Genomic DNA, 56,108 nt, shown 5'->3' with positions numbered 1-56,108 from the left:
CACCAAGCGGCTGTACATGCTGGCCGTGCTGCTGTTCACGCTCGGCTCCGCGCTCTGCGCCACCGCCGACTCGATCGGCGAGCTCATCGTGTACCGGGTGCTGCAGGGCCTGGGCGGCGGCATGCTCATGCCGCTCGGCATGACCATCATGACCCGCGCGGCCGGCCCCGACCGGATCGGTCGGCTGATGGCCGTCCTCGGCATCCCGATGCTGCTGGGTCCGATCGGCGGCCCGATCCTCGGCGGCTGGCTGATCGACACGGCGAGCTGGCACTGGATCTTCCTGATCAACGTGCCGGTCGGCGCGGTCGCCCTGGTGTACGCCTACTTCGCGCTGCCGAAGGACGCCGCCGAGCCGTCCGAGTCGTTCGACTTCATCGGCATGCTGATGCTGTCGCCGGGTCTGGCCCTGTTCCTGTACGGCGTGTCGACCCTGCCGGAGACCGGCACGATCACCGCCACGAAGGTGTGGGCGCCCATGCTGGCCGGCGGCCTGCTGGTGATCGGGTTCGTCATGTACTCGTTCAAGCCCCGGCACCCGCTGCTCGACCTGCGGCTGTTCCGCAACCGCAACCTGACGATCGCGTCGCTCTCGCTGTTCGTGTTCATCATCGCGTTCATGGGCGCCGGCCTGCTGTTCCCCAGCTACTTCCTGCAGGTGCGCGGCGAGTCGACGCTCAACGCCGGCCTGTTGATGGCGCCGCAGGGCATCGGCGCGATGCTGACCATGCCGATCGCCGGCATGATGGCCGACAAGATCCCGGTCGGCCGCACCGTGCCGTTCGCGATGGGGCTGATCGCCGTCGGGTTCTTCGGCTTCACCCAGGTCGACACCGACACCTCGTACCTGCTGCTGTGCGGCTCGCTGTTCGTGATGGGCCTCGGTATGGGCGGCACGATGATGCCGATCATGACGTCGGCGCTGCGCACGCTCGCGAGCCACGACGTGGCGCGCGGTTCGACGCTGGTCAACATCCTCCAGCAGATCGGCGGCTCCGTCGGTGCCGCGATCATGTCGGTGATCCTCACCAGCCAGCTGAACGGCTCGGCCCCGATCCCGGGCCTCAACGACCCGAACACCGGGGAGCCGGTCACGGAGGCGGGTGCGGCCATCGCCAACCAGCACGGCGCGCAGATTCCGCTGCCTCCGGAGATCCTCCAGCGCGGCCTCGCATTCGTGGCCGACTCGTTCGCCACGACGTTCTGGGTCGGCTTCGCGCTGGTACTGGCGACGTTCATCCCGATCGCGTTCCTGCCCCGCAAGCGCGAGGTCTCGCACCTGCTGGACGACGCGAGCCCCGACGGCGCCGTCGCGGCGCCGACGCTGATCCACTAATGGCCCGGCGGCCGGTACCCGTCAGATGTTGCGACGGTACCGGCCGCCGACCTTTAAGGACGCCCCGCTCGGCGGCGGCTAACCGCGGCTAGCCGGCGGCCGCGGTCCGTGTCGTCAGATCCTCGTCCGTAACGGGTCGCAGTACCCGGCAGGGCGTACCGACGGCGACCACCATCGCAGGGACGTCGCGGCTGACGACGCTGCCCGCGCCGATGACGGATCCGTACCCGATTCGGACGCCTGGCAGGACGACGGCGTTGCTGCCGATCCAGACCTTGTCTTCGATCACGATCGGTTCCGAGAACCGCGCGTAGTCGACCCGACGCGCGGGATGCACCGGGTGCCCCGTCGTCGTGAGTGTCACGCTGGGCGCGATCATGACGCCAGCACCGATGCGTATGTCGACGTCGTCGACGAACGTGATGTTGACGTTTCCGAAGAAGTCGTCACCAATGTGGACATTGCTCCCGAACCCGGCGTGGAAGGGTGGGAGCAGCACGGTGCGCTCGCCGACCGACCCGAGGATCGCGACGAGCAACGACCTGCGCCGCTCAGTGTCGCCGGGTGGCGTGTGGTTGTACTCGAAGATGAGATCGGTACGTCGCTGAGAAGCCTGGAACGATGCCTCCGACTCGGTGTAGATGAGGCCCTTACGGATCCGGTCCACGACCGCTTGCTCGTCACTCTGCAGCACGTTTCCGCAGCGTACAGAGGTTGCGCGGCGGCCGACAAACCGTTGAAGAAATTAACCCTGGCCACGCAGGCCTTTGCAAAGTAGTTTCATGCTGTGGTTTCACGTCGTGCGGTGTTGTCGACCGTTCCCGCGGCCGCGTTGCTGGCGGTGGCCGGCGCGCGGCCAGCACGTGCCGCTGTCAGCGCGGATTTCGCCACGCTGATGGGCAACATGGTGGCGATGTTCGCCGGCACGGCGGAGTCCAACGTCCACCCCGACGTCGTGGCGAAGCTGGCGGCCATCGACTCGACGGCCCGCGCCTGGCTGACCGCCATGGACCAGGCCGGTCCGGGCGAGCTGTTCCGGGGATGGCCGCTGGGCACGAGCGACACCAACCTCAAACGGACGTCGCTGGGCCTGTACGAGATCGGGCTGGCCACGCGGGTGCCGGGCTCGGCGTTGCACGGCGATGTGGCGGTTCAGCGGCGCGTCATCGACGGCCTGGCCTGGATGCACGAGAACTACTACGGCGACCAGTCGAAGGGCTACTACGGCAACTGGCACAACTGGGAGATCGGCATCTCGACCGACGTCAGCCGGACGCTGGTGCTGCTGGCCGCGGAGCTCGCCGCGTACCGGCCCGACCTCGCGGCGACCTACGTCGCCTCGATGGACGCCTACCTGCGCAACGGCCGCGACGGAGACGTCGACCTGAACTCGCGCTTCCACACCGGCGCCAACCTCGCTGACATCACCGCCAACCGGATCCTGCAGGGCGCCGCCCTCGGCGACGGTGCCCGGGTCGGCAAGGCGGTCGCCGACCAGCTGACCGTGTTCGCCACCATCGACCCGTACGACCTGCGGCACGGTGTCACCGACGGGTACTACGCGGACGGTTCCTTCATCCAACACTCGTCCGTGGCGTACACCGGGTCCTACGGGAAGGCGCTGCTGACCCGGGTGGTGCAGACCGTCAAGATTCTCGACGGGACGAGCTTTGCCCAGGGCGGCGAGCTCGTCGGGGTGGTGCAGGGCTGGGTGGCCAACGGCTTCGCGCCACTCGTCTTCGAGGGTTACCTGATGGAGGTCGTCAAGGGCCGCGCGGTATCGCGGACCAACACGGGATACGCCGACGTGGCGCAGGTCGTCGAGGCCGTCGTGGACCTGTCCGGGTACGCCCGCGGCGCCGACGCCGCGGCACTGCGCGGATACGTCAAGTACCTGCGGCAGTCTTCCCGGTCCGCGCTGAACCCCACGACGTTCGTCTCGCCGGTCAGCATCGTCCGGTACGCCGACATCCTCGCCGACACCTCGACCCCGGCGACGGACCTGAGCGCCGCCGAGCGCAGCGTCGCGTTCAACGCCATGGACAGGCACGTCCACCGGCGCCCGGGCTACGCCTTCGCGCTTGCCCGCAGCTCCAGCCGGATCAGCAAGTACGAGTACATGAACGGCGAGAACCTGATGCCGTGGTTCCAGGGCGACGGCGCGTACTACCTGTACCTGTCCGGGCAGGACCAGGCGCAGGCGTTCGGGGTCGACCACTACACGACGGTCTCGCCCTACCGGCTGGCCGGCGTGACCGCTCCCGTGGAGAACCGGAGCACCATCCCGCAGCTCTATGGCGGCGCGTGGTACGAAAACCCGGCACTCGGGTTCACCTCGTCGTCCGAGTCGCAGAACAGGTACGTCTACTTCCCGCGCGGCACCAACGCGTTCTCCGGCGGCGCAGTGCTCGGCGCCTACGGCGTGGCGGGTCTGGTGCAGTCCGACGACTTCGCCTACGCGGCCAAGCAGGCCGGCGACCTTCCGGGCGACTTCGTGGCCTATCGCAACGCCGAGGCCACCAAGTCGTGGTTCATGTTCGACGACGAGATCGTGGCGCTCGCCGCGGGCGTGGGCGACACCGCGGGCCGGGCGGTGACGACGACCATCGACAGCCGGATCGCCGCGGTCTCCGACGACGTCGTGCTGAGCGGTGCGCGGCGGGACGGCTCGGCCTGGTCCGGTCCGGGTACCGCGCGGCTGGCGTGGCTGCGCTACGCGAACGCGACATCGGGCACGTCGGTCGGGTACGTGTTCCTCGACCACCAGCGGGCGACGGTCACCCTCGAAGCGGTGACAGCCAACCAGCGCGTGGTTCGACTGTCCAATCCAGACGTTCAGGTCTCGAAGCGCGTGTTCTCGGTCGGTTACGAGCAGCCAGCCGGGGCGGCGCCGATGGCCATGGCGTACGCCATCGTCCCCAACGCCTCCCGGCAGCGGTTGAGGTCCTACGTCGGTGGGCAGGTGACCGTACTGGTCAACACCGCCAGCGTGCAGGCGGTCAAGCACGGCGGACTGCGCCTGGTGGGAGCCAACGTCTTCGCCGCCGGCATCCACCACGCCGGACATCTCGCCATCGAAGGCCCTGCCTCGGCGATCGTGCGGACCACCGCCAACGGTGTCACGACGCTCGCCGTGTCGGACCCGACCATGCTGCGCGACACCGTCGCCCTGACCGTCCGCGGCCGGAGGATGCGAGTCGTGTCGGCCGACCCGGCGGTTCGCGTCCAGCCGTGCGCCGGCGGCACCCGGATCGAGGTCACGACGCGGCACGCCTACGGGCGCAGCTTCGCGGCGACACTGCGTTTCTCGTCGTAACGGCCGGCCGGGACGCGCGAGTTGAGAACCCGGCCGGTCCGCCGATCACGACTGCCGCACGATCACCATGGCGTTCTGCCAGCCCTGGCCGGGGTACGAACAGTTCGACAGGCCGATCCCGGTGAGCTGGACCCTCCAGCCGGGTGGCACCCAGGAACTGGAGCAGACCGCGATCGACCCACCGATCGGCGTGCCGCTGACGTCGGTCTTGCCGGTGTAGAGCCGGTTCCCGCCGCAGTACCCGGGCACGAAGCCGATCAGCACCCAGGTGCCTGGCGGGTAGTCGCCGCAGGTCCAGATGGTCTCGCCGGGCGCGGCCGAGGCCCGGGACGGCACCGCGACCGCGGCCAGCCCGATGACCATCGCGGCCAGGACGGACAGGATTCTGCGCATCTAGCTCTCCTCACGTCGGGGCGGGTAGCCCGACGCTAGGGCTGGGCGCTCGAGGCAGGATCGAATCGTGTTAGGCGACCGCTCAGGATTCGAAGATCAAGTAGTGCGCGCCGCCTCATCGACCAGCCTTCGACTCCACTGCGCCATGCCAGGGGCTTGGGACGTCGCTAGGGGCCGGCGGGTAGGGTCGGCGGCCGTGGCAGTTCGAATCGACATCGAGGCCTTCGTCGAGGCCATCCAGCCCGCGACGCGTGAAGCGGCGACCGCCCTGTGGCGGGCGGGCGCCGTCACCGCGCTGGAGGAGGCCGACGGAGGGGCGCAGGCGGTAGTCCGCGACGGCTCCAGCATCCTGCAGCCCTGGGTGGGCATCGTGGACGGGGCGTTCACCGGCGAGTGTGAGTGCCCCGGCGACGACGACCTGTGCGTCCACGCGGTCGCGGTGGCGCTGGCCGCGTTCGATGAAGACGTGCGGTGGTCCGGGGCCGCCGTCCTGCCCAGCCTCGCCGAGGTGCCGACCGAGCGGATCCGGTACGCGACCGCGGTCGAGCGTCTCGCCCCGCGGCAGCTGGCCGCGCTCGTGGTGGACCAGGCGGCCGACGACCGGCTGTTCGCGACGATGCTGCTACGTGCCGCCGGGATGCTCGACGCGGCCGACCACGACGACGCCCACCGCCGGTTCCGCCTGCTCGTGGAGGAGGCGGCGGCCGTCACCAGCGGGTCGCGTTGGCAGATCCACGAGTTGGAAGCCGCGGGACGGCGGCTCGCGGCGGAGGCCGCGGTGCTGGCCGAGCTGCCCGCCACGGCCGACGCGCTGGTCCTGGTCGAGCAGGCCATCCTCGTCTGGGACGAGCTGGCCGGATATCTGATCGACGCGCACGAGGTCAGCGGCATCGACCCCGACGAGGTGGGCACGCCGTTGACGGAGGCGTACGCCGACCTGTTCGAGCAGCTCAACGCCGACCCCGCGGAGCTGGCGCGGCGGCTGCGCCAGCTGGCGGACAAGTGCGACAACGGCACGGTGGACCTGGACGTGCTGTGAGACCAGCCCAGACGCTACGATCTTGAGCGCGGCGTGGCCGTCAACCGCAAACACGGCCACGCCGCTTCATCACGCAGAATGTCCACATGGGCCTTGATCTTTACGTCGGACCGCTGACCCGCTACCACCTGGGTAACTGGCAGACCATCATGCAGCAGATCGGCGCGCAGAACGGGTACGACGTGCGCATCGTCCGGGCGAACGAGGATGAGGAAGCCGAGACCGACCCGGCCGTGGTGCACAACGCCGTGCGGGAATGGCAGCACTGGCTCGGCGAGGCGCTCGGCAGCCCCGCCGCCTGGCTGGAGAGCCCGTCCCAGCCGTACTGGACCGACAAGCCCGACTGGGACGGTTTCGGCGCCGTCATCCTGCTCGCCGCCTACGACGAGCGCCCGGACCTGCGTCCGGCCGCCGGGGCCAGGCAGGACAGCCCGCGCGAGTTCGGCGACGCTCCCGCGTACCAGGCGGCCTCCGAACAGCCGCAGCGCTACGTGACCCTGCTGGCCGGAGTGGAGTGGTGGCTGCCGCTGACCGAGGATCCCGTGGTGATCGAGGCCCCCCGGCCGACCGGTCAGCCGACCCGGATGGCCTCGATCGACCGTCTGGCCGCCGAGCTGCGCCTGCTGAACGAGCGCGCCAACGTCTTGGCCGGGCACGACCCGGCGGAGCTCCGCGGCGCCGCGCCCGGTGCGGGCGCCTCGCTGGAGGAGACCGCGCGCTTCGGCCTCGCCGTGATGCTCGACCTCGTCGAGACCGCGATAGAGCACCGGCAGCCGCTCCTCATGGACTACTGAGGACGCGAGTTCCGGCGACGCCGCGTCGCACTCGGCTGGCTGGGCGCCCTCCTCGCGGATCTGGGCGCCCAGCACGGGGTCAGCGGAGTCAGACCGTGACGGCCTCGACGCGGAGCACGTCCTTCAGGTCGTACAGACCAGCCTTCTCCGGCGGCACGACCTCACCAAGTCGCAGCGTGCTGTCGTCGGCCCAGCCCATCACTCCCAGACCGCCGAACTGCACGATCCCCCCGAGGTCGCGCCCAACCACCTCGCGGCCGGTGGTCAGATCCGTGACGACCAGCCGGGTCCCGGCCTGCCCCGTCGGGTAGGCGTAGGCGATGCGGCGCCCGTCGGGCGACAGCCGCGTCAGGCTGATGCGGTGGCAGGTGGCGCTGCACGCGCGCACCTCCGCTGAGTCGCCACCGCTTCCGTCGAGGTTGACCACCTTCACGTAGGTGCCGTCGTCCTTGCCCTTTTCGAGGATGGCGCGACCGCCGCCGACCGCCTTCAGCTCCCAGCCCTGGCCAAGGTAGCCGCGGATGCGGGAGGCGGCGGGCACGTCCTGCTCGGCGCCCGTCGCGAGCTCGTGCCGCACGAGCCGGTCGCCGCGCAGGATGTACGCCGCGTCGCTGGTGACGCCGGCCATCCGCATGGTGCCGTTGGAAGCGCCCAGGTCACGCTTGGCCTGGGTCGTGCCTTCCTTGTCCACCACGACGAGCGTGTTGCGCATGTCCATGACGGCCGTGCCGTCCGGTCTGGTGGCACCCCCCGACCGGTCCCACGCGCCGAAGGCCACCAGCCTGCCGTCTGGCAGGCCGACCACATTGTCCAGCATCATGTTCAGGTCGGGATTGTTGTGGACGACAGGCTCAGAATCGGTGATCTCCACGACCCCACCCGGAATGCGGACCGCGGCCGATTCCCCGCCGCGCTCCGGGGGCTTGCCGATGCCCATGGCGAGGCCGTCGCCCGGGCCGGTCACGAACATCCGCTGTGCGGGGACGCCCGCCGGCGTCGCCGCCCGATCCGGCTCGGGCGCGGGCCGCAGCACGAGCGGCACCGTCACGGCCGCCGCCAGCGCCGTGACACCGGCCAATGCCATCGACAGCGTCATGGTCCGGCGCCGCTGTGCCTGCCGCCGAGGCGCCACCTGCCTCAGCTGGTGACCGCCCGGTGGCAGCGCCGCCGCCGCGTCACGAACGATGGCGCACAGGTCGTCGGGGAGGGTCTCTTCCCGTACGGTTGTCATGATCTTTCCTCCGTCACGATGCCCCGAAGTGTGGCAAGGCCACGGGCGAGTCGGCTCTTTACGGTGCCCTCGGCGACGCCGAGGGCGGTCGCGGTCTCGACGGTCGACAGGTCCAGCAGGACCCGGCACACCACCACGGCCCGCTGTGCGCGTGGCAGTCGTCCCAACACCTCGAGGGCGAACTGGCCCTCCGGATCGTCGGCGTACGCCACACCCGTCGGCTGGTCGGGCATCGGCCGTTCCCGGCGCAGCTTCTGCCACCACGAGGTGGCCCAGTTCGACCCGACGCGAAACACCCAACCACCGGGATTGTCGTAGGTGGCCAGCCGGTCCCACCGGGCATAGGCCCGCGCCATGGCCTCGTCCGTGGCTTCGCGGGCCAGCTCCACATTGCCCAGGGTCAGCGCCAGCGCGCGGTACACGCGGTCGACGTGGCTTCGGTAGAAGGCCTCGAAGGATCGGTCATCGGCTGAGCCCGCCTCGTCGGCGGGCCCGGCTCGCTCGCGGGTCGATTGGAGGGTCATGCGTAGTACACCGTTGAACCCCCTGATCGGTTCCCGACCTCAAGAGTGCCTTGTCGGCCCTCGTGTGAGCGAGGGCTGAACGGCGCCGCGCCGACCAAGGGCGACGTGACGCTGACCCAGGAACTGGCGTTGTATGTCGTCAGTCCAGACAGAACTCGTTGCCCTCGGGATCGGTCATCACGATGTGGCCGAAACCCATCGGGGGCGCGGGCTCGTGGCGGCGTACCCGCGTCGCCCCCAGTGCGACCAGCCGGTCGCACTCGGCTTCCAGCGCCGCCATCCGTTCCTCGCCCTGGAGGCCGGGCGCCGCGCGGACGTCGAGGTGGAGGCGGTTCTTGGCGGTCTTGCCCTCCGGCACCTTCTGGAAGAACAGCCGTGGCCCGTGCCCGTCCGGGTCTTCGAGAGCCGACCTGGTGTTGCGCTCCTCCTCCGGCACGCCGATCCGTGTGAGGAACTCGTCCCACGCGGCGAGCGGGTCGGCGCCCGGGGGCAGGTCGACACCGGGCGGCCCGGGATGGGCGTAGCCCAGCGCGTCGCGCCAGAAGGAGGACAGCGCCTGCGGGTCGTGGGCGTCAAAGGTGACCTGGATGTGACGGCTCATGGGGCATCCTTACACGCTGGACTGACAGAACCGGTCAGCTATCGCGGTTTGGAATACTTCAAAAGTATCGACACGGCCCAATGTTTTTGGGTTCTTTTTTGGTCCCGCCTTCATGACAATCGCGTCGACGGATGTCATGATGTTGGAGTGGATGAGAGTTCAACCGACGACGCGCGGCGACTTCTCCTTGTGGAGGACGACGGTGAGCTCGCTGAAATGTTGGTTGACCTGTTCGCCGCCGAGGGCTATCCCACCGATCACGCATCCGACGGTCAGCGCGCACTCCACTTCGGACTGACCCGGCCGTACCGGCTGATCGTCGTGGATCGAGGGCTGCCGGGAATGGATGGCCTGGACGTCGTCGCACGGCTGCGTCAGCGGGCCGTCAGTGCTCGCATACTGATGCTGACCGCGCTCAGCGGCACCGCCAACCTGGTCGACGGGCTCGATGCCGGTGCCGACGACTACCTCGCCAAGCCCTTCGAGGTAGCGGAGTTGCTGGCCCGGGCGAGAGCGTTGAGCCGGCGGTCGGTCGACGACGCGGAAGTGATTCCGTTGGGTGCGGCCCGGCTCGACGTGACGCTTCGCGGAGCCCATTTACCCAATGGTGAATTCGTCAGTCTGTCCGGTCGCGAGTTCGCGCTGATCCGTTCGCTCGCGACGCGTCCCCGGGCGGTGCACAGCCGTGCCCAGTTGCGCGGCCGGGTATTCCACAGAGCCGACTCCGAATCCATAGTGGATACCTACGTGCACTATCTGCGGCGCAAACTGGGGCCTGGCATTGTGCGCACCGTACATGGGTTGGGTTACCAGATCGGCGCCCTGTGATCGGAGCGACCCAGGACCGGGAAAGGCGTCTCCTGCGCCAGGCCCGACTGGTGATAACGGCGAGTCTCGCCTCCGCGATCAGTGGAGTGGCCCTACTGGTGGGTGGTGTGGCCTGTCTCCTGGCGGGACTGGTCGTGGCGGTGACTGTCGGCGGCCTGGTGGCTCGACGGGTGCTGGATCCGATCGCGGAGTTGCTGGACCGGCGGTCGCGGTTCGTCGCGGACGCGAGCCACGAGCTGCGGGCACCGCTCACCCGCCTGCACGTTCGAAGTCAGCTTCTGCTGCGCCGCGCCGACGAGCTGCCCGAACCCCTCGCGACCGAGCTGCGCCGGATGGTGGCCGGCACCCGCGAACTCGGCGAGGTGCTCGATGACGTGCTGCGCGGCGCGCGGCTGCGGTCGGACACCCCGGGGAACGAGCGGGTCGACCTGGCCGGGGTCGCCGCTGACCTGCTCGCTGCGGAGGCGGGGCGCCTGGGCGAGCGAGGATTGGTGGCGGTCCTGAGAGTGGGAGCCGAGCCACTCGTGGTGCTGGGGGCCAGATCCGCCCTGCGGCGGATGGTCTCGGCCCTGGTCGACAACGCCATCGGGCACACCCCACCCGAGGGGCGGATCACGGTCTCCGTCTCGGCCGTCGACCACGGCCGAGACGTGGAACTGGTCGTCGCGGACACCGGTGCCGGCTTCGACCCGGCGCAGCACCGCACGATGTTCGGCCGGTTCGCCCGGGGCGCCGCTGGCGAGGGGGAGCGGTTCGGTATCGGGCTCGCCCTGACCCGGGAGGTGGTCGAGAGCCACGGTGGCACGATCGCCGCCTTCGGCCAGCCCGGCCGTGGCGCGCGATTCACCGTGCGGCTGCCCGCGGCGCCCACTCGGAGACGTTCTAAGAACGTTCTGAGATCTGTCCACAAGCATCGATGTGCATGTGCGGCGGGTGCCGCACACGCGTCGATCGGAGGGACATGCCGCGATGTATCAGCAGTTGATCGAGCGGACCTCGACAGCGTGGTCCACACCCCTGCTGGACCACCTCTCTGACCACGACCGCCGCAGATTCCAGCTCTTCGGACAGGGTCCGGTCGCGCCCGTGCCGGACACCCACATCCACCACCCGTTCGAGCGGCACGCGGCCATCCGCCCGGACGTCATCGCCGCCGAACACGACGGCGAGACGATCACGTACGGCGAACTGGACCGCCAGGCGAACCGGCTCGCCGCACGGCTCGCCGGTCACGGCGTCCGCCCCGGCGACAACGTCGCGGTGTTCGTCCGGCGCGGCATCCCCATGCTGGTCGGGATAATCGGCGTGCTGAAGGCCGGTGCCGCCTATGTGCCGCAAGACGCGGGCCTCGCCCCGGCCGCTCACCTCCGCCACGTCATCGACGCTGCGGCGACCCGGGTCATCCTGACCACCTCCAGTGCCGCCGACCGGGTGCCGGTGCCGGCCGGCCACGCCCTCATCGCCATCGACACCCTGATGGCCTCGGGCGAGAGGTTCGGCCCGCACCGACCGACCGGCGCGGGCGAGAACTGCTACGTGCTGTTCACCTCTGGCACCACCGGACGCGCCAACGGGGTCGCCGTCACCCACCGCAACGTATGCAACATCCTGCTCACCGCGCCCGGAGACCTCGGCATCCGCCCGGGATGGCGGGTGGGACACCTGCTCAACGTGGCGTTCGACATGGCGGCGTGGGAGATCCTCGGCTGCCTCAGCCACGGCGGCACCCTCGTCATCCGGGGTCAGGACGTCGCCGAGACCGCCCAGCGCGTGGACGTGATCATCGCGACTCCGACCATGCTGAGCGCTATCGACCCCGACCGGTGCGGGCCGGTGAAGGTGGTGGCGGTGGCCGGCGAGCCCTGCCCACGGCCGCTGGCGGACCGGTGGGCCCGGCGGTGCGCCTTCTACAACGGGTGCGGCCCAACCGAAACCACCATCGTGAACACGATGCACCGCCACGCCCCGACCGCCGCCCGGCTCACCATCGGGCGTCCCACTCCCAACAACACCGTGTACGTGCTCGACCCGACCGGGCGTCCCTGCCCCATCGGCGCCATCGGCGAGATGTGGGCCGGCGGCGACTGCGTCTCCGCCGGCTACCTCGACAACGCGGCACTGAACGCGGAGCGCTACGTCCCGGACCCGTTCCTGGGCGGCGATCGGCTGATGTTCCGCACCCGGGACCTGGGCCGGTGGACCCCGTACGGCCAACTGGAGCACCTCGGCCGTACGGACGACCAGGTCAAGATCCGCGGTTTCCGCGTCGAACTGGACGCGGTCTCGGCCATCCTCGAATCCGTACCCGGCTGCCGGCGGGCGGTCACCCTCAAGCTCGACGACCGCAGCCTCGTCTCCTTCGTCGCACCCGGCCACGTCGACCCGGAGACGGCCAGGCAGGCCGTCGCGTCCGCGCTGCCCTACTACTGCGTCCCCGCGGCCGTCTACCCGCTGCCCGTCCTACCCGAGACCAGTCGCGGAAAGATCGACAAAGCGGCGCTGCGGCACATTCTGGAGTTGGTGGCATGAGCGTGCTCAGCCCCGCCGCTCCCGCCGTCGAGCAGCTCACCCTGCCGCCGCCGACCTCGGGACTCCGGCGGATCCTCAAGCATCCGCGGCTGATGCACCACAACCGGCTCGTCGCCCTCGTCGGTATCGCGAACCTCGCACTGCTCGGCCACGCCCTCACCGCTGGCAACTGGTGGTCCGGCGATCACATCGACCTCGCGGCCATCTCCGCCGCCGTCCTGGCCAACTTCGCACTCGCCATCCTCATCCGCCAGCAGTACGTCATCAACCTGCTGTTCTGGCTCGCCACCCGGGCGCCCACCCGCTGGCCACTGCGCATCCGCTGGACCCTGGCGAAGGTGTACCACTTCGGCGGACTGCACGTCGGCGGAGCCCTCGCCGGAACGCTGTGGTTCCTCGTCCTCGCCGCGTCGCTCACCGTCGCCGCGCTGCGAGGTGCCCCGGCCGTCTCCGCGGGTCTGCTCGCGGTCTCGTACGCACTGCTGGCGTTGCTGGCCGCCATCGTGGTGATGGCGCGACCCGGCTACCGGGCCAGACGGCACGACGGGTTCGAGCGGATGCACCGGTTCGGCGGCTGGACCGCGCTGGTCCTGTTCTGGACCCAGACCGTGCTGTTCGTCCGGACGGAACCCGGGAGCCTGCTGGCCGCGCCGCAGATCTGGGTGCTCTGCCTGGTCACCGCCAGCGTCGCGCTGCCCTGGCTGCGCCTGCGCAAGGTGCCCGTGGAGGTCACCCGGCCCTCCAACCACGTGGCGCTGGTCCGCTTCAACCATGGTGTGACCCCGTTCGCCGGATCCTCCACCGCGATCAGCCGCCGCCCGCTCTGGGAATGGCACTCCTTCGCCAACGTGCCCGCTCCTGGCGAGGCCGGCTTCCGGCTTACGATTTCCCGTGCCGGCGACTGGACCGGGTCGTTCGTCGACGACCTGCCAACCCATGTCTGGGTCAAGGGCATCACCACCGCGGGGGTCGCGAACATCGAGACCCTGTTCACCAAGGTGGTCTACGTCGCCACCGGTAGTGGCATCGGCCCGGTGCTGCCGCACCTGCTGGCCCGGAAGGTGCCGTCCCGGCTGGTCTGGGCGACCCGCAGCCCACGGGCCACCTATGGCGACGCGCTCGTTGACGAGATTCTGGCCGACCAGCCCGACGCGACCGTCTGGGACACCGCCGAGCACGGCAAGCCCGACATGGTCCGGCTGGCCTACGCCGCGTACGTGGCGTTCGGCGCCGAGGCCGTCATCTGTATCTCGAACAAGAAGCTGACCTGGCAGGTCGTCCACGGCCTGGAACGCCGGGGCATCCCGGCGTACGGCGCCATCTGGGACTCCTGAGTGAAGGGGGAGAACGGCATGAACAACATCAAGATCGAACAGCGTGGCCGGGTCGTCACCGTGCGCCTGCACCGGCCGGAGGTGCTGAACGCGCTCAACACCGAACTGATGACCGAACTGGTCGACGGGCTCCGGCCACTCGACCGGGACCCCGAGGTGGGCTGTTTCGTCATCACCGGTTCCGAACGGGCCTTCGCCGCCGGTGCGGACATCCGGGAGATGGCGCCGAAGTCCTCCGTCGAGATGTTCGTCGAGGACTTCTTCGCCGGGTGGGACGGCTTCGCCGCGCTGCGGACCCCGAAGATCGCAGCCGTGGCCGGCTACGCCCTCGGCGGAGGCTGCGAGCTAGCCATGATGTGCGACCTCATCTTCGCCGCGGACACCGCCCGGTTCGGGCAACCGGAGATCACGCTCGGCGTCATCCCGGGCATCGGCGGCACCCAGCGCCTGACCAGGCTGGTCGGCAAGGCCAAGGCGATGGACATGATCCTCACCGGCCGGTTGATGGACGCCGCCGAGGCGGAGCGGGCCGGCCTTGTCGCTCGGGTCTTCCCCGCCGACCGGCTGCTTCCGGAGACGCTGGCCGTGGCCGAGACGATCGCCGCGTACGGCAAGCTGGCCGCGATGACGGCCCGCGAGGCGGTGGACCGGGCCGAGGAGGTCGGCCTGCGGGAGGGCCTGCTGTTCGAGCGGCGCGTGTTTCACGCGCTGTTCGCCACCGAGGACCAGACCGAGGGGATGAGGGCCTTCCTGGAGAAGCGGCCGGCCGGGTTCACCGGCCGCTGACCGAAACGACCGGAGACCGCCAGGCCGCGCCGCTGTGCGCGGATACGCAGCGCCTCGGCGGCCGGGACCACGGTGTCGTCGGGGAAGACACGTCCGGCCAGGTCCCAGAGGCGGTCCCGGCTGGCCTGCCGCCCCACCACGGCCACCTCACCGCGCGCCTCGAGGTTAGGCCCACCCCAAAGCCCGTGATCAGGGCATCCTTGATCACGGGCTTCAGGAACGGGGTCAGCGGAAGAACGTGCACTGGAAGATCATGTCGTCGATCCGCACGGGACCGCTGCCGCCGGCCAGGGAGACCCGGAAGAACACCTGCGTCGGACCGTCCTGGTAGGTGGCGACGTTGTGCAGCCGCCAGGCCGTGTCGGTGACGCGGACGGTGCGCAGCGCGAGGTACGTCCAACTGCTGGGGTCGATCACCTCGACGTTGAGCACCGCTGGCCCGTTCAATGCCCGGATGTGGAAGCCTCCACCGCACGTGGTGGAGTGCCCGGCGGTCCGCGGCCGGACGGTCAGCAGCTTGCCCACACCGGACCAGCCGCCGGCCGAGGTCGTGAGGTGTGCGTTGTTGAGGCCGGTGCGTGCCGTGCCCGCGCTCAGCTCGAACGAGCCGCTGCCGGCGCCGGCGCGATGGAACTCCCACACCGACGCCGGGCTGCTCTCGAACCCGTCGGTGTGCTGCCAGAGGTCGGCGTGCGCGGGGCTCGCGGCAACGCCCAGTGTCACCACAGTCGTCGCGACGGCCGCGACGGCGAAGCGGAAGAACCTGGTGAATCTCATGCCTGACTCCTTCGCTCGATCACGGCCGTCACGGCGCGCCGTAGATCACTACCTGGTACGCGGTGATCGCCTCACCGACCGGCTGGTGCCAGGTCTTGGGGCTGGAGTTGCACTTGCTGCCGATCCGGTTGGCGTGCGAGTTCAGCCCGAACCCGATGTGGTTGGCGAACAGCGGACCGCCGCTGTCGCCGCCGAGAGTGCAGATGTTGGTCTCGACCATCTGGCGCACGGTGCCGCCCGCACCGTTGACCGTCACGTTGGTCCGAAGGACCGTGCCGCACCTGAATCCCGTCGTCCTGCCGGAGTTGCAGACCGACAGCCCGCGCACGGCGGTCGCCCAGCCGTGGATCCCTTGGCTGGTGCCGTTCCACAGGTTGAAGACGCCGGTCGGCCAGACCGACGGACCGTTCATCCAGATCAGGCCGTAGTCGTCGCCCGGGTAGTTGCTTTCCAGCGTCGGGCCGACGTCGGAACCGTCGGGCAGCGTCCAATGTGGAAAGCCTTGGGTACAGTGGCCGGCCGTGATGATGTAGTTGAAGGTTCCGTCCGTGGCGGTGAAGCCGACAGAGCAACCACCCAGGGGGTCCCCGCTGGAGACGCCGACGTTCGGCTGTACCGTGCCGCTTTCGGTCTCGAACCGGACCGCGGTGCCGAAGCGACGCGCGGCCAGGCGCTGCGCGGCGTTCTTCGCCCCCGATTGCGGCAGGCCCACCACCACCTGGTTCGTCTCCGGGTCCACGCCCCAGGTCGTGTTCGGCTCGCTCGGCGCGGCCTCCAGCGCCCGCTGGATCCCCTGCAGCTGCTGGTCGCTGCGCGCGACGACGCGCGCCTTGGCGCCGGCGGCGGTCACCTTCGCGGCGGACGCCGCGTCGGTGACGGTGACGACGAGTTCCCCTCCGGACAGGTACGCCCCGCCGGTCTTGGTGCCCAGCTCGGTCGTCAGCCGGCCGGCGAGGTCCACTTTGGCGTTCTCGGCGCGGAGAAGCCTCTCGGCCGCGTCGCGGCTGATGCCCCGCTGCTCGGCGATCGCGCCGGCCATGTCCGCCGCGCCGCCGGCCCGGTCGGTTATGACGGCTCCGCCCCGAGCCGGAGCCGGCTGGTCGGCCGGTTCGGCCGCCGCGGCGGCCGGGACGAAAGCGACAGGTGCCAAGACGGCGATCGCGGCGGCGAGCACGATCCGCCGGCTGGGTTTTCTGGTACGCGGATGGCTTGCGGGTTCTGACATTCCGTTCCCTTCAGGAGGGGACTGGTCTGCTGGATCAAGCCAGTCTCGCGATCGGGTCGGAACGGTGAGGCGGATACTGGACGCGACCGGACACGACCGGACACGGCGGCGGGATGGTGCGATACTCGAGGGGTGATCGGCGGTGCCTGACTGGGAACCGTGGCGTGTCGAAGCCGACGACGAGTGGCTGCTCAGCCATTCGGCAGACTCGTTCGCCCGCATCCGTCGCGTCTTCCATCCCTTCGCCGGCGCCGGCGACGCGGTGTCACACTCGGTGCTCGGCGGCATCCTCGGCAGCACGCCACGAAACCCGGACCTGAAGGTCAAGGGCGTCCAGGCGGAGCAGATCCGGTACGCCGAGCAGCACTACGCCTACACGGCCACCCAGGTCGAGGTCCACGTGTGCCGGCGCTGCGACCACCGGCTGCAAGAGCGTCACCATCTGCTGCTCGTGGCCTCCGGCGGCCAGCGCGCCGAGGTCGGCCGGGCTCGTGCCTGCCGAGCGTGCGACGCCGGTTCGTGGATGTTCGTCTCGCACATGCCGCGGGCGAGGCGGCGCAGGGCCGAGCTCGCCAAGATCGTGCTCTGACGCGGCGGGCTCGTCGATCCCCGAGGAACAGGTCGCGGTGCTCCGCTGTGTCCAGACAGGCCAGCACGTTTGGGGCGTGGACGGGCTAGAACTCGTGGTACATGACGTGTAGGCCGACGCGGCCCAGGGTTGGATGGGCGAAGGCGCGGGGCACCGTTCCCACGACCGTGAAGCCGTTCCGCTCGTAGAGGTTGACCGCCGCGTGGTTCGATTCGACGACGGCGTTGAACTGCATCGCCGCGTATCCGGCGTCCTTCGCCCAGTCCAGCGCGTACCGGCACAGCCCGCTGCCGACCCCGCGGCCCCGTGCGTCAGCGGCCACCATGAAACTCGCGGTGGACACGTGCGACCCGGGCCCGGAACGGTTCGCACCCATCTTCGCCGTGCCGAGAACCCTGCCGTCCTCGACGGCGACGACGGTCAGCCCGGGAGCGGTCTCGATCCAGGTCTGGCGGGCTTCGGTCTCGGTCATGGCGGGGTCGTACGGGAACGTCTCCTGCTCCCGCACGACCCCGCGCACGATGGCCCACACGGCGGCCCAGTCAGCCTCGGCGAACGGTCGGATCTGCACCGGAGCACGATACCCGCGCGTGCCTCGTCACGACGATCGCCGATACCGCCGTCGTCCGCCACGGATGGCGCACGCCGCCGAGCGTGCCGTAGTCGCGCAGCGCGAGCGGCCCGGGGAAGTCGGAGTCAGGCCGGGCCGGCGAACAGGTCCGGCTGCTCGTCTGCCCTGAGGGTGGCGGCCGTGTGTGCCGGCGCCGGCCGTTCGCGCGCCGGCTGCCGGGTGTACCGCTGGTCCTTCTCCGCGGGCCCGCGGCGCGCGGTCACCTCCAGGGTGACCATCGCGACCGGTGGCGGGGGAGCGGCGAACCTGCCGGTGCCCCACCGCACCCAGATGGCGACCCGGCCCGCCTCGGCTTCGGCCAGGAGCTTGTCGACGGTGCGCTGGCGGCCGGTGCGGTCGATCTCGATGGCGATCGGCGCACCGGCCGGCCGGGCGCACCCGACGTCTATCCACGAGTGACGGTGCGAGTAGGGCGGCGGCAACGGCATCACGCTGGGTGCCCTGCGGTAGGCCCGCCAGCCCTGGTCGACCGCCCATTCCACGATCGAGTCCACGAGCAGCGCGGTCACCTCGTCGGCGCTGAGGTCGACGAAGGTCACCGCGGCGAGCCGGTCCGCGAGCGAGGCGGCCACCTGCTCCTCATCCACCGCGCGGTCCATGACCGCAGGTTACCGCCTGTCAGGAGGCGGTCGCTGCCGCCGCGGCCCTTCCAGCCTGGCGGCCGGAGAACAGGCAACCGCCGAGGAACGTCCCTTCCAGGGACCGGTACCCGTGCACACCGCCGCCGCCGAAGCCGGCGACCTCGCCGGCCGCGTAGAGGCCGGGGACGGGCCGGCCGGCCGCGTCGAGGACGCGGCCCCGCAGGTCGGTCTGGAGGCCGCCGAGGCTCTTGCGGGTGAGGATGTTGAGGCGTACCGCGACCAGCGGCCCGGCGTCCGGATCCAGGATGCGGTGGATCGAGGCGGTGCGGCTGAGCGAGTCGCCGGGGTACGCGAGCGCGTTGCGGATGCCCATCACCTGGGCATCCTTGCTGTAGGCGTTGCCGATCTCCCGGTCGCGTGCCTCGATCTGCCGCCGGAGGTGAGCCAGGTCGATGAGGTTGGTACCGGTCAGCCGGTTCATGCCGGTGACCAGCTCCGGCAGGGTCGAGGCGACGACGAAGTCCGCGCCCTTGTCCAGGAAGTTCTGGATCGGCTGCGGGGTCTGCCAGATCCGCGACAGCAGCTGCCAGATGTTCTTGTTGGTGAGGTCGGGGTTCTGCTCCGAGCCGGAGAGCGCGAACTCCTTGGCGACGATCTTCTTGGTGGTGACGAACCAGGAGTAGTCGTAGCCGGAGGCGGTGATCGACTTGAGGGTGTTCAGCGTGTCGTACCCGGGGTAGTCGGGGGCGCCGAAGCGCTTGCCCTTGGCGTCGAACCACATCGACGACGGGCCCGGCAGGATCCGGATGCCGTGGCCGGGCCAGATCGGGTCGAAGTTGCGCAGCCCTTCGGTGTAGTGCCACATCCGGTCGGAGTTGACGATCCGTCCGCCGGCCCGCTGGGTGATCGCCAGCATCCGGCCGTCGACGTGGGCTGGCACGCCGGTGATCATGTGCCCGGGTGCCGGGCCGAGCCGCGCCGGCCAGTTCTGCCGGACCAGGTCCTGGTTGCCGCCGATGCCGCCGGAGGTGACGATCACGACCGGCGCGCGGAGCTGGAAGTCGCCGACCACGGTGCGCGAGCTGGGCTTGCCACGCGGGGCGTCGCTGGGCTCCAGCACCGCTCCGCGTACGCCGCTGACGGCACCGCCGGTGCGGACGATCTCGTCGACGCGGTGCCGGAACCTGAGGACGACCTTCCCATTGGCCGCAGCGGCCCGCACCTGCTTCTCGAACGGTTCGACCACCGCCGGCCCGGTGCCCCACGTGACGTGGAAGCGGGGTACCGAGTTGCCGTGCCCGTCCGCCAGGCCGCCGCCGCGCTCGGCCCAGCCGACCATCGGGAACCAGCGCACGCCCAGCCCGTACAGCCAGGGACGCTTCTCGGTGGCCGCGAAGTTGACGTACGCCTCGGCCCACTTGTGCGCCCAGTAGTCCTGCCCGGCGGGATCGTCGACGCCGCGGTCGAAGCCCGCGGTGCCGAGCCAGTCCTGCCAGGCCAGGTCGTGCGAGTCCTTGACGCCCATGAGGCGCTGCTCGTCCGAGTCGACGAGGAACAGCCCGCCGAAGGACCAGAACGCCTGCCCGCCCAGGTTCGACTCCGGCTCCTGGTCCAGCAGGATCACCGTACGCCCGGCGGCGGCCAGCTCGGCGGTCGCGACGAGCCCGGCCAGCCCGCCGCCGACGACGATGGCGTCCGCGTCCTGCGCGGCCGCGGCACCGAAGGCCGGCGTGGCCGCCGCCTGCGCCACCGCCGCCCCGGCAAGCACCCCACCGGCCAGGCCCAGAGCGTGGCGACGACTGACCGCGCCGGTGTGTTCGGGCGTGTCCATCCGCGACCTCCAGTTCACAAACATGAAGATTATTTCTACTAGCGGGTAACTGTGACGGACGCGCCGCCGCCGCGCAAGAGACGGCCGTAGATAGGTGGACGCCAACCTCAAGATCGCCCACGTCGAAGCTCGGCCGAAAATCGTCGGATGTCGCGTTCAGCGCGCTCGGATCGCTGGCGCGCCCGTCGAAAGTCCCAGATCTTGATCGACGGAAGAGGGCTTGTCCACGAGCCGGTTTACGGGTCGATGAGGGCGCGCAGGAGTGGGGTGCGCCAGGCGTCGCGCTCCGGATCGTAGACGCCGAAGTCCGTGGCGAAGTCCCAGTGGGCCCAGCTCATCGCGCGGCGTTCGGCCTGCGTACGGACGAACTCGACCCAGCGCAGACGCGACGGCGGGTCCGCTTTGGAGTACGCGCCGAACTCGCCGACAAACAGCGGCCGGTCATGGGCGGCGGCCCACCGCGCGGCGGCGTCGAGGTCGCTGACGACGGCGGCGCGGTCGGCTCCGGTACCCCAGGACGTGCCCAGCCACCGCTCGGTGTCGGGCAACCACGTCGCGCCCTGGTGGGTGAATTCGAACGGCGCGTAGTAGTGGACGGTCACGATGAGCCGGTCGTCGTCGGGTAGGCGCAGGTCGGGCAGCGCGTCGATATCGTTGGCGCGCGCGGTGCCGACGATGACGGCCCGGCCGGGGTTGGCGTCACGGACGATCGCGAGGGCATCGGCGAGCAGGGCATTCCAGCGCCGCGGCACCAGGGCGCCGTGCGGCTCGTTGAGCAGCTCAAGGTAGAGCCGGTCAGGGCGAGCCGCGTACCGGGCCGCGATCTGCTCCCACAGGCCGAGGAACCTCGCCGCGTGGCCGTCCGGATCGGCTTGCAGCTCGTCGTAGTGGTGCACGTTCAGCACCACGTTGAGGCCGCGGGCCATGGCGCCGTCGACCGCCCAGTCGACACGGTCGAGGAAACCACCGTCGATTGTGTACGGTGCCCGCTCGGCCGCGTGGCCGGACCAGCGGACCGGCAGGCGTACGGTGTCGAACCCGGCCGCCCGCACCGCGTCGAAGTACGCCTCGGTGAGGCGCAACGCGCCCGCGGCAGCGTCCAGGGCGTTGCCGAAGTTGATTCCCTTGCCCAACCGCTGGTTGAGCTGGTGTGCGGTCAGGTCACGCATGGGCGTGCACCCTTCGTGGCCGCAGCGCCGCGGCGGTCAACGTGACGAAGAAGGCGAGGATCGCCGGTATGGTCAGTGCCCACGGCAGGCCGACGGCTTCCGCCGCCGCGCCGATGAGCAGGGGACCGGTCAGGAACCCGAGATAGCCGACGCTGGCTACGCGGGCGATCGCCTGGCCGGCGCGGGCCGGGTCCCGGTCGCCGGCGTGCGAGAAGATCTGCGGCGCGATGCACGACAATCCCGCGCCGAGGCAGCCGAAGCCGATGACACCGGCGACGGGGTGTCCGATGAGGAGCGCGATACCCAGCCCCGCGGCGGCGAGCGCGCCGCAGCCGCGTACCAGATTCACCGGGCCCAGGCGTGCGGCCAGGCGGTCACCGACCAGCCGTCCCGCGACCATCATGATGGAGAAGGCGGCGTACGCCGCCGCGGCGACGCCGGCGGCGCTGCCCAGGCTTTCGCGCAGGTAGACGCTGCTCCAGTCGGCTGCCGCGCCTTCACCGACCATGCAGCAGAAGACGAGGATGCCGAGGAACACCACGCCGGGCGCGGTGGTCCCGTTCCAACCTGGATTCGTCGTGGGTCTGGGGGCTTCGAGGCGAAGCGTCCAGCGGGCCGCCCACAGCGCCAGCGCCGCCACGCCGGCGCCGACCGCCGCGAAGGTGACGCCCGGGCCGAGGTTGGAGTGGGCGAACAGGCCACCGATCGCGGCGCCGAGGAAGCCACCGACGCTGTAGACGGCGTGGAACGAGGACATGATGGGCTTTCCCCACGCCCGCTGCACCTCGACCGCGTGCGCGTTCATGGCGATGTTGAGACTGCCGTGCACCGCGCCGAAGGCAAAGAGCGCGGCGGCGAGACTGACCACATCGACGGCGAGGGCGGGAAAGGTCAGGCACACCCCTTCGACGATGGCCGCTGGGACCATGACGGCCGTGCTGCGGTGCCGGTCGACGAGGCGCCCCACCACCTGCATGCCGGTGATCGCCCCGGCGGCGAAGGCGAGCAGCCCGATGCTCAGCTGGCCGTCGCCCAGCCCAAGGTCGTGCTTGATGGCGGGGATCCGGGCCGTCCACGCCCCCAACGCGGTGCCGAAGGCCAAGAAGACCAGGCACGTGGCCACCCGTCCACGAACGAGAGAACCGGCCATCAGGCCACGTGAACGCTGACGCCCGCGGCGGTCAGCGCCTCACGCTGCTCCGGCGGGATCCCGTCGTCGGTGACCACGACGTCGATCCGCTCCAGCGGGCACACCGCACCGAACGCCACTCGCGTGAACTTGCCCGATTCGCACACCACGACGACACGGCGAGCCGATGCGATCGCGGCCTGCTTGACGGCGACCTCCGGCAGGTCCTGCGCGGTCAGGCCGTGCTCGGCCGACAGTCCACAACAGCCGATGACCGCGGTGTCGAACCGCAGCGCCCTGATTGATGACTCGGTCAGCGGGCCCTTGAAGTTCAGCTCGCCCGGCCGCACCTCGCCGCCGGGCAGCACCAACCGCACGCGCGGTGCGGTGCTCAACTCGACGGCGGACTGCATCGCCAGCGGCAGCACGGTCAAGCGGCGATCACGCAACGCCCGCGCGACCTCCAGCGCCGTCGTGCCCCCGTCCAGTAGGGCCGCCTCGCCGTCGGCGAGCAGCGCGGCCGCCGCGATCCCGATGCGTCGCTTGGCGTCCACCGCCTCGCGCTCCCGGGCCGCGAACGGCGGCTCCTCGCCGCGTAACAGCAGGCTCAACGCGCCGCCGCGCACGCGCCGCACGACCCCCTGCTGCGCCAGCTCGTCCAGGTCGCGGCGGATGGTCATCTCGGAGACGCCGTACTGGGTGGCCAACTCGGCGACGGCGACGCTGTCCCGGACCCGCAGAGACCCCATGATCCCCGCAAGGCGCTCCACACTCTCCACATGTTCATACGAACACAGCAGATGTGCGGAGCGCAAGCGGTGAGCTACAGCTGGGCCTGGCGGCGCAGGCCGAAGGCGCCGACGGTCAGCAGGGTGACCGCGCCGATGACGAGCGCCCCGAACGACACGACGGTGAGCGTCTCGGGCTGCTCCAATCCACCCCGGGCGTAGACCGTCACCAGGGCGAGGATCAACGGCAGGATCAGTACGCCAGCGGCCATGGTGGCCCGGGCGTCGACGGCCATCCACACCAGGAAACCGACCATTGCCACGAAGGTCGCCCACGGCTGCCAGCCGAGCGTCACTTCGTAGTCGGTGGGCAGCAGAATCGCCGCGACCGGGACGCCGAGCAGCCACGGCAGCGGCCGCCGAGTGCCGGTGGCCGGCCACCCGATCAACGGCGCGATCAGCAGCAGGGCGAGCGGTAGGGGCAGGAGGGTCGGATCGCTGAGCGCCGAATCCGCGACCATCTCGATTGGCGGGTAGTAGACCTCGCCGGTGACATTGTCCCGGTGAATCCAGGCGACGTGCGACACGGCTAGGGCCGAGGTGAGCCCGCCGAGCGTCGCCAGTACACGATGAGCAGCTGCCCGTCGGCACCGTTGACCGTGAACGTCTCGTAGCCCAGCGTCAGCTCGCCCACCATCGGATGGTGGAAGCGCTTGGTGCCCGCCGTCTTGGCCCGCACGTCGTGGCGCGCCGCCCACGGCCCAGGGCTGACCACTCACTCAGGCAACACCGGCGCGGTCGGGCTCGACGGCGGGCATCAGGCGCGTCGAGTCCGGCTCGGCGGCCGGTGCCCGCTCGACCAGCCGTCGGGTCAGCTCTGCCTGCTCGCGCTGCAGGGAGATGAGCCGGGCCAGCCACGAGCTGAAGAAGATGAGCGCGCCGCTGATGGTCAGCCCGAGCCCGAAGAGCCCGCCGGAGACCAGGTACGGGATCTGCTCGAACACGTACCCGGTGTGCGCGGTGCCGTACCAGCCGATGCCGATCACCGCGAGCCCGAGCGGCATGAGGAACCCGCCGACGAGCGTGAGAATCTGCTGGAGCCTCTGCTCGGATCGCATGTCACCGCTCCCTCAGGTTGGGCACGCCGTTCGGCACCCCCAGGTCGCAACCGCCACCGCCGAACATGAGGGCGACGTACCGGCGCAGCCCGTAGGAGACGGCGGCCGCGACGGCGAGGCCCAGGACGAATGCGTACCAGGGCACGCCGGGGAAGACCGGCCATTCGTTGCTGGCGACCGGTGTGGTGGCGTCGCCTGGCGCGGCCTCGGGCGGCGCCTCACCGCCCGTGCCGCCGACACCGGAGCCGCCGCCCGTGTCGCCGCCACCCGCCTGGCTTCCGCCGCCGGCCGGTCCGGCGGCGGGCGGCGGCGCCTCGGCGGCGACCGCGGGCGACGCCGTCGCCTGGCTGATCGCGGTGCCCAGCACGAAGACGAACCGCGGCGAGAGGTTGAGCCACGGGACGAGCTGGGTGCGCAGGTCGGCCGGCAGCAGCGCGAGGATCGGGTCGAGCAGCGCCGTCAGGCTGAGCCGCTTCAGCAGCGCGCCGGTGTCCAAGGTGACGGTGAGGCCGCGCCCGGTCACGTTGGCCGCCCCACCGTCCACTTTCCTCTGTACGGCCGGCGCGTCGACCGTCAGGCCCAGGTCCTTCAGGCGGGTGGTGAGCTCGGCCGGCAGCTTCGGCACCTTCGTCACGCCGGTGGGCGCCGCGACACCGTCCTGGTTGAGTGCTACGGTCTGGCCGGCCAGGGTCAATGACTTCCACACCACGGTGCCGGTGGCCGTGCCGCGGGCACCGTCGCTGGCCGCCTCGGTGTCCGCCCGCAGGCCGTGCACCTTCACCAGCCCGCCCAGCAGGGATATGGAGCCCGCGGTGGCGTAGGAGACGGCGGTCGCCTTGTCGCCGGTCACCGTCGTCCTGCTCCGCGAGGAGAAACCCTCCATCGCGATCAGGACCGGCGAGATGGGCAGGCCGGGCAGGGGGAGCGCGGGGCTGGAGTGCTTCGCCCCGTGGGCGGCCGCCTCCACCGAGCCGCCGTCCGCGTGAGAGGTCATCGCCGCGCCCGGCGCGACCTCCTGCTTGGCGTCCTCGGGCCCGGACGGGTGCGCCGCGTCGACCTTCACCGGGTACACGGCGTCGGGGTTCTGCAGCAGCTGCGGCAGGCCGTACCCGACCGCGTCTCCGGGCCACATCAGGCTGGACACCGCGCGCCCGGTCGGTCCGCTGGACAGGTTGGCCCTGGCGTACGAGAGGTTCAGCTCCAGTTGTGGCTCGGCCGGCACCGGGATGGTCGGCTCGAAGATCTGGACGGCGACCGGTGTCGCCTCGGCGGTGAGGGTGAAGCCGGCGAGGTCCGCGGCGTTGGCCGGCGCCGGCACGGCGAGCAGGGCGCTGCCCACGAATACGGTCATCAGTGCGCGCGGTGTCTTCATGTGACGCTTCCCAGGTAGAGAGTGGCCAGTTCGTCGGCGATCTCGTCGGGGCCGCCGGTGGCGACGACCCGACCGTGTACCAGTACGGCGGCGCGGCCGGCGACCGCGAGGGCGGCGTCGGCGAACTGCTCGACCACGAGCACGCTCACCCCGTCGGCGGCGAGCCCGGCGACGACCTCGTAGAGCTCCCGCACGACCAGCGGGGCGAGGCCCATCGACAGCTCGTCGACCAGCAGCACCGCCGGGTTGGTCGCGAGCGCGCGGGCCATCGCGAGCATCTGCTGCTCGCCACCGGACAGCGAGCCGGCGAGCTGGTGGGCGCGCTCGGCGAGCCGGGGAAACCGGTCGAACGCCGTCCCGTACACGTCGGCGGCGCGCGCCCCGGCGTACGTGGCGAGGCGTAGGTTGTCGCGCACGGTGAGGTTGGGGAAGACCGAGCGGCCCTCCGGGATCGTGCACAGCCCCGCGCGGGCCAGTGCGTCGGGGGAGGCGCCGTTGACGTGCGCCCCACCCAGGTGTACATGGCCGGCGGTGGCCCGGATCTGTCCACTCGCGACCTTCAGGAGCGTGGTCTTGCCCGCGCCGTTCGGGCCGAGCAGTGCCATCACCGCGCCGCGGGGGAGCGTCAGGTCGACGCCGTGCAGCACCTCGATCCGGCCATACCCGGCCGTCACGCCCACGAGCTCCAGGATCGGCTTCACTCTGCCGTCCCTAGGTACGCATGCCGCACGTCGGCGTCGGCGCGGACCTCCGTCGGTGTGCCGGAGGCGATGACCGTGCCGAAGTTGAGCACGTTGACGCGGTCGCAGACCCGCATGATGAGCTCCATGTCGTGCTCGACGATGAGCACCGCCCGCCCCTCGCCGGCCAGCTCGCGCAGCAACTCGCCGAACGACTCGGTCTCCGCCGTGCTCAGCCCGGACGACGGCTCGTCCAGCAGGAGCAGCTGGGGATCGAGGGCGAGCGCCCGGGCCAGCTCCAGTAGCCGCGCGATGCCGGTGGGCACGGTGTCCGCGGGCCGGTCGGCGTAGCGGTCCAGGCCGACCCTCTCAATGAGACGGTCGGCCACCAGCGCCGGCGTCTGGTGATGGCGCGAGCGGCGCAGCGCGTGCCGGCGGTGGATCTCCGCCGCCACGAGCACGTTCTCCCGCACCGACAGCGACCCGAACGCCTCCAGCCGCTGGAACGTGCGGGCGATGCCCCGTCTGGCCCGTTCGTGGGTGGCCCGCCGGGTGATGTCCTCATTGGAGAACCGGACCGTCCCCCGGGTGGGGCGTTGCAGCCCGGTGATCACGTTGAACAGCGTCGTCTTGCCCGCGCCGTTGGGGCCGATCAGCCCCGTCACGTGGCCGGCGGCGGCGTCCAGGCTCGCGCCGCGTACCGCCGTCACACCGCCGAACCGCACCGTCACGTCGACCGCTTCCAACAGTGTCATGACCGCACCGCCGCTCGTGGAGGATCCAGCGCGGGCCGGAATCCGGCCGATCGCCAGCGGCCGAGCTTGAACAGGTGGCTAACCACGCCGTTCGGGTCGCGCCCGAGCCCGACGGAGGCCACGCCGACGCACAGGTAGACCAGCCCGCCCAGGGCCGGGAACTCGCTGGCCAGCACCGGCAGCAGCATCAGCGCCATCCCGCCCAGTGCCGCGCCGGAGACGGAGGTGACGCCGGCGACCACGGCGAGCAGCAGCAGCGGCAGGCTGCCCATGAGCTGGAAGTCGGTCGCCGCGACGGTCTGGCGCAGGCCGCCGAGGAGCCCGCCGGCGAACCCGGCGATGCCCGCGGAGAGCGCGAAGAGCCGCACCCGGGTCCACCGCATGTTCAGGCCGAGCGTGGCGCAGCCGGCGGGGCTGTCGCGCATGGCGAGCAGGATCCGGCCGTACCGGCTGCGCCGCAACGCGAGGACGCCCAGCCCGACCGCGACGAACGCGGCCGCCGAGACCACCAGGTAGGCGCGCTCGCCGCCCAGGTCGAGGCCGGGCAGCGCCAGGCGGGGCACGGAGAGGCTGCCGTTGAAGCCGAAGGCGAGGCTGGACTGGAAGACGAGCTTGTCCATCAGCAGCCCGAAGGCCAATGTGGACAGCGCGAGGTATAGCCCGCGCAGCCGCAGCGCGGGGAGCGCGACGAGAGCACCGACGAGCGCGGCCACGGCGGCGGCGGCCAGCAGACCGAGCGGCGACGCGGTGCCCAGCCGCGCCACGGTGACCGCCCCGATGCCGACGAACGTCAGCTGGGTGAGGGAGACGAAGCCGCCGTATCCGGTCAGCGGCACGAGCGACAGCATGACGATGCCGTAGACGAATCCGAGCGCCAGCTGGTCGTTCTGGGCGGTGGAAAGGGCGAGCGAGGCTGCCGCGGCCGCACCCACGACCACCGCGCCGACGATGAGGGCGCGGCGGGCGGTCGGCACGGGTACACCGGCGATGCCTTTGATCTGGCCGACGCGCAGGGTGGCCTGCGGCGACAGCAGCAGCGCGGCGAACAGGAACAGGGCGGGGATGGCGGCGCGCAGGCCGCTCAGGACCTCGGTGGGCGGCAGGTAGCCGACCGCGTACGACTGGGCGAGGCCGAGCAGCAGCGCGCCGACGAACGTCCACGGCAGGCTGCGCAGCCTGCCCACCACCGCGGCGGCGTAGGCGCTGATCACCAGCAGGGTGAGGTCGAAGTAGCTGAGGCCCACGACGGGCGTCAGCAGGATGCCGGCGAGCGCGGCGAGGGCCGCGCCGATCGCCCAGCTGAGCGCGGACACGATCGACGTGCGGGCGCCGTACAGCCGCAGCAGGTCGCGGTTGTCGACGGATGCCCGCATCGCCGCGCCGATCCGGGCGCGGGTGAGCAGGGCGTACAGGCCGCCGGCGACGATGATCGCGGCCGCGACCATCACGAGGTCGTGGAAGGTCACGAACGCGGTGCCGACCCGGAACCCGCGCTGGCCGAAGAACGGCTCGACCGGCCGCGCCGTCGCCGGCCAGACCGCCTGCGCCGCGCCGATCAGCATGATCAGCAGACCGACGGTGACGACCAGCGTGGTGCCCTCGGGTGCGCCGGCCAGGTGCCGCATCATGACCCGCTCGGCGAGCGCGCCGAGCAGCGGCGCCGCCACGCCCACCACCAGTAGTACGGCCAGCCAGGCCGGCAGTCCACGCTGGACGGTCAGCTCCCAGCACAGGAACGCCATCACCATGCCGATCGCGCCGTGCGCGACGTTGAAGATCCGCGAGGTGCTGTACGTCAGCACCAGGCCGCTGGCGGCGACGGCGTACCCGGCCCCGGTGACGAGCCCGAGCACCGTGAACGCGAGAAAGCCGGTCATGCGAGGTGCCTCATGCGCCGACGCCAGTGTTGACGAGCTGGCCGCAGCGGAATCCGGAGCCGGGAGCCTCGCGGACCCACCGGCCGCCCTTGAGCCGGATGAACGCCCAGCACTTCGCGGTCCGTTTGCCGCCGACGTCCTGCGGCGAGAAGAGCCCGTTGGCGGTGTACGCGTGCACGCCCTTGACCGCGTCGAGCAGGGCCTTGCGGGTCAGGTTGGGGCCGACCTTCGCGGCCAGCTCGACGAAGAGCTTGGCGGCGCCCCACGCGAAGAAGCCGAAGTAGTCCGGTGCCGCGCCGGGCGCGACCCGGGCCAGCCAGGACCGGTAGAGCTTCATCTCGGCGTTGCCGCCGCCCTCTTCGAGCAGTGCGGTGTTGGTGAATACCGCCATGCCCTCGGCCGCGTCTCCCGCTTGCTTGACGAAGTTCGCGTCGTACGCCACCGGGTCCATGACGAACACGTCGGGCTTGAAGCCCTGCTGCTTCATGGCCTGTAGCAGGCGCGCCGCGTGCTGGTACGAGCCCAGCCACTGCACGTACCGCACGCCGCGGTCCTTCATCTGCACCACGTACGGCGCGTAGTTGAAGTCGGCCACGTCGATCGCCTGCTCGTAGACGAAGGTGAACCCGCGTCCGGTGAACGCCTTGACGAAGCTCGCCTCGTTCTGCTTGGTGACCTCGGAGTTGAGGTACAGGAACGCGGCCTTCGACGCCGCGGCCGGGAACTTGCTCTTGAAGTGGTCGGCGACCGCCGTCGACTGAAAGTTGACCTTGTTGGAGTTGACGCCGTAGGTAACCGCCACCTTCTGGCGCTGGGCGGTCGTGGTTACGGCCCGCAGGTCGGGGATGCCGCAGCCGCTGGCCGTCGCGGCGCCGCCCTGGTCGTACGCGGACATCGAACCGACCAGCGCGAACGCCTGGGAACACGCTCGCGCGGTGGCCTCCTGGTCGCCGCGGGAGTCTGTGCGCGAGTCCAGCGCCATCAGCTCGAGCGTGCGCCCGCACACGCCTCCGGTGCTGTTCACGTAGCCGACGTACGCCTTGACCGCCTGCTGCGCCGACTCGAACAGGCCCTGCACGGGCCCACTCACGTCGGAGACGTTGGCGATCTTTATCTTGTTGGCGGTGACGCCCGGCGCGGTCGCGCCTCCGGTGCCCTGGCACTTCACCGGCCCGGTGCCGCCGCCCCGCGCACCACCTGGTCCAGCGCCCGGCCCGCTGCCGCCGGCCGCCGGCCCGTCGGCGGTGCCGGACCCGGCCGTGGTCCCGCCGCCGCTGTCACCACCCGTCGCGGCCCCGTCGCCGCCGCCTCCAGGTGCGCCAAGCACGTCGGCGCGCTGCTCCGGGGTCAGGGCGGACCCACAGGCCGGCAGCGCGAGACACACAGCAATCGCCATGAACACGCTCATTCCCGGTCGCACCGGGCTAGTAGAACAGGTTCTACGAAACTGAACAAGCCCTGAAGCGCCATCTATATGTAAATCCAGGAACATGTTCTACGCATGGTCGGCGGTGAGGTGCACGGCCGTCATCTATGTATCGCGGGCGCGCGCCGGAACGTTACAGACGATTTTTGGGCGGGTGTCGATTTGGCGCCGGGCCGGTCGACGTACGGGTATGACTGACTACATGACCGAGCCGATCTCGACGCGCAACCTCGACCAGTACGGATCCGCGGAGCTGCCGTGGAGCCGCCCGCGTGACCTGCTCGCCAGCGACACGCCCGGGTCCGACCTGACGTTCTTCGTGGCCACCGTGCGGCCCGACGGCCGGCCGCACTCGGCGGGTGTCGGAGCGTTGTGGGTGGACGATGCCCTGTACTTCGTGGGCGGGCCCGGCACCCGCAGGTCGCGCAACCTCGCCGCGAACCCGGCGTGCAGCGTCTCGGTGCGCCTGCCCGGCATCGACCTGGTGCTGGAGGGCGATGCGCACAGGGTCACCGATTCGTCCACCCTGGAGCGGGTCGCGGCCGTCTACCGCGGTGGTGGCTGGCCGGCGGCGGTGGAGGGTGACGCGCTCACGGCCCCGTTCACCGCGCCCAGTGCCGGCCCGCCGCCGTGGCACCTGTTCCGCCTGACCCTGCACACCGCCTTCGGCGTGGCCGCTGCCGAGCCCCACGGCGCCACCCGCTGGGACTTCGCGCACCAACGGGCCGTCCCGCATCCATCAACTGGTTGATGCGGGAATCCACCGGCCCCGGCTCCGGGCGGGTGTTCCCCGGCCGGCCGGCCGCCGAGATCCTCGATGTATGGCGATCATCGCGGTGGAGAACCTGCACAAGCGGTACGGCGACAAGGTGGCGGTGGACGACGTGTCGTTCGCCGTCGAAGAGGGTGAGATATTCGGCATCCTCGGCCCGAACGGCGCCGGCAAGACGACCACGGTCGAGTCGGTGACGGGGCTGCGCCGGCCCGACCGGGGGAGCATCACCGTGCTCGGCCTCGACCCGCGGCGCGACCGTGCCGAGCTGCGCCAGCGGGTCGGTGTGCAACTTCAGCAGAGCCGGCTGCAAGACAAGATCACGGTCGCCGAGGCGCTCTCGCTGTACAGCTCGTACTACCGGCGCCCGGCGGACTGGCGGGAGTTGCTGGACGGGCTGGGCCTCGCCGACCAGCGGAACACCCGGTACGGCAGGCTCTCGGGCGGGCAGCAGCAGCGACTGTCCATCGCGCTCGCGCTCGTCGGCAGCCCCACGGTCGCGGTGCTGGACGAGCTGACCACCGGCCTGGATCCGCAGGCGCGGCGCGACACCTGGGACCTGATCGAGCAGGTCCGCGTGTCCGGCGTCACCATCGTGCTGGTCACCCACTTCATGGACGAGGCCGAGCGGCTCTGCGATCGGCTCGCCCTGATCGACTCGGGCCGGGTCGTCGCGCTGGACACGCCCGCGGGCCTGATTGCCCGCGTCGGCCGCGAGCAACGGGTCCGGTTCACCCCATCGGCGCCGCTGGACGACCAGCTGTTGACCGCCCTGGACGAGGTGACGAGCGTGCGGCGAAGCGGCGGCCAGGTGATCGTCACCGGCACCGGAGACCTGCTCCACGCGCTCACCTCTGTGCTGGCCCGTAACCGCATCGTCGCGCACGACCTGCGTATCGAACAGACCAGCCTCGACGACGCCTTCGTGGCGCTGACCGGACGGAGCTACCACTGATGTCTACGCTGCTCCGGACCACGGTCGTCGAGGCCCGGCTGTTTCTGCGGGAGCCGACTGCGGCGATCCTGGGCGTGCTGTCCCCGACCCTCATCCTGCTCGTCCTGGGTGCCGTGCCCGCGCTGCGCGAGCCCTCGAAGGAGTACGACGGGGCCCGGTTCGTCGAGCTCTGGGCACCGTCGGCGCTGGTGCTGGGAATCGGCGTCGTCGCGCTGCAACACGTCACGGGCGTGCTGGCCACCTACCGCGAGAACGGGGTGCTGCGCCGGCTGTCCACCACCCCTGTGCACCCGGGCAAACTCCTGCTCGCCCAGCTTATCGTGGCGTTGGTCGCCTGCCTCGTGGCGGGTGCGCTGCTGGTCGGCGCGGCTTGGCTGGTGCTCGACGTCCCGCTGCCGCGGCACCCGTTGACGTTCGTGGCCGCCTTCGCCGTCGGTTTCGGGGCGGTGCTGGCCATCGGCGCGCTGATCGCGGCGGTCGCGCCGAGCAGCCGGGTCGCCGGTGGCCTGGCAACCCTCGTGTACATGGTGGTGATGTTCGCCGGTGGCGTGTTCCTGCCCCGGTTCCTGATGCCGGACGCGCTCGTGCGGATGGGCGACTACACCCCGCCCGGCGTCCAGGCCCTGCTGACCGCGTGGTCAGGCAACCCCGCGGTGCTGGCGACGGTCGATGCCGGGACCGGAGGCACGCGGATCGTCCAACTGGCGATAATGGCGCTCGTGGCCGTGGCCGCGGGATTGGCCGCGGCCAAGCTGTTCCGCTGGGAGTGAGGGCGGGTGGCACCAACCGACTGGGACCGGCGGTACGCGCAGGTGCTGGTGGTCGTACCGTGGCTTCTCCTCATCTCCTCGGTTGCGATCAGCCAGGCCACGCCCGGCCAGACCGGCGGCGAACGGACCGGCACGCTCGCGCTGGCGATCCTCGCCGCCGCGTGGGTGTACGGCTGGCACACCCGCGTGCGGCGGGGACGCTGGGAACGGTCGTGGCCGGCGGTGGTGTACTTTTCGGGCCTGCTGGCGCTGTGCGCCGCCCTGATGGCCCGCGACCTGATCTACGTCCTGTTCACCATCACCGCGTTCTTCCACGCGTACCAGCTCAGGCCGTGGCCGTTGGGGGTGGCCGGGGTGCTGGCCACGTCGGTGGTGTTGAACACGATGACGATGGGCGTGCCGCGGGCCACCGCCGCGTCGCTCGGCGGCTACCTCGGGGTGATCATCGTGCAGACCGGCGCCATCGGGGCCGGGATCGTGTTCGGCGAGAAGGCGAGCGAGCAGCAGCGGCGCCGCGACGAGATGCTGGCCCGCCTGGAGGCGGCCCTGGAGGAGAACGCCGGGCTGCACGCCCAGTTGCTGACCCAGGCCCGGGAGGCCGGCGTACTGGACGAGCGTCAGCGGATGGCCCGCGAGATCCACGACACGCTGGCACAGGGGCTCGCCGGCATCATCACCCAGGTCCAGGCGGCGCAGCGGGTCTGGTCCGAGCCGGCGCGGGCCCGGCCGCACGTCGACCGGACGCTGGCGCTGGCCAGGGAGAGCCTCGCCGAGGCCCGGCGCTCCGTGCAGGCGCTCCAGCCACGCGAACTGGAGGAGGCGCGGCTGCCCGACGCCGTAGCCGATCTCGCCCGGCGGTGGGCGAACGAGACGGGGGTGGAACCGACCGTGGAGATCACCGGGGAGCCGGCGGCCTTGAGCCCGGCGATCGAGGTCGCGCTGTTTCGGGTGGCCCAGGAGGCGCTGACCAACGTGGCCAAGCACGCCCGCGCCGGGCGGGTCGGGCTGACGCTGTCGTACCTTGGCGACGTCGTGCTGCTGGACGTACGCGACGACGGCGTCGGGATGCGGGACGCGGACGGCAGCGGCTTCGGGCTCAACAGCATGCGCCAGCGCATCCGCGGCATCGGCGGTGCCGTGACGGTGGAGAGCGCACCCGGTGAGGGCACCGCCATCAGCGTCAGCGTACCGATGATTTCCGTGGGGGCGCCGTGATCCGGGTACTGATCGCCGACGACCACCCGATCGTCCGCAATGGACTGCGCGGCGCCTTCGCCGACGAGCCGGACATCGACGTCGCCGGAGAGGCCGCCGATGGCAGGCAGGCGGTCGAACTGGCCGTCCGGCTGGGTGTCGACGTGGTGCTGATGGACCTGCGGATGCCGGTCATGAGCGGCGTCCAGGCGATCGCCGCCTTGCGCGAACGTGCCCCCGCTATCCGGGTGCTGGTGGTGACCACCTTCGACAGTGAGGCCGACGTGCTGCCCGCGATCGAGGCGGGTGCGACCGGCTACCTGCTCAAGGACGCCACGCCTGGAGACCTGCTGCGCGCCGTGCGCGCGGCGCATCGGGGGGAGTCGGTACTGGCGCCGTCGGTGGCGGGCCAGCTGATGGGCCACGTGCGCCGTCCGGGTGGTCCGGGGCTGAGCAAGCGGGAGCTCGAGGTGCTGCGGCACGTGGCCGAGGGCGCGTCCAACCGGGAGGTCGCCCGCCGCCTGTTCATCAGCGAGGCCAGCATCAAGACGCACCTGCTGCACATCTACGACAAGCTTGGGGTGCGCGACCGTGCCGCGGCCGTCGGCGAGGCCTACCGCCGCGGCCTGCTGTCATGATCCGCCGCGGGTTGCGGGATCGCGCAAAAGCCGCTGATGATCTTGCTGAACGCAGACAGCGGTGGCGCCCCGTGGTCTCATCCCTGAGTGCTGACCGACGGGGGTGCGAGATGAAGTGGCTGGCTCGGGCCGCGACGGTACTGACCACCCTGGCGGCGATGGTGTTCACCGCCAGTCCGGTCACGGCCGGAGACGACGAGTGGACGCGGATGCGGTGCCTCTCCGGCGGCATCGACGTGGTTTCGGTGACCGAGGCCGAGTTCCTCGTGCTGAAGGGCCACCTCGACTGCGCCGACCGCGGGTCCGGGAACGCCACCTTCGCCTACGCACGCTATGGGGACAGCGGTCCGGGCTCGGTGTTCTGGTTCCACCTCCAGCCGTACGCGCCGATCGCCCCCACCGAGGCCTCGGTGGAGAACATGATCTCCCCGGAGTCCAACCGGTTCGCGGTCTGCCTCGTCACCGACTACCGCGTGCGTATCGGGTGCGTCATGCTGACCAGGAACCCGGGGAAGCAGGGGGAGCAGGCGTTCACCAAGACGCCGCTGCGCCCGAACTCCCCATACGTCAGCCGGAGCGTCGACGTCACCGAATACCTGGTCGAGGGCACTCCGGCCTGCGGCCACTGTTGGTAACCGGCAGGCCCGGTCACCAACGGGGGTGACCGGGCCGGCGAGCCTTCAGCAGGTCAGGTCGGTCGAGGGCAGTACGCCGTCACGCAGGTAGCCGATCACCGTGTCGTCGACGCACACGTTGCCGTAGTTGCCGAACACGGAGTGGATCCGGGCGCCGTCCAGTGTGACCATCCGGGACCCGGTGAGTGCCCGATGCATCGCCAGCGCTCCACGGTAGACGGTCCTGGGGTCGCCGGTGGCCTGCACGATCAGCGCCGGGCGGCCGTGCGGGCGGCGGCCGGCGCCGACCGGCGACGGGCGGACCGGCTGCTCGGCGTCGCGTCGCGCCCGGCGATCGAGCCGGATCCGCCGCTGCGCCGGGAAGCCGGCTGGCTGGCTGTCCACGCCGTGACCGGGATACCCGTGGCGATCGCCGTGTTGGTCGCGTGCGTGCTGGTGGTGGGCGCCCCGGTCGCGACGCTGGCCTGGTGGGCGCTGCCGGCGGGCGAGTCCTTCGCGTACTTTGTGCCGATCACGACCTGGAGCCGGGCGTTGACCCTCCCGCCGGTGTTCGGCGCCGTCGCCGCCGGCACGCTGTGGTGGGTCGCCCCGGTGCTCGCTCGCTGGCACGCGAGGGCGTGCCGCGCGGTGCTGGCACCCAGCGCAGCGGCCGTGCTCACCGCGCGCGTCGAGCGCCTGGCCGCCACCCGCGCGGACGCGCTGGACGCGCACGCGGCGGAGCTGCGGCGGATCGAGCGGGACCTGCACGACGGCACCCAGGCAAGGCTGGTGACCATCGCCATCCAGCTCGGTGTCGCCCAGCGCCAGCGGACCATCGCCCCGCACCTCGCCGACCAGCTCGTCGAACGGGCGCGCGCCGGCGTGGAGGACGCGCTGGCCGAGCTGCGTGGCGTCGCGCGCAGCGTCTACCCGCCCATCCTGGCCGACCGCGGGCTGGTGGGCGCCGTGCACGCCTTGGTTGCCGACTGTCCGGCACAGCTGCGGCTGCGGGCCGGACCGCTGGGCCGGCTGCCGGCGGCGGTGGAAGGCGCGGCCTACTTCGTCGTTGCGGAGGCGCTGACCAACATCGCCAAACACAGCCAGGCGGCGGGCGGCGTGGTCGAGCTCGGCCTGGCCAGTGACCGACTGGTGCTCGTGGTGTCCGACGACGGCACGGGCGGCGCCGACGAGAGCCGCGGCACCGGGCTGGCCGGCATCCGCCGGCGGGTCGCCGCGCTGGACGGCGAGGCGACGATCGCCAGCCCGCGCGGCGGGCCGACCACGATACGGGTGGAGCTGCCGTGCGCGTCGTGATCGCCGAAGACAACGTGCTGTTGCTGGAAGGGCTCAACCTGCTGCTCTCCACCGCCGGACACGAGGTGACCGCCACCGTCACCACACCCGACGACCTGCTGACCGCGCTGGACCGGCACGACCCCGACCTGGCCCTCGTCGACGTCCGGCTGCCGCCGACGTTTCGCGACGAGGGCCTGCGGGCCGCGCTCACCGCGCGCCGCCGCCGGCCAGGGCTGCCGGTACTGGTGCTTTCCCAGTACGTCGAACGCACCTACGCCGCCGAGCTGCTGTCCGACGGCGCGGGTGCGGTCGGGTACCTGCTGAAGGATCGGGTCTCCAGAGTGGACGACTTTCTCGACGCCCTGTCCCGGGTGGCCGGTGGAGGCACGGTGATGGACCCGCACGTCGTCGCCCAACTCGTCGGCGGGCGCCGAAGCCCGCTCGAGAACCTCAGCCCCCGCGAGCGAGAGGTGCTCTCCCGGATGGCCGAAGGCCACGCGAACGCGGACATCGCCCGGATCCTGTTCATCACCGAGCGCTCGGTCAGCAAGCACATCGGCAACATCTTCGCGAAGCTGGGGCTGCCGGCCACCGAGTCGGGACACCGCCGGGTGGCCGCGGTGCTGGCCTATCTCAACGGTGACACGTGACCATCACGGCTGTTCGGGGCCGGGCAGCCGCACCGTGGACCAGGATCAGATCCTGCCCGCGCCGGCGCCCGCCATGACGGACGCCTTCACGGTGCCGACGTTCTCCGCGGTGTACCCGTAGGGGAGCGCGGCCACCGAACCGTTGACCTCACACGGTCCGGAGTTGGTGAGCGAGTTGTTGCGGGCCACCAACCGCCCGGGGTCGGAGTCCGCGTATCCGCTCGCGGACCAGCACGCCTGCTGCACGTTTTCGAAGACGTTTCCTTCGACGAGCACGCCGGCGTTCATGGTGGAGGCGATGGCGTAGGAGGACGTGTTGTTGTTGACGTTCGTGTAGTAATTGTTGAAAACGTGGACGGTCTCGCCGAAGCGCACCCGCGGGCTGCGCTCGAATGTCCGGTCGAACCAGTTGTGGTGGTACGTGATCCGTAGGTGACCGACGTCCTCACCGGCGTTGCTGTCGGAGTGGCCGACCAGCGATGTCTTCCAGTGGTTGCGGACGATGTTCCAAGAAATGGTGATGTAGTCACCGGCGTGGGTAATGTCGATCATGCCGTCGTAGAAGTCGACGTCGTCCTCGATGGTGCTCTGCATCGTGTTGTGGTCGATCCAGATGTGCGTCGCGTTCTCGATCTGGATCGCGTCGGTGCCGGGCACCCCGCGAATGTTCATGTTCTGGATGATGACGTTGGCGGGATGCATGTCCTCGATGTTGAGGGTGGTCCCGGAGAGGCCGGAGTTCGCGCCGACACCCCGTATCGTCTTGTTGGCTGTGACCTCGACCGTGCCCGAGCCGGCGAGCAGGCCGTTGACCAGGATCGTCCTGGTGCCGGCGGCCTGCGCCTGGGTGCGGAAGTCGGCCCAGGTGCTCACCGTGACCGTGGCGCCGCCCGAGCCGCCGGTGGTGCCGCCGGCCTGCGTGGCCCAGCCTATGATCCCGCCTGGCGGCTGCGGGCTGGTGGTCGGCGAGGCGGTGGGCGAGGCGGTGGGCGAGGTCGTCGGCGAGGCTGACGGTGAACTTGAGGTTGAGCTTGAGGGTGAAGGTGAGGTCGGGCCGGGCGTGGTCGGGCTCGGGCCGGCCGCGTCGGTCACCACGACGTCGTCGAAGGAGCCTGCGGCGTAGTTGGCCACGAGGCCCGCGCGGCCGGCGGCGTACGAACTGTCCGAGGCGGACACCACCTGGGTGCCGTTGACGGCGCCGACCAGGGAGCTGCCGGTCGCGCTCAACCTCAGCGTGTACGCGGTGCCGGTGGCCGTCGAGAACGGCGCCGAGGCGAGCGTGCTGGTCGCTCCCTTGCGGATCTGCACGGTGGTGGGCGTGAGCACGAGCGCGTAGAAGTTGGACGTGCTCTGCACCCGGGCAGCGATGCCGATCCCGCGCGAGGTCGCGCTGCCGAAGGCGCCGGCGGTCACCCTGGCCTGCACGGTGGCCGTTGACCACGACGCGGCGCCAGCCAGCGCCTTGGCACTGGCGCTGGTGCCCGATTGGGAATAGGCGCCGGACGATACCGACCAGCTGCCGCCCGAAGTGCTCCAGCCGCTGGCGTTGCCGTCGTTGAAATCGTCCGAGAACAGCGTGGCCGCGTTCGCGACGGCGCTGACGGTCAGGACCAGCGCCGTGACGGCGGCGCTGACGCCGGCCGCGAATGCGGTCCGCGTGCGCCTGCTGAGGCGGTGGTGGACGTGCCGCGCTTCCTGCACTGTGGCCTCCCTGCGTTGGAACGCGCTTTCCTGCCAACGTAGAAAGGGGAACTTAAAACAGTCAATGCCAGCAATGTGCAGCTTTGTTGCACCGAATCCGCGAAACACCATATGCCGACTCGTCGGTCGGCGATGATGTGACCGCTATTGTCGGGTTTGGTGTCCTAGTCGAACTCTCCTCATTTGCAGAATTGACAGCATTCTATGGCGAGCGCTTTCCAGTCGCTAGTCCACGGCGGCTGAACCGCGAAGTCTCGCCGGGACTGCGACGACGAGGTGGTCGAGCGCTTCACCGCCCTTCGAGGTGGCCGCGCGTCACCGCCGGTAGAACTCCGCGAGCGCGCTGAACGCGGCCTTCGGGTCCCACGGCAGCCCAGGGTACGTGTCGCCGGAGCGGCCTTCGAGCACCTTGACGATGCCGTAGCTGGCCAGGTCGAGGTCGTCGCGGGGGTCGCCGTCGGGCCGGTGCGGAAACGAGCTGAGAGCGAACGTGAACACGAAGGCGCTGTCGACGCCCTCGGCCTCGAAGACCTCCAGCAGTTCGCGCACGTACGCCGCCTGGCCGGCCTCGTCGCGTTCGTACGCGCCGGTGAGTCGCAGCGGCGCACGGGTGTCCCTGTCGAACTCGGCGATCTCAAGACCGCGGGCCCCGTCGTCGCCCGCGCCGCGGTAGGTGGCGGCCCCGAACTCGGTGATCGCGACCGGCTTGCCCTGCGCCACGAGCGCGCGGACGCCGCCGGTGAACTGTTCGGCGATGGCACTGGACCGGTAGAGGTCCACCGACAGGATGTCGAACGGATCCCAGTCGACGCGCTCCAGGGGTACGGCCGCGTAGGTGATCCGGCCGCCGAAACGCTCGCGGACGAGCGCCACGGCCTTGCCGAGGAATTCGTTGACGCGCCCGACCGCCTGGGGGATCAGGTCGCGTGCCCGCTCCGGCCGGATCAGCAGCCGGACCCGCTCATCGGTGGTCTCGCCGGGCAGGAATCCCCGGTTCATCAGGCTCAGCTCGGCGCCGGTGACGAACACGACCTCGGCGCCACGCCGCCGGAGCCGTTCCGCGCGGTCGGCGCAGTCGGCGAACAGCGTCAGCAACTCGGCGGTGGTCAGCTCCAAGGGGTATGGGGAGAACCAGACCTCCAGGCCGAGATCGGCGGCGACGGTCGCGGCCAGCTCGATCCGCCGCGGGTCACCTCCCATGACGCGTACGGCGTTGCAGTGCAGGTCGTCGCGGATGATCCGCAGCTCGCGCTCGACGATGTCCGCGTCGAAGTGCCCCCGGGAGTTCTCTGTCTTGTGGACGAATCCGGTGTCGTAGCTGATGCCCTTGCCTCGCATGTGGCCCTCCTCAAATAGGGTACGACGCGTACCCTGATAAGGTACTACACGTACCGAGAGGAGCGTCAGATGGCGGGGCCACCACGGCGGCGAGGCGCCGAGCTCGAGCAGGCGATCCTCCACGCGGTGATCGACGAGCTCACCGAAGCCGGGTACGCCGGGCTGACCATGGACCGGGTCGCCGCGCGGGCCGGCACCAACAAGAACGCCATCTACCGCCGCTGGCCCAACCGGGCCGCCCTCGCCCTGGCCGCCTACCGCGAGCTGATCGGCGCGGACCGCGAACCACCCGACACCGGCACCCTGCGCGGCGACGTCATGGAACTGCTGCGCGGCGCCAACGGCCACCTGTCCACACCCATCATCGGCCGCACCGTGCGCGCCCTGCTGGGAGCCGCCGCCGACGACCCCGATCTGATGGCGCAGCTGCGCGACAGCGTCATCGACGCCGGATCCGGCCTGTGGCTGACCGTGCTCGGCCGCGCCGTCGCCCGCGGCGAGGTGCCGCCGGAGGCCATCCACCCGCGCGTCGCCACGGTCGCGATCGCGTTGCTGCGCAACGAATACGTCACGCGCGGCACCACGAGCGTGCCGGACGACGTGCTTGTCGAGATCGTCGACGAGGTGTACCTGCCGTTGCTGCGCGGCCGACACGCCACTGTGGTGGACTGAACGCGTCGCCCGCAGCGCCGGAGCGGGCGACGCCGAACCTACCGCCGGTCGCGGTAGTGCGTCTGGCCGAGAACCGCGCCATCGTGCGGCACCAGGCACCGTCAGGATTCCGCGTACGGCTCGCGCGCGGCGACCACGTGGCCGTCACGGAAGGCGTTTTGGTGGTGTCATAGAGCTTGTGAGCGTTGACGACATCGCCGACGAGCTGTACGCGTTGCCGCCGCGGGAGTTCACCGCGGCGCGCAACGCGCGGGCGAAAGAGGCGCGGCAGGCCGGCGACACCGACCTGGCGAAGCGGATCACCGTGCTAGGCAAGCCGACGATGACCGGCTGGCTGACCAATCAGTTGGTTCGGGAGCGGCCGGACGAGATCCGTGCGCTGCTGGAGCTTGGCGCCTCCTTGCGCGAGGCCACGGCGAGCCTTGCCGGCGAGGAGCTGAAGGAGCTGTCCCGCCAGCAGCGGCAGGTCGTGCACGCGTTGGTGCAGCAGGCGCGCGCCCTGGCCGACGCGGCTGGTCACCCGGCATCGGAGGACACCGCACGTGGTCTCGAACAGACGCTGCACGCGGCTCTCGCCGACGAGGGGGCCGCCGAGCAACTCGCCGCCGGCCACCTCACCGGTGTCCTGTCCACCACCGGCTTTCCCGGCGATGCGCCGGCCACTCGCGCCACCGGCACCCACGACGCGGACGAGGACGAGGTCCGCCAGGCATCCGAGGCCGCCGCGGCCGCGTACGAGCAGGCCCAGGCGGCCCTCGACGAGGCCGGCGCCGTGCTCGCGGAGGCCACGCGGCGCGTGGATGATCTCAAGCGGCGGCTCGCGGAGGCCGACGAGGCGCAGCGCACCGCCCAGCGTGAGGAGCGCGAGGCCCGCGCGGCGGCCGACAAGGCCGCGCGGGCCGCCCGGCAGGCGGCCCAGCGCCTCACCAACCTCCAGCGGCGCCGCGCCGGCTGAGCGGTTCAAGCGCAGGCAAGCCGGGTACTGCGTACCGAACGAGCGGAAGGCGGTGGTGTCCTGTGGCGCGGCCGATCTGGACCGGTGTCATCAGCTTCGGACTGGTGTCCGTGCCGGTCGCCCTGTACTCCGCCACCCGCGAGCACGAGGTGTCGTTCCACCAGTTCGAGAAGGGCACCAGCGACCGCATCCGTTACCACCGCGTGAACGAGCGCACCGGCAAAGAGGTCGACTACGACGACATCGTCAAGGGCGCCGACGTCGGCGGCGGGAAGTACGTGATGCTCGACCCGGAGGAGCTCGACGCGATCGCGCCGGGCCGCTCCCGCGCCCTCGACATCCACACCTTTGTGGACCTCGACGAGATCGACCCCGTCCACTACCAGAAGTCCTACTACCTGGCGCCCGGAAGCGACGAGACCGCCAAGACGTACGCGCTGCTGCGCGAGGCCATGGCCACGGCGAACAAGGCGGCGATCGGCACGCTGGTGATGCGCAACAAGCAGTACCTCACCACGATCCGCCCCAAGGACGACCTGCTGGTACTGGAGACCATGTACTTCGCCGACGAGGTGCGCGACCCGCACGAGCAGATCGACAAGCTGCCCGGCAAGGCCAAGCCGAAGCCTCAGGAACTGAAGATGGCCACCCAGCTCATCGAGTCGATGAGCGGCCCGTGGAAGCCGACCGACTACCGCGACACCTATACCGACCAGGTGAAGAAGCTCATCGGCGCGAAGAAGAAGGGCGCAAAGGTCACCCTGGCGGAGGAGGCGCCCGAAGCCACCGAGGTCACCGACCTGATGGAGGTGCTGCGCCGCAGCGTGGAGTCCGCCAAGAAGGGGCGAAAGTCCACTCCTGGCAAGAAGAAGACGACGGCCAAGAAGAAGACGACGGCCAAGAAGGCGGCGTGACTTCTAGCGGGGCGCGAGGCCGTCGAAGTTCGACATCGTCCCGGACCGCCTTGGTGGGGAAGTGGCGGAAGACCGCGGGCGGCGTCGCCAAGCGCTTGAAGCACAGCACCGAAGACCTGCGGGCCGTCCGGAAGGCGCTGGACGAGCGCGTCGACGCGCGCGGCACGACGTGGGGCACCGTGCACCGTGGTCGACGAGAACGTCATCAAGGCGCTCGCCTGGTACGGCGTCGAGGTCTACTGAGGGTCAGTCCGGCTTCGTGGCGACCAGGACGTCGCGGACGATCGCCTGGTCGACGCGGTGCCGCAGGGCGAGGTGCGGATCGGAGTCCAGCACCTGGAGTCCCGCGTCGGCGAGCACCTTCGCGGCATCCTCGCGCCGGGCCACGTACGTGTTCCACGAGATGCCGAGCGCGCCGCCGGGCCGTAGCAGCCTCGCCCACACCGGGGTCGCCGCGGCGAGCAGCGCCAGCGGGTCCCGCGCCAGGCCCTGGGCCGCGGTGCGGGATCCGTGCTGTACGCCGTACGGCGCGTCCGCGACGACCAGGTCGACCGTGCCGGGCCGGAAGAACTCGCCCGACCGGGTGGTGTCGGCGTTGACCACGTCCAGCGCCTGCGTCTCGCCCGCCTTGTAGTCCTCCTTGGACGGTGCCAGCTCGACGCGCAGCCGGCGGCCGACCACGCGGCGCTCGCGGCGGATCGGCCCCGACTCCAGCACCCGGTGCTTGATCCGCTTGCGCTTCAACCAGGTCAGGATGAACGCCTGGTACGCCTCGAAGTCCTTCTGGTCGATGTCGATCCCGGCGGCGTCGAACCCGTACATGAGCGCGTGGTTCAGCGTCGTGCCGCGCCCGCACAGCGGGTCGAGCACCCGGAACCGACGCTCCAGCATCTCCGGCGCCCAGGCCGAGGCCAGCAGGGTGGCATTCAGCAGCAGCTTGGTGAACTGCTCGTTGGTCTTTCCGGCGTACTTCTGGATGGTGATCAGGTCGTCGTCGAACCGGTCCAGGCGCCGCAGCTCCACCGGGCGCAGCAGGTCGCCGACGAACTCGAACAGCGCGTACACCGAGGACAGGTTGCCCAGGAACGCCGCGTCCCGCTCGTCGAGGCCCTCGGCCTCGAAGGTGACGTAGCGCGCGCCGCCGATGACGGCCGTGCCGGTGCCGCTGATCTTCCCGCGGAGTACTGACTGGTTGAACAGTTCGAGCTCGGCTCGGGTGAGGTCGACCGAGGACTCCGCGTACACGCGGTTGACCGAAGGCAGGATCAGCAGGCCGTACTGGTTCATGATCCCGCCAGTCTCCCACGACCGGGTTCGCCGCCACGTCCGGGTGACATCGCAGATGGCGTGAACCGGTTCGTTGAAGCCGACGTTCCCCTGTGCATGACAACTTCCCGTACTCTCCGCGGCCTCATGTGCGCCGGCGTGCTCGCGACCGCCCTGGTGGCCGGAGCGCCGGTCAGCGCGCACGGCCAGGGCACGCCCTCGGCTCCGGTGCCGGCCAACCTCGTGCCGCCGGCCGGCAACGTGCCGCTCGCCGACTTCGCCGCCTCCGGTGTCCAGGTCTACACCTGCACCGCCGGGGCCTGGACGTTCACCGAACCGGCCGCGCTCCTGGCCGGCCGGGCCAAGGGAATCCCCGGGCCGCAGGCCGCGACGCACTTCCGCGGTCCGAGCTGGCAGTCCACCCGCGACGGTTCGCTCGTCGAGGCCAGGTCGGTCGCCTCGTCGCCGGTGTCGGGCTCCATCCCGCAGCTGCTGCTCCAGTCCACCCGCACCCGCGGCGACGGCGTGTTCGGCGCGGTCACCTACATCCAGCGGCTGGCCACCAGCGGCGGCGTCGCACCCACCGGGGCCTGCGTCGACGGCCAGACCAGCGGCGTGCCGTACCGAGCCGTGTACCGCTTCTTCGTCGCCGGCTGACCGGCGCTAACGCGGGAATCCCCGGACCTGGAGGTCGGCGCGGGAGCGGACGTCGTGGTGGGCGTAGAAGTCGTCCTCGTGCCGGGCCCACCGGTCCCAGTGCGGTGCATAGGTGTCGCCGTCGCGGGCCAGGGCCCGCTGGCGGCGCACCTCGTCGGGCGCGTCGACCCAGACCAGGGCGCTTAGGTACGGCGCGACCTCGCGGGCGCCGGCGCCGACGCCCTCGACCACCAGGACGTCCGCGGCGGGCACCGGGTGCCACTCCGCGTACCGGCCGAGGTGCCAGTCGTACCGCTGCCACCGCGCCGTCTCGCCGCGGCGCAGCGGTGCGAGCACCCAGCGCACCAGCGCGTCGACGCCGTCGAGCAGGCCGTCCCAGCCGGCGTAGAGGTCGTCCATCCGGATCACCGGCGCGCCCAGCTCGGCGGCGACGGCGGTGGCGAGCAGGGACTTGCCAGAGCCTGACCGGCCCTCGACGGCAAGCACCTTCACCCGGCCGGCACGGGGTGGCCGGGAGGCGAGCAGGTCGGCGACGGCGCTCATGCCTACGGCAGTGGGCCCGCGGCGTCTGGCCTGGTCATGCCCGCATTGTCGACCACACCCCGACCACGCCGCCAGCCAGGCCCAAGTACGCCGCCAGCACCGAGCCGGCGTACTTGTCCTCGATGAACTTCTTCACCTCGCTCGACGACGGCGTACGCGCGCCAGACCAGTTCGCCACCTGGCTGGCCGCCCACGGGCTGTCATGATGGGAGCGTGTCAAACGATCATCATCGCGAGCTGCGCCCCGTGTATCCGGTCCTTACCAAGCGCCTTTCGCTGCGCCCCTTGACCTCAGGCGATATCGACGCGCTGCTGGCCTACCGGAGCGCCCCCGAAGTCTGCCGCTACGTGCCGTTCGAGCCGATGGACCGTCAGGTCATCGCCGAACGGCTCGCCACCCAGTGGGCCACTACCGCGCTTACCGACGAGGGGCAGGCGCTCACGCTCGGCGTCGAGATCATCGAGACCGGCGAGCTGGTGGGTGACGTCGTGCTGTTCTGGCACAGCCGGGAGCACCGCGGGGGCGAGATCGGATACGTCGTCAACCCGGCTTTTGGCGGTCGCGGCTACGCCACCGAGGCCGCGCACGCGCTGCTGCGGCTCGGCTTCGAGGAACTCGGCCTGCACCGCATCGTCGCCCGCATCGACGAACGCAACGAACCCTCGGCGAGGGCCGCCCGCCGGCTCGGGATGCGGCAGGAGGCCCGCCTCGTGCGCAACGAGCTGTTCAAGGGGGAATGGAGCACCGAACTCGACTTCGCGATGCTCGCCGACGAGTGGCCCGCCCACCGCACTTCTCAAGACTGATAGCTAGGGGCGGCTTCGGGGATAGATGTCAGTCACGTCATGGTTGGCGGCGAGCACCGGCATCAGGTACCCGATCCGCGTCTCGATCTGGCTCAGCGGCCTGCTGACACGTTCACCCCACTCCAACGATTGATTGACCATGTCATTCGCCGGGCGCGGCTGATGAGATCGGCTCCATGAGCCAGCCGTTCACACTGCCCACGTTCTACGTGCCGCACCCGGCACGACTGAATCCCCACCTGGAGCGGGCGCGGACGCACTCCAAGGCCTGGGCCCGGGACATGACGATGATCGAAGGCTCCCAGGTTTGGGACGAGCACGACTTCGACTCGCATGACTACGCCCTGCTGTGCGCCTACACGCATCCCGACTGCGGGGGCGACGAGCTCGACCTGGTGACCGACTGGTACGTGTGGGTGTTCTTCTTCGACGACCACTTCCTCCAGTTCTACAAGCGCACCGGCGACCTGGCCGGCGCCACGGCGTACCTGGACCGGCTGCCCGCCTTCATGCCCGTGGCCGGAGGGTCCACACCGGAGCCGACGAACTCGGTCGAGCGCGGCCTGGCCGACCTGTGGGCCCGGACGGTGCCGGCGATGTCGACCGCGTGGCGGCAGCGGTTCGCGACCAGCACCCAGCATCTGCTGGCGGAGTCGCTCTGGGAGCTGCACAACATCAACGACAAGCGCGTGCCCAACCCGGTGGAGTACGTCGAGATGCGCCGCAAGGTGGGCGGAGCGCCCTGGTCGGCGGATCTCGTCGAGTACGCCGTGGGCGCCGAGGTGCCGGCCGCCGTGGCCGCGACCCGGCCGATGCGGGTGCTGAAAGACACCTTCTCCGACGGCGTACACCTGCGAAACGACATCTTCTCCTACCAGCGCGAGACCGAGTCGGAGGGGGAAATCAACAACGGCGTACTGGTGCTGGAACACTTCCTCGGCTGCGGCCCGCAGGAGGCCGCCAATTCCGTCAATGACCTGCTCACCTCCCGGCTACAGCAGTTCGAGAACACCGTCGTCACCGAGCTGCCACCGTTGTTCGTCGAGCATGGGCTCGATCCGGCGCAGTGCGCGGCCGTGCTGGCCTACGTCAAAGGCCTGCAGGACTGGCAGTCCGGCGGGCACGAGTGGCACCTGCGCTCCAGCCGCTACATGAACAGCGGCGCGCACGGTCCGTCGCTCGGCATCGGGATGCCGGCCAACCGCCTGCGGTTCGCGAGCTTCACCCACGTGCCGCACCAGACCGTCGGCCCGTCGCGGCTACCGGACATGACGATGCCGTACCAGTACACGATCAGCCCGCACCTGGACGCCGCGCGCCGCGCGAACGTCCCGTGGTCGCGCGCGATGGGCTTTCTCGACGCGGTGCCCGGGGTGACCGGCGCAGGCCTCTGGAACGAGGAGACCCTGAAGGGCTTCGACTTCGCGCTCTGTGCCGCAGCCATCAACCCCGGCGGTACGCCCGACGACCTCGACGTGTCGACCGGCTGGCTCACCTGGGGCACGTACGCCGACGACTACTTCCCGGCGGTGTTCGGGCGCACCCGTGACATGGCAGGCGCGAAGCTGTTCACCGAACGGCTGGCGGCATTCCTTCCCGTCGAGGGAACCGCCATGCCGCCACCGGTCAACGCCGTCGAGGTGGGCCTGGCCGACCTGTGGCCGCGCACCATCCGCGCCATGTCCGTCGCCGACCGGCACCAGTTTAGACAGTCCATCATGGACATGACTAGGAGCTGGCTGTGGGAACTGGTCAACCACATCCAGCACCGCATCCCCGACCCGGTCGACTATCTGGAGATGCGCCGCCTGACGTTCGGCTCGGACCTCACGATGAGCCTGTCACGCCTCACTCACGGCCAGGCGCTGCCGCCGGAGGTCTACCAGGCCAGGCCGATGCGCGCGCTGGACAACGCCGCCGCCGACTACTGCTGCCTTGTCAACGACATCTTCTCGTACCAGAAGGAGATCGAGTTCGAAGGCGAGCTGAACAACGGCGTGCTCGTCATCCAGAACTTCCTGGACTGCAACGCTCCGCGCGCCATCGCGATCGCCAACGACCTGATGACCGGCCGGATGCGGCAGTTCCAGTACCTCGTCGCCACCGAACTCCCGCTGCTGTGCGACAGTTTCGCGCTCGACGCACCGGCTCGGGCCGCGCTCGACCGCTACGTCCAGGAGCTGAAGGACTGGATGTCGGGCGTGCTCTTGTGGCACCAGAAGACCCGGCGTTACACGGAGTCGGAGTTGCGGTGGCGGCTCGTCGGCCCACCGGCCCCCACCGGTCCCACGGGGCTGGGCACCTCGGCCGCCCGGCTCCTCGACCTCGTCAGGCGGTGACGCCGGTGCCGTGGCTTGGTTCAGGCGACCGTCCGGATTGCCGGCGTCCCCTCTTCGCCGGCGTTGTCGTAGGCGGCGATGGGTTCGCCGTTGGGGGAGGGTAGCCACAGTGTGATCTGGCGGGCGCGGGTCAGGGCGCCGCGTCCTTCGACGGTGACGGTGACGCTGCGGTGCTTGAGACGGCCGCGGCCCTGGCCGAGGCCGTGCCAGCGTTGGCTGGTGACGCGGAGGGTGACGTCGGCGTTGTCCCAGGGTTGGGTGGTGATCAGGAGAGCGCCGCGTTGCCGGATCCGGGCGGCCAGTCGACGGTGTTCTGGTGCGGTCAGTGGCGAGGGTGGGCGGGCGGCCACGATGTCGAAGCCGTCGACAAGGGCCGCGATGATGGTTGGCCAGTGTGCGCCGGGGTGGGGTATGAGGACGAGGCGTCGTAGGTCGACGCCGTGTTCGGCGGCGGCCAGGCAGCCGAGGTCGGGCATGCCGACGGCGGCTGTCCATTGTCCGTGGGTGGTGGCGGCGGCGATGACGGCGAGCATGAGGGAGCCGGAGCCGAGGATTTCGAGGCTGGAGCCCCGGCGGAACATGCCGCCGGGCAGTAGGTCGGCGAGTGCGGGTGGGGCGGGGTAGCCGCGGTCGGTGCCGGGGCGGGCGGTGACCGTGCTGGCTGGGGTGACGCCGGCGGGTGTGACGCCGGCGGGCAGGTCGGCCAGCCGCGGCCGGGGGGCCGTGGCGGTGTGGTCGCCGGGCGGTGGTGCGTGCTCGGCGGGGCCGGTGGTCATCAGGCTCCTCTGATCGCGGTGGTGCGCGCGCCAGGAGAAGGCTGGCGTACAGGTGTTCGAACTGTAGGCCGCTTTGATTGGTGTCCGCAAGAGCTACACGCCTGTTGACCTGCGCGAATAGGCCAGCGAACCGGACGCTCGGGTCGTGATCATGAGATATGGGACGACGTGTTTCCCGTCCTGATCCGCCGGTCCGCGCGGGGCTATCCGATCTGCGACGGCGGCAGAGAGCAGAACCCTCGCGATCAAGGGCAACCGCACGTGGTTCGATCTCTTTCCGCGTGCGGTTGCCCTTGATCGGGGTCGTTCAAGAAGGCGTGGACGATGGTCGTTACGCGATCGTGCAGGGGAACACTCCCGCCGTGGAGTTGAGGGTGAAGCCGCTGGGCAACGGCGAACCGGCCGTGTTCGTGGCGAAGAAGCCGAAGGGGCGGGTGCCGCCGGGGTCGATGCGCGCGAGGTACGAATGGGGCGTCGCCGTGCCCACAGTGCCATCGCGGGTGATGGTCACGCTGTTGCTGTACAGGATCGTCTGCCCGGCGGGGAACGTGAACGTGAGCGTCCAGCTCTCCACGATGGTGGCCGCGGTCATGTTCTCGATGGTGACATTGACCTGATAGTGCTGGCCGAGGGGCAGCAGCTGGACCCGGCACGTCGGCGCCGGCTCGAGCGCGCGCGTGGTGAAGGTGAGCGGGTCGGAGCGCGCAGACCGGTTGCCGTTGGCGTCGACCGCGACCACGGCGACCGTGTACGTCGTGCCCGGTGCCAGATCGCGCAGGTAGACCGTCGTGATGTTGTTGGTCGCCCAGTCGGTCCACACGCCGTCGACCTGGCGCTGCGCCCAGTACGCGTCGACCCGGTTGTTGTCGGTCGAGAAGCCGAACGTCAGGGTCGCCGAGACCGTGCTGACCGGGAACGCGCGCGGCACGCCGGGCTCGGTCGGCGGTACGGAGTCGGGCAGCGGCCGGGTGCGCACCCACAGATGTGGCGTGGCGCTGCTGGCGGTGTGGTCGGAGCCGGCGGTGGGGTTGGCGATGACGCGGTACGTGTATACCGAGTCGGGGTTGAGGTTCGTGTGCGTGTACGTGGTTTCCGACGTGGTGGCGAGCACGCGCCAGGGTCTACCGACGACGTCGATGGTCTGGATGGTGTAGTCGGCCACAGGGCCGGACGAGGGTGTCCAGGAGAACGACGCGCTCGTGGTGGTGACGTTCGTCGCGACGGGTGTGCCGGGCGTGGGCAGTGGCGTTGCGGCGTGCGCGGGGTGCGCTGTGACGAGTGTTGCCAGCACGCCGGTTCCGAGGATGGCTAGTCTTCGAACGATTCTCATCGATGACTCCGCGCGGGCTTGGAGAGGATGGGAGCACATGATCGCACCGCCCATTCGTTCACCGCCGTCGATACTGGACATGGCTGGACACGCCAGCGTTCAGTCTTTGCTGAGTTCAGTGTCTGCTGTACTGCCACTGGCGTGGTGACAGTTGCCTCTCACTCCTCGGTGCTGGCCCGGCTCGGGCACGCCCTGTCCGATCCGACCCGCTGCCGCCTGCTGCTGGCGCTGCGCGACGGCCCGCGTACCCCGCCGACCTGGCCGACCAGCTCCGTGTCTCGCGGACCAACCTGCCCAACCATCTGGCCTGCCTGCGCGGCTGCGGCCTCGTGGTGGCGGTGCCGGAAGGGCGGCGCTCCCGGTACGAGCTGGCCGACCGGCGCTTGGCTCACGCGCTCGGTGACCTGGTCGACCTGGCGCTCGCCATCGATCCGGACGCCTCCTGCCCGGTTGACGCGGACGGAGACTGCCCATGACGACGTACGCGGTGGAGCGGCAGGCCGCGCCGTCACCGCCGGAGGCCGGCCCGGCCCTGTCCGTCGATCAGGGAGATCTCCATCGATCAAGGGCAAACGCACGCGGATCGGAGATCAAAGCACGTGTGTTTGCCCTTGATCGGCGGGGAGGGCATGGGCGTGCGGCGTGCGGGACCAGCGGAGGATGGGGCGGGTCAGGCGAAGTCGAAGATCAAGGGGAAGGCCAGGACCACTGTCCAGGCCCAGATGGCGTACACGAGCAGGTAACGGGTCTGCCAGTGTTCCAGGCGGGCGAAGGGCGCGCGGCCTCGCACGAAGCCGAGGAACAGCCACGCCGACCACGCCAGGTTGGTGAGCAGGATGAGGTTCTCGCCCAACGCGGCCGTCTTGTTGGGACTGAAGCCCCACTCGGAGATCCGGCCGGTGATCGCCAGCAGCACCAGCGCGTCGATGATCAGGGCGCTGACGACGAGCGCGAACTGCACGTGGTCGAAGAGGCCCGGCCGGGCCGTGAGGTCGCGGGCGGAGATCGCGTACAGCAGCAGGCCCAGCACGACGACCAGCAGCAGGTCGAAGATGATGAGCACGTCGCGCTCGACGTCGATGCCGTTGGCGGTCCAGACGATGGCGACCAGGAAGGCCAGCAGCGTCGCCGCGAACAGTGGGGTGAAGACGCGGGTGAGCACCGGCGCCATGTTTTCGATGACGCTCTGTTTGGCCTCGACCAACCATGCCGCCACGACGACGGCGGCCATGGCGCCACACGGTAGCAGCCAGGCTCCGATGAACTCCTCGGCGTCGAGGCCGATGGCCTGGAAGGTGCCCGCCGTGAAGGCCGTGAGCACGCCACCACCCAGTCCAATGAGGACGAAGTAGATCAGCCACTCACCGGTGAACCGGACGAAGTCCATCCGCCGCCGGTCGTTACGCCAGTCGCCGCCCACGTAGGCGACGCCGACGACCAGCCACAGCGCCAGCGGCAGGTGGATCGCCGTGAGCACGATGGACTGCGAATCCTCGTCCAGCGGGTACGCGTTCGCGGCGACCACGCCGATGGCGAACAGCAGCGCGAGTACGCCGATGACACGCGGACCGACCCGGCGCTGCCACGCGAAGTACGCGGCCAGCGCTGGCAGCGCGAACAGGCTGGCGTTTCGCGCGTAGAACGCGTCGCCGTCGCCGGACATGTCGAGCCCGAACAGGGCCGGCACCTTGATCGCGAGCGCGGCGGCGGCCGCGCAGAGCACCATGGCGATCAGCTCGCGGCGGGAGCGGGCGGCGGTGGGCGCGTCCGGTTCACCGGGCAGCACGAGCTGCTTCCACAGCCGTTCGGAATGCTCGCGAGCGAACTCCCGCGACAGCTGGTCGAGGCTGCCCATGCGCTTGACGGCGATGAGGAACGCCTCGTCGGAGTGCAGGCCCGCCTCGGTCAGCTCGGCGATCCGGCTGCGGAGGTGGTCTTCCAGTTCGTCGACGTCGGTGTGGTGCAGGGGGCGGCGGCGGTGCGTGTAGGCCCGCCACTCGGCGATCTGGCCTTCCAGGTCGTTGTCGCTGTCCACGCTCATCGCCCCGCCTCCCACGCCGGGATCGGCTTGACGGACGGGGTGGCGTTCCAGACGCCCCGCAGCGCGTCTACGACCGTGGCCCACTGGCGGCGCTGCTCGGCGAGCTCGGCCCGGCCCTGGTCGGTGATGCGGTAGTACTTGCGGCGGCGTTCCCCGGGCGGTGTCTGCCAGGCCGACTCGACGTGGCCCAGCCGCTCCAGGCGGTGCAGCAACGGGTAGAGCAGGCCGTCGGTCCACTCCAGCTGACCGCCCGACACCTCGTTGATCTGCTTGAGGATCGCGTATCCGTAGCTTTCGCCCTCGGCGAGTATCCCCAGCACCAGCGGCGTCGCGGACGCCGCGACGAGGTCTTTGGTGATGTACATCCAACCACCCAACCCTAGAACTGCAATGCATAGTAGTTCTAGGTATCACGGCCACGCAATGTCGGAGGGCGGCACTAGGCTTCTGGCAGGTCGGGCAGGGAAAGACACGGGGAGGTCGGCATGGCCGGCGGTATTGCTGATCTTGAGGGTGCGGCGGGGCCGGTCGTCGACGCGGCGCGCGCGGTGCCCTTCGAGTCCGTGACGGCGTACCAGGAGGCCATCGCCGAGATCAGGGCGGCAGCCACCACGTACTACAGCGGCTCTCAGCTGCTCATGGACGACGCGACCTACGATGCCCTGATCGCTCGGGTCGCGGCGACGGAGGCGGCGCATCCGGAGTGGAAGGCGGAAGACACGCCGACCGAGGTGGTCGCCGCCGGCGCCGGGGTGGTCGGCGACGTGGAGCACAGCTCGCCGATGCTCAGCCTCGACAACGTGTTCGACGAGGAGACGCTGCGACGGTGGGGCGCCCGGTTGGAGCGGCTGCTGGGCCGCCCGGCTGGCGGATACACGGTGGAGCCGAAGATCGACGGCCTGGCAATCGCGGCGCGTTACGTCGACGGCGCGCTGACGCTGGTCGCCACGCGCGGCGACGGCCGCGCGGGGGAGGACGTCACCGGTCAGGCCCGCCGGGCCGTCGGCCTGCCGGCCCGGCTGACCGAGCCGGTCACGGTGGAGATCCGCGGCGAGGTCTTCATGACCGACGCGGACTTCGCCGAGGCCAACCAGCTGCGCACCGGGCACGGTGAGCCGGCGTTCGCGCACCCGCGCAGCGCCGCGGCCGGCACCCTGCGAGCCGTCGACCGCGCCTACGACGCGCCGCTGTCCTTCCTCGCGTACGCGGTGCACAGCCAGGATGGTGGCGACAGTGAGCCGGTGCCGCATTCGGCGGCGATGGCGCGCGTCGGCCAGCTCGGCGTGGCGACCACCGCGACGTCCGCGGCGGGAATGCCGCTGTGCGCGAGCCTCGACGAGGTCATAGAGGCGGTAGCGACGCTGCAGGCGCGCCGCGGCGAGCTCGGATTCGGCGTCGACGGCGCGGTCATCAAGGCCGACCAGCCCGCCGATCGGGAGCAGGCCGGATTCTCCAGCCGCGCGCCTCGGTGGGGCATCGCGTACAAGTTTCCCGCCGACACCCGCACGACCCGGCTGCTCGGCATCGAGGTCCAGGTAGGGCGTACCGGAGTGATCACGCCGGTGGCCGTTCTGGAGCCCGTCGTGGTCAGCGGCGTCACCGTCACGTCCGCCACCCTGCACAACTTCGACGACCTGGAGCGCCGCAACGTGCGCGTCGGCGACACCGTGTTCGTGCGCCGGGCCGGCGACGTCATCCCCGAGATCACCGGCGCCAAGCTCGACGACCGCCCGGCCGACTCGGTGCCGTTCGAGCCGCCGGCGGCCTGCCCGCGCTGCGGCGGCGAGATCGACCGGTCCCAGAAGCGGTGGCGGTGCACGCGGGGCCGGGCCTGCGGCGCCCACGAGTCGCTGGCGTACTACACCGCACGCGACTCCATGGACATCGAGGGCCTCGGCGACAAGATCATTAACATGCTGGTGGCCGCCGGTCTCGTCACCGACCCCGCCGACCTGTACGACCTGGAGGTGGCCACCCTCGTCGGGCTCGACCGTATGGGCGAGGTCTCCGCGGGCAAGCTCGTCGGCAACATCCAGGCCTCCAAGGGCCGGCCGCTGTCGCGCGTGTTGACCGGCCTCGGCGTACGCATGACCGGCCGCTCCATCTCGCGCCGCCTGGCCCGGCACTTCGGCACCATGCAGGCCCTGACCGGCGCCACCGTCGAAGACCTCCAGCGGGTCGACGGCATCGGCCCGGAACGCGCGGTGACGATCGCCGCCGAGCTGGCCGAACTCGCCCCGGTGATCGCCAAGCTCGCCGAGCGCGGCGTCAACATGACCGAGCCCGGCAGCCCCGCCCTCGACGCTCCCACCGTGCCCGCCGAGATGCTGCCCTTGCGCAAGCCCGACGGCACGCCGATGACCGTGGTGGTCACCGGTTCGGTGCCGGGCCTGACCCGCAACGAGGGCAACGAGGCAGTCGAGACCCTGGGCGGCAAGTCCTCCGGATCGGTGTCCAAACGCACCGACCTGGTCGTCGTCGGCGAGGGCGCCGGCAGCAAGGCCGACAAGGCCGAGCAGCTCGGCGTCCGCATCCTGGCGGCCGACCAGTTCGCCGCACTCCTACGGGCACACACCACCGGCGACACCGACACCGCCCGCTCCATCCTGGACACCCCGTCCTAGCCGAACGTCCGCGCCCGTGCTCTCCGCGCGCCCGTGCTCTCCGCGCGCCCGTGCTCTCCGTCGATCAAGGGCAAACGCACGTGGTTCGATCTCTTTTCTGCGTGCGTTTGCCCTTGATCCATGCGAATGCCCTTGATCGGCGCGGCGCCCGCCGCATGCCCACGCGATGCCCGCCTTTGGAATAGACCGACTTTGGTCGTATCGGCAATGGCTCTTGGGCCGTAGCGCCCGGCCGCTGCCGTCCGCAGACTCGGACCAACGCGTGTTGGGGGAGCGGATGGCGAGTATGGACACCGGCGGCCGGCGGCTCCACCTGGTCTGGCGGATCGCGATCGTGTTCGGAGCCGCGACGCTGATCTGGCTGTTCATCCACTGGATGGGCGACGCGCTGTTCGGGTCGGGCTACGACCGTGGCAGGCACGTCGCGTCGGCGGTGGCGGCCACCGCGCTCGCCGTCCCCATGGTCGTTCTGGCCTACCGGCACCTTGACCGGCTCCCGTGGAGCGGGCTGCGGCGCGCCTCACCGGGTACCGTCGGGCGCCTGCTCCTGCTGGGTATGGCCGGCTATCTGATCCCGGCCGGCCTCGCCGTCGCGGCCATCACCGCGACCGGCGGGTTGACGATCGGCCTGCGTGGCTCGCTGGCCGAGGCGGTGCT

Annotated in this window: 57 protein-coding genes and 1 pseudogene (2 of these 58 running past the window's edge); 27 read left to right on the top strand and 31 right to left on the bottom strand. The window is 70.6% G+C overall.

Annotated features, from left to right (window positions below):
• On the top strand, positions 1 to 1,336 hold the 3' portion of the coding sequence (locus V6V89_RS07515) for a DHA2 family efflux MFS transporter permease subunit (protein ID WP_334618248.1). The gene continues 242 nt to the left of window position 1, outside the view; only the last 1,336 of its 1,578 coding nucleotides appear in the window; its start codon lies beyond the left edge, outside the window; the stop codon is at positions 1,334 to 1,336.
• 88 nt (positions 1,337 to 1,424) lie between these two features.
• Here the strand turns inward: V6V89_RS07515 and V6V89_RS07510 are convergent, their stop codons facing one another.
• Positions 1,425 to 2,030, bottom strand: coding sequence for a sugar O-acetyltransferase (locus V6V89_RS07510; RefSeq protein ID WP_334618247.1), 606 nt, complete (start codon positions 2,028 to 2,030; stop codon positions 1,425 to 1,427).
• A gap of 93 nt (positions 2,031 to 2,123) precedes the next feature.
• Here V6V89_RS07510 and V6V89_RS07505 point away from each other — a divergent pair, with 93 nt between their 5' ends.
• Positions 2,124 to 4,652 carry a polysaccharide lyase family 8 super-sandwich domain-containing protein gene (locus V6V89_RS07505; protein ID WP_334618246.1) on the top strand — a complete coding sequence of 843 codons (2,529 nt, stop codon included), beginning with the start codon at positions 2,124 to 2,126 and terminating at the stop codon, positions 4,650 to 4,652.
• A 45-nt stretch (positions 4,653 to 4,697) separates the two neighbouring features.
• Here V6V89_RS07505 and V6V89_RS07500 read toward each other — a convergent pair whose 3' ends face one another.
• Complete coding sequence (locus tag V6V89_RS07500; RefSeq protein ID WP_334618245.1) at positions 4,698 to 5,045, bottom strand: hypothetical protein; 348 nt, start codon at positions 5,043 to 5,045, stop codon at positions 4,698 to 4,700.
• A 196-nt stretch (positions 5,046 to 5,241) separates the two neighbouring features.
• Between V6V89_RS07500 and V6V89_RS07495 the strand changes: the two genes are divergently transcribed.
• Positions 5,242 to 6,084, top strand: coding sequence for an SWIM zinc finger family protein (locus tag V6V89_RS07495; protein ID WP_334618244.1), 843 nt, complete (start codon positions 5,242 to 5,244; stop codon positions 6,082 to 6,084).
• An 86-nt stretch (positions 6,085 to 6,170) separates the two neighbouring features.
• Entirely contained in the window at positions 6,171 to 6,878 is a 708-nt protein-coding gene (locus tag V6V89_RS07490; protein ID WP_334618243.1) for a hypothetical protein, read from the top strand.
• Positions 6,879 to 6,966: 88 nt separating this feature from the next.
• On the opposite strand, the gene V6V89_RS07485 is transcribed toward V6V89_RS07490, so the two are convergent.
• From V6V89_RS07485 to V6V89_RS07475, 3 genes are all read right to left on the bottom strand, one after another.
• A complete protein-coding gene (locus V6V89_RS07485; protein ID WP_334618242.1) occupies positions 6,967 to 8,109 on the bottom strand; it encodes a hypothetical protein in 1,143 nt (380 codons plus the stop codon).
• Positions 8,106 to 8,633, bottom strand: coding sequence for a sigma factor-like helix-turn-helix DNA-binding protein (locus tag V6V89_RS07480; RefSeq protein WP_334618241.1), 528 nt, complete (start codon positions 8,631 to 8,633; stop codon positions 8,106 to 8,108). The genes V6V89_RS07485 and V6V89_RS07480 overlap by 4 nt, the downstream gene beginning before the upstream one ends.
• Before the next feature lie 139 nt (positions 8,634 to 8,772).
• Entirely contained in the window at positions 8,773 to 9,234 is a 462-nt protein-coding gene (locus V6V89_RS07475) for a VOC family protein (RefSeq protein ID WP_334618240.1), read from the bottom strand.
• Between the two features lie 147 nt (positions 9,235 to 9,381).
• On the opposite strand from V6V89_RS07475, the gene V6V89_RS07470 reads away from it, so the two are divergent.
• The 5 genes from V6V89_RS07470 to V6V89_RS07450 all read left to right on the top strand — a co-directional run bounded on the left by V6V89_RS07470 (position 9,382) and on the right by V6V89_RS07450 (position 14,711).
• The gene (locus tag V6V89_RS07470; protein ID WP_334618239.1) at positions 9,382 to 10,062 is read left to right on the top strand and encodes a response regulator transcription factor; all 681 of its coding nucleotides are present in this window, start codon (positions 9,382 to 9,384) and stop codon (positions 10,060 to 10,062) included.
• Positions 10,063 to 10,169: 107 nt separating this feature from the next.
• Positions 10,170 to 11,099: a sensor histidine kinase gene (locus tag V6V89_RS07465; RefSeq protein ID WP_334618238.1), complete on the top strand. Its 930-nt coding sequence runs from the start codon at positions 10,170 to 10,172 to the stop codon at positions 11,097 to 11,099.
• Entirely contained in the window at positions 11,032 to 12,591 is a 1,560-nt protein-coding gene (locus V6V89_RS07460) for an amino acid adenylation domain-containing protein (protein ID WP_334618237.1), read from the top strand. Before V6V89_RS07465 ends, V6V89_RS07460 begins: the two co-directional genes overlap by 68 nt.
• The gene (locus V6V89_RS07455; protein ID WP_334618236.1) at positions 12,588 to 13,925 is read left to right on the top strand and encodes a hypothetical protein; all 1,338 of its coding nucleotides are present in this window, start codon (positions 12,588 to 12,590) and stop codon (positions 13,923 to 13,925) included. The genes V6V89_RS07460 and V6V89_RS07455 overlap by 4 nt, the downstream gene beginning before the upstream one ends.
• 18 nt (positions 13,926 to 13,943) lie before the next feature.
• Positions 13,944 to 14,711 carry an enoyl-CoA hydratase-related protein gene (locus tag V6V89_RS07450; RefSeq protein ID WP_334618235.1) on the top strand — a complete coding sequence of 256 codons (768 nt, stop codon included), beginning with the start codon at positions 13,944 to 13,946 and terminating at the stop codon, positions 14,709 to 14,711.
• Positions 14,712 to 14,936: 225 nt separating this feature from the next.
• On the opposite strand, the gene V6V89_RS07445 is transcribed toward V6V89_RS07450, so the two are convergent.
• Entirely contained in the window at positions 14,937 to 15,488 is a 552-nt protein-coding gene (locus tag V6V89_RS07445) for a hypothetical protein (protein WP_334618234.1), read from the bottom strand.
• Between the two features lie 28 nt (positions 15,489 to 15,516).
• The gene (locus V6V89_RS07440) at positions 15,517 to 16,713 is read right to left on the bottom strand and encodes a S1 family peptidase (protein WP_334618233.1); all 1,197 of its coding nucleotides are present in this window, start codon (positions 16,711 to 16,713) and stop codon (positions 15,517 to 15,519) included.
• A gap of 142 nt (positions 16,714 to 16,855) precedes the next feature.
• On the opposite strand from V6V89_RS07440, the gene V6V89_RS07435 reads away from it, so the two are divergent.
• Entirely contained in the window at positions 16,856 to 17,302 is a 447-nt protein-coding gene (locus V6V89_RS07435) for a hypothetical protein (protein WP_334618232.1), read from the top strand.
• 85 nt (positions 17,303 to 17,387) lie between these two features.
• Here the strand turns inward: V6V89_RS07435 and V6V89_RS07430 are convergent, their stop codons facing one another.
• The 14 genes from V6V89_RS07430 to V6V89_RS07365 form a co-directional block, all read right to left on the bottom strand.
• Positions 17,388 to 17,873, bottom strand: a complete 486-nt coding sequence (locus V6V89_RS07430; RefSeq protein ID WP_334618231.1) for a GNAT family N-acetyltransferase — start codon at positions 17,871 to 17,873, stop codon at positions 17,388 to 17,390.
• A gap of 125 nt (positions 17,874 to 17,998) precedes the next feature.
• The gene (locus V6V89_RS07425; protein ID WP_334618230.1) at positions 17,999 to 18,532 is read right to left on the bottom strand and encodes a hypothetical protein; all 534 of its coding nucleotides are present in this window, start codon (positions 18,530 to 18,532) and stop codon (positions 17,999 to 18,001) included.
• 19 nt (positions 18,533 to 18,551) lie between these two features.
• Complete coding sequence (locus V6V89_RS07420; protein WP_334618229.1) at positions 18,552 to 20,345, bottom strand: FAD-binding dehydrogenase; 1,794 nt, start codon at positions 20,343 to 20,345, stop codon at positions 18,552 to 18,554.
• 236 nt (positions 20,346 to 20,581) lie between these two features.
• Positions 20,582 to 21,514, bottom strand: a complete 933-nt coding sequence (locus tag V6V89_RS07415; protein WP_334618228.1) for a glycoside hydrolase family 5 protein — start codon at positions 21,512 to 21,514, stop codon at positions 20,582 to 20,584.
• Entirely contained in the window at positions 21,507 to 22,664 is a 1,158-nt protein-coding gene (locus V6V89_RS07410; RefSeq protein WP_334618227.1) for an MFS transporter, read from the bottom strand. Before V6V89_RS07410 ends, V6V89_RS07415 begins: the two co-directional genes overlap by 8 nt.
• A complete protein-coding gene (locus tag V6V89_RS07405) occupies positions 22,664 to 23,422 on the bottom strand; it encodes a DeoR/GlpR family DNA-binding transcription regulator (protein WP_442935086.1) in 759 nt (252 codons plus the stop codon). Before V6V89_RS07405 ends, V6V89_RS07410 begins: the two co-directional genes overlap by 1 nt.
• Before the next feature lie 44 nt (positions 23,423 to 23,466).
• Positions 23,467 to 23,958, bottom strand: a complete 492-nt coding sequence (locus V6V89_RS07400; RefSeq protein WP_334618226.1) for a hypothetical protein — start codon at positions 23,956 to 23,958, stop codon at positions 23,467 to 23,469.
• A 2-nt stretch (positions 23,959 to 23,960) separates the two neighbouring features.
• On the bottom strand, positions 23,961 to 24,146 hold the full coding sequence (locus V6V89_RS07395; protein ID WP_334618225.1) for an MmyB family transcriptional regulator: 186 nt from the start codon (positions 24,144 to 24,146) through the stop codon (positions 23,961 to 23,963).
• Between the two features lie 4 nt (positions 24,147 to 24,150).
• The gene (locus V6V89_RS07390; protein WP_334618224.1) at positions 24,151 to 24,489 is read right to left on the bottom strand and encodes a hypothetical protein; all 339 of its coding nucleotides are present in this window, start codon (positions 24,487 to 24,489) and stop codon (positions 24,151 to 24,153) included.
• 1 nt (position 24,490) lies between these two features.
• Positions 24,491 to 25,861, bottom strand: coding sequence for a hypothetical protein (locus V6V89_RS07385; protein ID WP_334618223.1), 1,371 nt, complete (start codon positions 25,859 to 25,861; stop codon positions 24,491 to 24,493).
• Positions 25,858 to 26,562, bottom strand: a complete 705-nt coding sequence (locus V6V89_RS07380; RefSeq protein ID WP_334618222.1) for an ABC transporter ATP-binding protein — start codon at positions 26,560 to 26,562, stop codon at positions 25,858 to 25,860. The genes V6V89_RS07385 and V6V89_RS07380 overlap by 4 nt, the downstream gene beginning before the upstream one ends.
• Entirely contained in the window at positions 26,559 to 27,296 is a 738-nt protein-coding gene (locus tag V6V89_RS07375; RefSeq protein WP_334618221.1) for an ABC transporter ATP-binding protein, read from the bottom strand. Before V6V89_RS07375 ends, V6V89_RS07380 begins: the two co-directional genes overlap by 4 nt.
• Positions 27,293 to 29,173 (bottom strand): ABC transporter permease, encoded by a 1,881-nt coding sequence (locus V6V89_RS07370; protein ID WP_334618220.1) that lies wholly within the window; start codon positions 29,171 to 29,173, stop codon positions 27,293 to 27,295. The genes V6V89_RS07375 and V6V89_RS07370 overlap by 4 nt, the downstream gene beginning before the upstream one ends.
• Before the next feature lie 10 nt (positions 29,174 to 29,183).
• Positions 29,184 to 30,569, bottom strand: a complete 1,386-nt coding sequence (locus V6V89_RS07365) for an ABC transporter substrate-binding protein (protein WP_334618219.1) — start codon at positions 30,567 to 30,569, stop codon at positions 29,184 to 29,186.
• A 232-nt stretch (positions 30,570 to 30,801) separates the two neighbouring features.
• Here V6V89_RS07365 and V6V89_RS07360 point away from each other — a divergent pair, with 232 nt between their 5' ends.
• The 6 genes from V6V89_RS07360 (at position 30,802) to V6V89_RS07335 (ending at position 35,563) form a co-directional block, all read left to right on the top strand.
• On the top strand, positions 30,802 to 31,350 hold the full coding sequence (locus tag V6V89_RS07360; protein WP_334618218.1) for a pyridoxamine 5'-phosphate oxidase family protein: 549 nt from the start codon (positions 30,802 to 30,804) through the stop codon (positions 31,348 to 31,350).
• A 70-nt stretch (positions 31,351 to 31,420) separates the two neighbouring features.
• Positions 31,421 to 32,326 (top strand): ABC transporter ATP-binding protein, encoded by a 906-nt coding sequence (locus tag V6V89_RS07355; RefSeq protein WP_334618217.1) that lies wholly within the window; start codon positions 31,421 to 31,423, stop codon positions 32,324 to 32,326.
• On the top strand, positions 32,326 to 33,096 hold the full coding sequence (locus tag V6V89_RS07350; protein WP_334618216.1) for an ABC transporter permease: 771 nt from the start codon (positions 32,326 to 32,328) through the stop codon (positions 33,094 to 33,096). The genes V6V89_RS07355 and V6V89_RS07350 overlap by 1 nt, the downstream gene beginning before the upstream one ends.
• 6 nt (positions 33,097 to 33,102) lie before the next feature.
• Positions 33,103 to 34,311 carry a sensor histidine kinase gene (locus V6V89_RS07345; RefSeq protein WP_334618215.1) on the top strand — a complete coding sequence of 403 codons (1,209 nt, stop codon included), beginning with the start codon at positions 33,103 to 33,105 and terminating at the stop codon, positions 34,309 to 34,311.
• Positions 34,308 to 34,928 carry a response regulator transcription factor gene (locus tag V6V89_RS07340; protein WP_334618214.1) on the top strand — a complete coding sequence of 207 codons (621 nt, stop codon included), beginning with the start codon at positions 34,308 to 34,310 and terminating at the stop codon, positions 34,926 to 34,928. Before V6V89_RS07345 ends, V6V89_RS07340 begins: the two co-directional genes overlap by 4 nt.
• Positions 34,929 to 35,038: 110 nt before the next feature.
• Complete coding sequence (locus V6V89_RS07335; RefSeq protein WP_334618213.1) at positions 35,039 to 35,563, top strand: hypothetical protein; 525 nt, start codon at positions 35,039 to 35,041, stop codon at positions 35,561 to 35,563.
• A gap of 45 nt (positions 35,564 to 35,608) precedes the next feature.
• Here V6V89_RS07335 and V6V89_RS07330 read toward each other — a convergent pair whose 3' ends face one another.
• On the bottom strand, positions 35,609 to 35,809 hold the full coding sequence (locus V6V89_RS07330) for an alpha/beta hydrolase (protein WP_334618212.1): 201 nt from the start codon (positions 35,807 to 35,809) through the stop codon (positions 35,609 to 35,611).
• On the opposite strand from V6V89_RS07330, the gene V6V89_RS07325 reads away from it, so the two are divergent.
• Both V6V89_RS07325 and V6V89_RS07320 read left to right on the top strand, forming a co-directional pair.
• Positions 35,756 to 36,856: a sensor histidine kinase gene (locus V6V89_RS07325; RefSeq protein ID WP_334618211.1), complete on the top strand. Its 1,101-nt coding sequence runs from the start codon at positions 35,756 to 35,758 to the stop codon at positions 36,854 to 36,856. The genes V6V89_RS07330 and V6V89_RS07325 overlap by 54 nt on opposite strands.
• Positions 36,844 to 37,488 carry a response regulator transcription factor gene (locus tag V6V89_RS07320; RefSeq protein WP_334618210.1) on the top strand — a complete coding sequence of 215 codons (645 nt, stop codon included), beginning with the start codon at positions 36,844 to 36,846 and terminating at the stop codon, positions 37,486 to 37,488. Before V6V89_RS07325 ends, V6V89_RS07320 begins: the two co-directional genes overlap by 13 nt.
• Before the next feature lie 45 nt (positions 37,489 to 37,533).
• On the opposite strand, the gene V6V89_RS07315 is transcribed toward V6V89_RS07320, so the two are convergent.
• Positions 37,534 to 39,189: a pectate lyase family protein gene (locus tag V6V89_RS07315; protein WP_334618209.1), complete on the bottom strand. Its 1,656-nt coding sequence runs from the start codon at positions 39,187 to 39,189 to the stop codon at positions 37,534 to 37,536.
• A 315-nt stretch (positions 39,190 to 39,504) separates the two neighbouring features.
• Positions 39,505 to 40,527 (bottom strand): hypothetical protein, encoded by a 1,023-nt coding sequence (locus V6V89_RS07310; protein ID WP_334618208.1) that lies wholly within the window; start codon positions 40,525 to 40,527, stop codon positions 39,505 to 39,507.
• 69 nt (positions 40,528 to 40,596) lie between these two features.
• On the opposite strand from V6V89_RS07310, the gene V6V89_RS07305 reads away from it, so the two are divergent.
• From V6V89_RS07305 to ku, 3 genes are all read left to right on the top strand, one after another.
• Positions 40,597 to 41,199, top strand: a complete 603-nt coding sequence (locus V6V89_RS07305; RefSeq protein WP_334618207.1) for a TetR/AcrR family transcriptional regulator — start codon at positions 40,597 to 40,599, stop codon at positions 41,197 to 41,199.
• A 178-nt stretch (positions 41,200 to 41,377) separates the two neighbouring features.
• A complete protein-coding gene (locus V6V89_RS07300) occupies positions 41,378 to 42,154 on the top strand; it encodes a hypothetical protein (protein WP_334618206.1) in 777 nt (258 codons plus the stop codon).
• Positions 42,155 to 42,216: 62 nt separating this feature from the next.
• On the top strand, positions 42,217 to 43,068 hold the full coding sequence (gene ku / locus V6V89_RS07295; protein WP_334618205.1) for a non-homologous end joining protein Ku: 852 nt from the start codon (positions 42,217 to 42,219) through the stop codon (positions 43,066 to 43,068).
• A gap of 246 nt (positions 43,069 to 43,314) precedes the next feature.
• Here the strand turns inward: ku and V6V89_RS07290 are convergent, their stop codons facing one another.
• Positions 43,315 to 44,355, bottom strand: coding sequence for a TRM11 family SAM-dependent methyltransferase (locus tag V6V89_RS07290; RefSeq protein WP_334618204.1), 1,041 nt, complete (start codon positions 44,353 to 44,355; stop codon positions 43,315 to 43,317).
• Between the two features lie 96 nt (positions 44,356 to 44,451).
• Between V6V89_RS07290 and V6V89_RS07285 the strand changes: the two genes are divergently transcribed.
• A complete protein-coding gene (locus tag V6V89_RS07285) occupies positions 44,452 to 44,991 on the top strand; it encodes a DUF3455 domain-containing protein (RefSeq protein WP_334618203.1) in 540 nt (179 codons plus the stop codon).
• A gap of 6 nt (positions 44,992 to 44,997) precedes the next feature.
• Here V6V89_RS07285 and V6V89_RS07280 read toward each other — a convergent pair whose 3' ends face one another.
• Entirely contained in the window at positions 44,998 to 45,534 is a 537-nt protein-coding gene (locus V6V89_RS07280) for a dephospho-CoA kinase (RefSeq protein ID WP_334618202.1), read from the bottom strand.
• 34 nt (positions 45,535 to 45,568) lie between these two features.
• Positions 45,569 to 45,754, bottom strand: coding sequence for a hypothetical protein (locus tag V6V89_RS07275; protein WP_334618201.1), 186 nt, complete (start codon positions 45,752 to 45,754; stop codon positions 45,569 to 45,571).
• On the opposite strand from V6V89_RS07275, the gene V6V89_RS07270 reads away from it, so the two are divergent.
• A complete protein-coding gene (locus V6V89_RS07270; RefSeq protein ID WP_334618200.1) occupies positions 45,748 to 46,341 on the top strand; it encodes a GNAT family N-acetyltransferase in 594 nt (197 codons plus the stop codon). The two genes, V6V89_RS07275 and V6V89_RS07270, sit on opposite strands and share 7 nt — an antisense overlap.
• A gap of 176 nt (positions 46,342 to 46,517) precedes the next feature.
• Complete coding sequence (locus V6V89_RS07265; RefSeq protein ID WP_334618199.1) at positions 46,518 to 48,680, top strand: terpene synthase family protein; 2,163 nt, start codon at positions 46,518 to 46,520, stop codon at positions 48,678 to 48,680.
• Positions 48,681 to 48,700: 20 nt separating this feature from the next.
• Here the strand turns inward: V6V89_RS07265 and V6V89_RS07260 are convergent, their stop codons facing one another.
• Complete coding sequence (locus V6V89_RS07260) at positions 48,701 to 49,456, bottom strand: hypothetical protein (RefSeq protein ID WP_334618198.1); 756 nt, start codon at positions 49,454 to 49,456, stop codon at positions 48,701 to 48,703.
• A gap of 331 nt (positions 49,457 to 49,787) precedes the next feature.
• Positions 49,788 to 50,786 (bottom strand): fibronectin type III domain-containing protein, encoded by a 999-nt coding sequence (locus V6V89_RS07255; RefSeq protein WP_334618197.1) that lies wholly within the window; start codon positions 50,784 to 50,786, stop codon positions 49,788 to 49,790.
• A 144-nt stretch (positions 50,787 to 50,930) separates the two neighbouring features.
• Here V6V89_RS07255 and V6V89_RS07250 point away from each other — a divergent pair.
• Positions 50,931 to 51,262: pseudogene (locus V6V89_RS07250) on the top strand (ArsR/SmtB family transcription factor).
• 194 nt (positions 51,263 to 51,456) lie between these two features.
• Here V6V89_RS07250 and V6V89_RS07245 read toward each other — a convergent pair.
• A complete protein-coding gene (locus tag V6V89_RS07245; RefSeq protein ID WP_334618196.1) occupies positions 51,457 to 52,827 on the bottom strand; it encodes a permease prefix domain 1-containing protein in 1,371 nt (456 codons plus the stop codon).
• Positions 52,824 to 53,192 carry a PadR family transcriptional regulator gene (locus V6V89_RS07240; RefSeq protein ID WP_334618195.1) on the bottom strand — a complete coding sequence of 123 codons (369 nt, stop codon included), beginning with the start codon at positions 53,190 to 53,192 and terminating at the stop codon, positions 52,824 to 52,826. Before V6V89_RS07240 ends, V6V89_RS07245 begins: the two co-directional genes overlap by 4 nt.
• A gap of 120 nt (positions 53,193 to 53,312) precedes the next feature.
• Here V6V89_RS07240 and ligA point away from each other — a divergent pair, with 120 nt between their 5' ends.
• Positions 53,313 to 55,451, top strand: a complete 2,139-nt coding sequence (gene ligA, locus V6V89_RS07235) for an NAD-dependent DNA ligase LigA (RefSeq protein ID WP_334618194.1) — start codon at positions 53,313 to 53,315, stop codon at positions 55,449 to 55,451.
• Positions 55,452 to 55,728: 277 nt separating this feature from the next.
• Positions 55,729 to 56,108, top strand: partial view of a CPBP family intramembrane glutamic endopeptidase gene (locus V6V89_RS07230; RefSeq protein WP_334618193.1) — the beginning only. It continues 493 nt past the right edge of the window; only the first 380 of its 873 coding nucleotides appear in the window; the start codon lies at positions 55,729 to 55,731; the stop codon falls past the right edge of the window.

The organism is Micromonospora sp. CPCC 206061 (genome assembly GCF_036906915.1).
GTDB lineage: Bacteria > Actinomycetota > Actinomycetes > Mycobacteriales > Micromonosporaceae > Phytohabitans.
The sequence above is the reverse complement of the archived record's forward strand: the minus strand, read 5'-3'. Positions and strand labels throughout refer to the sequence as shown.

Bases quoted from the DNA above. Each gene is read 5' to 3' on its own strand.
- V6V89_RS07410 (WP_334618227.1), bottom strand. From the start codon at position 22,664: ATGGCCGGTTCTCTCGTTCGTGGACGGGTGGCCACGTGCCTGGTCTTC.
- V6V89_RS07425 (WP_334618230.1), bottom strand. From the start codon at position 18,532: ATGGACCGCGCGGTGGATGAGGAGCAGGTGGCCGCCTCGCTCGCGGAC.
- V6V89_RS07445 (WP_334618234.1), bottom strand. From the start codon at position 15,488: ATGAGATTCACCAGGTTCTTCCGCTTCGCCGTCGCGGCCGTCGCGACG.
- V6V89_RS07390 (WP_334618224.1), bottom strand. From the start codon at position 24,489: ATGCGATCCGAGCAGAGGCTCCAGCAGATTCTCACGCTCGTCGGCGGG.
- V6V89_RS07360 (WP_334618218.1), top strand. From the start codon at position 30,802: ATGACCGAGCCGATCTCGACGCGCAACCTCGACCAGTACGGATCCGCG.
- V6V89_RS07365 (WP_334618219.1), bottom strand. From the start codon at position 30,569: ATGGCGATTGCTGTGTGTCTCGCGCTGCCGGCCTGTGGGTCCGCCCTG.
- V6V89_RS07420 (WP_334618229.1), bottom strand. From the start codon at position 20,345: ATGGACACGCCCGAACACACCGGCGCGGTCAGTCGTCGCCACGCTCTG.
- V6V89_RS07245 (WP_334618196.1), bottom strand. From the start codon at position 52,827: ATGAGCGTGGACAGCGACAACGACCTGGAAGGCCAGATCGCCGAGTGG.
- V6V89_RS07450 (WP_334618235.1), top strand. From the start codon at position 13,944: ATGAACAACATCAAGATCGAACAGCGTGGCCGGGTCGTCACCGTGCGC.
- V6V89_RS07440 (WP_334618233.1), bottom strand. From the start codon at position 16,713: ATGTCAGAACCCGCAAGCCATCCGCGTACCAGAAAACCCAGCCGGCGG.
- V6V89_RS07255 (WP_334618197.1), bottom strand. From the start codon at position 50,786: ATGAGAATCGTTCGAAGACTAGCCATCCTCGGAACCGGCGTGCTGGCA.
- V6V89_RS07355 (WP_334618217.1), top strand. From the start codon at position 31,421: ATGGCGATCATCGCGGTGGAGAACCTGCACAAGCGGTACGGCGACAAG.
- V6V89_RS07475 (WP_334618240.1), bottom strand. From the start codon at position 9,234: ATGAGCCGTCACATCCAGGTCACCTTTGACGCCCACGACCCGCAGGCG.
- ligA (WP_334618194.1), top strand. From the start codon at position 53,313: ATGGCCGGCGGTATTGCTGATCTTGAGGGTGCGGCGGGGCCGGTCGTC.
- V6V89_RS07290 (WP_334618204.1), bottom strand. From the start codon at position 44,355: ATGAACCAGTACGGCCTGCTGATCCTGCCTTCGGTCAACCGCGTGTAC.
- V6V89_RS07285 (WP_334618203.1), top strand. From the start codon at position 44,452: ATGACAACTTCCCGTACTCTCCGCGGCCTCATGTGCGCCGGCGTGCTC.
- V6V89_RS07415 (WP_334618228.1), bottom strand. From the start codon at position 21,514: ATGCGTGACCTGACCGCACACCAGCTCAACCAGCGGTTGGGCAAGGGA.
- V6V89_RS07490 (WP_334618243.1), top strand. From the start codon at position 6,171: ATGGGCCTTGATCTTTACGTCGGACCGCTGACCCGCTACCACCTGGGT.
- V6V89_RS07480 (WP_334618241.1), bottom strand. From the start codon at position 8,633: ATGACCCTCCAATCGACCCGCGAGCGAGCCGGGCCCGCCGACGAGGCG.
- V6V89_RS07350 (WP_334618216.1), top strand. From the start codon at position 32,326: ATGTCTACGCTGCTCCGGACCACGGTCGTCGAGGCCCGGCTGTTTCTG.
- V6V89_RS07335 (WP_334618213.1), top strand. From the start codon at position 35,039: ATGAAGTGGCTGGCTCGGGCCGCGACGGTACTGACCACCCTGGCGGCG.
- V6V89_RS07460 (WP_334618237.1), top strand. From the start codon at position 11,032: ATGTATCAGCAGTTGATCGAGCGGACCTCGACAGCGTGGTCCACACCC.
- V6V89_RS07325 (WP_334618211.1), top strand. From the start codon at position 35,756: ATGCATCGCCAGCGCTCCACGGTAGACGGTCCTGGGGTCGCCGGTGGC.
- V6V89_RS07370 (WP_334618220.1), bottom strand. From the start codon at position 29,173: ATGACCGGCTTTCTCGCGTTCACGGTGCTCGGGCTCGTCACCGGGGCC.
- V6V89_RS07280 (WP_334618202.1), bottom strand. From the start codon at position 45,534: ATGAGCGCCGTCGCCGACCTGCTCGCCTCCCGGCCACCCCGTGCCGGC.
- V6V89_RS07305 (WP_334618207.1), top strand. From the start codon at position 40,597: ATGGCGGGGCCACCACGGCGGCGAGGCGCCGAGCTCGAGCAGGCGATC.
- V6V89_RS07485 (WP_334618242.1), bottom strand. From the start codon at position 8,109: ATGACAACCGTACGGGAAGAGACCCTCCCCGACGACCTGTGCGCCATC.
- V6V89_RS07310 (WP_334618208.1), bottom strand. From the start codon at position 40,527: ATGCGAGGCAAGGGCATCAGCTACGACACCGGATTCGTCCACAAGACA.
- V6V89_RS07375 (WP_334618221.1), bottom strand. From the start codon at position 27,296: ATGACACTGTTGGAAGCGGTCGACGTGACGGTGCGGTTCGGCGGTGTG.
- V6V89_RS07455 (WP_334618236.1), top strand. From the start codon at position 12,588: ATGAGCGTGCTCAGCCCCGCCGCTCCCGCCGTCGAGCAGCTCACCCTG.
- V6V89_RS07240 (WP_334618195.1), bottom strand. From the start codon at position 53,192: ATGTACATCACCAAAGACCTCGTCGCGGCGTCCGCGACGCCGCTGGTG.
- V6V89_RS07260 (WP_334618198.1), bottom strand. From the start codon at position 49,456: ATGACCACCGGCCCCGCCGAGCACGCACCACCGCCCGGCGACCACACC.
- V6V89_RS07385 (WP_334618223.1), bottom strand. From the start codon at position 25,861: ATGAAGACACCGCGCGCACTGATGACCGTATTCGTGGGCAGCGCCCTG.
- V6V89_RS07265 (WP_334618199.1), top strand. From the start codon at position 46,518: ATGAGCCAGCCGTTCACACTGCCCACGTTCTACGTGCCGCACCCGGCA.
- V6V89_RS07500 (WP_334618245.1), bottom strand. From the start codon at position 5,045: ATGCGCAGAATCCTGTCCGTCCTGGCCGCGATGGTCATCGGGCTGGCC.